The sequence below is a fragment of the Exiguobacterium sp. RIT594 genome (assembly GCF_003339585.1).
In the GTDB taxonomy this organism is placed as follows: domain Bacteria; phylum Bacillota; class Bacilli; order Exiguobacteriales; family Exiguobacteriaceae; genus Exiguobacterium_A.
Genome location: NZ_QPKF01000003.1, coordinates 57,672 through 115,342 on the forward strand (window position 1 = coordinate 57,672; position 57,671 = coordinate 115,342).

Here is a 57,671-nt window from a genome sequence, read left to right on the forward strand (position 1 = left end):
AAGCTGTCGCACACGCCAGTGAACGCGATCCTTATGCCAAGAAAAAAGCAGCAAAACAAGCTAAAAAATTTAAGGCAAAAGAAAAACAACTCGAGCAGACACTCAATCATCGTGTCGCTAAACCGGAATCCCCGTCCTCCGTTCATGTAGCCTTTGAAGCAGCACCGTTTTCCGCCAAGCAGTTGCTTGAACTGGACGCCGTTTCCTTTTCGTACGAGGAGCGGACACTGTTTCAAAAACTGAGTTTTTCCATGCAACAAGGTGACCGGATCGCCGTCATCGGTCGGAATGGTTCCGGGAAGACGACTTTGCTCCGGGTGATTCAAGGGGAGCTCAACCCGACGGAAGGAACGGTGACATGCCATCCTGCTCTGACAGTCGGTTACTTTTCACAGGCACTTTCGGATTTACCGGTTTCCGGTTCTCTGCTCGATGCGTTGCTGCAGGAGACGACGATTTCTGAGACCGATGCCCGGACGCTTCTCGCCTGTTTTCTGTTTCGCCGGGATCAGGTGTATAAACCAATCGCCGAAGCAAGTATGGGAGAACGATGCCGGATTGCGTTTTTACGCCTTTATTTTTCCGGTGCTCGTCTGCTGATTCTCGATGAGCCGACCAACTACCTTGATTTGACGACCCGCGAACAGATTGAAAGCGCCCTCGATGTCTTTCCGGGTGAATTGTTGTTCGTCTCACACGATCGTTACTTTAACGACCGTCTCTCGAACCGGACCATCTCGCTCGATCCACATGAACATGCGACCGTTCATCCGGTCGGGACAAAACAATTGCGCGAACAGCAGCCTAGTGATATCAACGCGATTCAAAACGATTTGAAACGTCTTGATGATCTGACGGGTACGATTGATTTCGACCGTAGTTAAATATCGTTTTCAACAAAAGGAACGACGCCTCTCTGGTTCATCAGAAAAGCGTCGTTCCTTTTTCATTTTAAATTAAATCATCGTTTTTGATACTTCAGTTTCGTCCGCGCCTGTGCCTGCTTGTGGATTTTTTTCCACTTTTCTTTTTCAGCCGCTTGAAGGGCCACATTTTGTTTCCGTTCTGCATAAGCGACTTCACGTTTCAGCTTCAGGAAACTGTCCCACCGTTCGCGCGACAGCTTTCCATCTGCCAAAGCGGCTTGGACAGCACAGCCTGGTTCTTCTACGTGCTGACAGTCCCGGAAACGGCATGATTCCGCCAGCTCCTCGATATCCGAGAAGGTCGACGCCAGTCCGTCCGTCCCGTCCCATAGTCCAAGCTCCCGCATACCCGGTGTATCAACGAGTAACAATCCATTCGACAACCTTTTGAGCTCCCGGTGTGTCGTCGTATGCCGGCCCCGTTCATCATCTTCGCGGACGCCGCCCGTTTCCATCAACTGTTCTTCCGCCAATGCATTGACGAGCGTTGACTTCCCGACACCGGACGATCCGACGAGAACGATCGTCTCGTTTGGTTGCAATGCTTCACGTAAATCATGCAGTCCTTCTCCGGTCAGCGAATCAACAGCAAAACACGGCGTACCAAAAGCAACTGTCTCCACCTCTGACAAAAATTCGTCAACCGACGTCGCCAGACTTTTTTTCGTCAAGACAATAACAGGTGTGACCCCTGCTTCCCACGCGACCGTCAAATACCGTTCCAGGCGACGCACGTTAAAATCGTGCCCAAACGCCATGACGAGCAATGCAAGATCGACATTCGCGCAAATAACCTGTTCCTCGGTTTCCGTTCCGGCTGCTTTTCTGGAAAATTGCGTACTACGCGGCAAAACACGTTCAATCCGTCCCTTACCGGCTTCCCGTCCGCTCTGAATCACCCAGTCCCCGACTGCCGGCAGTTCAGCTTTCGTTAATGCTTCAAACCGCAGCTTTCCGGATAACTCACTTAACGTTTCCCCGTCAGTCGTCATCACACGGTACTGTTTTTGAAAGACTGCCGTCACACGGCCTAACTGTTCATTTGTTCCGACTACATGAGTCGGTAGTTTACCCCATTCGTTCAAATGGTTTCCTCCTCTGTTTTAAGGGAGGGAAACCCCTCCCTGTGTTCCGATCTGGTTTTCTTTTACGTGGCTGATTGCATACATAAAAACACCACTCCTCTCGTTTCTTATAGTCGAATTTTACCATATTCTCTTCTGCTGACCTAGCAGACTCTTTAAAGTCAGACTTCCCTTCTCCGCCTCAAGTCGGAGACGATTCCGGTCCGAAGGGCGTCGTGATTGTCTATTCACTCCGTTAAGATAAGAGTATCAAGAAAAAGGAGGCTTCATCATGAAGCAATCAAAAGGAAAACAGGTCTTGATGGCACTTGCCGGTCTCGCCCTTCTCGCTGTCGTCATCGGTACATTACCGCACATGATCGGACTCGGGCTCGGCGCGCTACTCGCTTTTTACGCCATCAGTAAGTTTATCCAAACATCAAGCGTTTTCGCGAAAATCGGATTTGGACTGCTCGCAGCAATCGGAATCGGTGTTGCCCTATCAAACATCTGGGCTGTTGTCGGGATCGCTGCCGCACTGGCACTGTACATCGGATACATGCGCATGAAACTGCAACGTGTTGATTTGAATCAACTGTTCGCCCGCCGTCGCAAGGCCGCATCGTCCCACTTTGAAGCCGATTGGAAAGATCTCGATCAAAAACGCTAACAAATGGACAGTACAGTACATTACGAACCGATACTTTGTAGATTTAACATCCAAGGAGGAATTTTTGATGAAAAACGTATTCGATCAATTAAATGAGTTTGCCAATCAAATGATGACAGAAGTAAAAAAAGCCGCCGATCAGGGAGAAGCACCTGCTAAAAAGCTGGTCCGCCACATCCGGACAACCGAATCGGACCTAAAAGAAATCGACCGTTTACTGGAACGTCAACGGACGTTGCTTGTTGAACTGACACAAAAACAGGATGAAGCGAAGGAACTCGCAGACAAACGTTTTACACAAGTTGAAATCGCCAAAGAAGCCGGCGAACAAGAACTTGCAGAACGGGCGGCCATCGAGTCGAAACATTACGGGGAACAGTTCCGCTTCTTTGAAGAACTGATCGCCGAAACGAAACGTGAGCTCAATCAGCTCGAACGGGAAGCACTGGAATTAAAACTGAAGCTGGAAGACTTACAAAATAAGCGGTATGAATGGATGATGCATGAAAACGTCTCGAATTTAAAATCGAAGATGAACCAGGTGCTAGAACGCGAACCAAATGCTACTATTAAACAAGAACAACATCCATTCACCACAAACGAACCTGAAACGAAGGAAGAGGAAGCGCCGATTGCAGAAGATGATATCGATGCCCGGATTGCCGATCTCGAACGTCGTTTCCAAAAATAAGTACTCGGACGAAGGAGGCATTCTTGCCTCCCTTTGTCATGTCAGGAAGGAGATTGCCCGTGCGACGATTAAGTACAAAACAACTAGTCGGCTACGTGTCGATCCTGTTTGCTCTCGGACTATTCTATGATTTGATGACAGGCGCGGGAAATGTATTATTCGGAGTGCTTTTCCCCTTCCTCTTGTATTACGTCGGGATTCATTTCCGAAAAAGAAACCATGAAAAACTGGCTATCCTGTTTTACATCGTTGGTACAATCATCTTAGCCGGTGTCGTCCTTAGTTCAGCAGCAATCGGATTCGTCATCGCCGGTATTCTGCTGTATCTCGGAATCATTCTCGTCACCCGTCACTCTGTCCGGGAATTTTTCTTCTCAAAAATTTCGCCGAGTCTGTATGAAGAGGAAGGCATTAAGATTCAACCGGCCTACTCGTTTGCGACACAACAGGAACTTCCCTATGTCTTAAAAGATTTGAGCGAACAATTCATCGTCCGTGATCTCGAAATCGACTTGACGCATGCTTATGTTCCGGAAGGCGAGACACTGATCGTCGTCAGCGGTGTTGTCGGTGATGTCCGAATCCTGTTACCGTCCGGTTACGATTACACGCTCGATACATCGATTGGTTTCGGGAGCGTCAAGACAGATGTCCGTCGTATTCCGACCTTCTTCAATCGCCGAATCCAGTACCGTGCCCCCGAATATGACGAGGCTGTCCGAAAAGTCCGGATTCATGTCATGCTAGGTATCGGGAACGTGGAGGTGACCTCGATATGAAACGTGATCAATTTCCGCTTGGTGTCATCGCACTCCAGGTCATGACCGGTTTTTTTACGGCTGTGATGACGACGTTATTATTTCTAAGTACACGCCAAGTCGATTGGCATGTACTTTTCGTCCGTCAACAGGACTTTCCTGTTTTTCTGCTCGTCATCGGTTTATCGCTTTTATTACCGTTAGCAGTTGGCAGTATCCACTACTTCTTTTTACGGCGCGATTTCAAGAGAGTCACAACAGCCATCATTGAACTGGAGCAAGGAAAAGAAGTGACAATCGTCAACGGTCCTTATTTCCACACGCTGACACGTCTGTCGCGGATCGGGAAACGGATCGATGAACAGGTCGAAACCGTTCAAAAAATCAGTACCCGTCCCCAACACATCGAACAAGTCCGTGTCCAGGCCATTACAGAAGAGCGAAAACGGCTTGCCCGTGATTTGCACGACTCTGTTTCACAGCAGCTGTATGCCATCTCAATGATGACGACAGCAGCGAAACAGACGATTCTGACGCAACCGGAAACCGCTGCGAAACAAATCGATTTGGTCGAAACGATGGCCCAGACGGCACAGTCCGAGATGCGTTCCCTGTTGCTACAATTACGCCCGGTCGAACTCGAAGGGATGACCCTTCAGCAAGGCCTGACTCAATTGTTGGAAGAGTTATCAAGAAAGCAGTCCACCGAGCTGAGTTGGAAGCTTGAAGCCATCGAATTGCCCCGTCCGATCGAAAACGAATTGTTCCGGATTGTCCAAGAAGGGCTGACCAATGCCTTGCGCCATGCCAAAGCTTCACACATGGACATCGAACTTCGTCAATTCAATGATACAGTCATCTTAAGCATGAATGATGACGGTGTCGGCTTTATCGTCGATGAAAAAAAACTCGCTTCTTACGGCATCAATTCGATGCGGGAACGGACGGCCGAGATGGGTGGAACGATTCGCCTCGTCAGTGTTCCGGGACAAGGGACGCAAATTGAAGTAAAATTAAGAAAAGATCGGATGGTGCAAGTATGATACGTGTGTTATTAGTCGATGATCACGAAATGGTCCGTGCGGGTGTTTCTGCTTTTTTGTCCACTCAACCAGATATCGAGGTCGTAGCAGAAGCAGCGGACGGACAAACAGGTGCTGAGCTTGCATTGAAACATCGTCCGGATGTCGTTTTAATGGATTTAGTCATGGAGCCGGTCGATGGCGTTGAAGGAACACGGTTGATTCGAAAAGAATGGCCAGACGCCAAAATTTTAGTCGTCACCAGCTTTTTAGATGATGAAAAGGTCTATCCTGTCATTGAGGCCGGTGCAATGAGTTATGTCTTAAAAACAGCAAGTGCCTTTGAAATTGCAGAAGCGATTCGCAAAACAGCGAGTGGTCAATCCGTCATGGCGGCCCAAGTCACGGGGAAAATGATGGAACGTTTACGAAAACCAACGAGCCATCTCCATGATGATTTGACAGAACGCGAACAGGAAGTCTTGCAACTGATGGCACGCGGAATGGCGAACCAGGAAATTGCCGACGAACTGTTCATCTCTTTGAAGACTGTCAAAACACACGTTTCGAACATCTTGTCGAAGCTTGATGTCGTTGACCGGACGCAAGCTGTCGTTTATGCGTTTAAACACAACATCGTTAAGTAATCTTCAGCATTTTTCTATACTTATAATTGCTCTCATACTCAATGAAAATGACCGGGTTCCTCCTGTATCTCAGAGGAACCCGGTCATTTATTTGTTTTCGTTCTGTCACCACAATTTCCAGCCTGGTGCTCCAGGCGGCGCATTCTCAATCATATGCCAAATTGGAACCGTGTAGGCAAATGCAATTAACGCAAACGTCACGAAAATCCAAAGCTTCCAATTCTCGAAGAACAGTGGTGTCTGCATCGCTGCTTCTTCTGTCTCAGCAACCGGGAACTCTTCCAGGCCTTTCGGTGCCCGGAAGGCGAGTTGGAACATCGCAAATAAGAACAACAAAATGGAAAGGAATAAAATCGTTCCGCCAATTGCCATCGCAACATGATATGGAATCCAGTCGGCAACAAGCGAATCTTTGAAGTAAGCTGCCGGACCAGTTCGTCTCGGGTTACCGAGTAACCCTGAAATATGCATCGCTGTCGACATGAACAGCATACCGACCGTCCATAACACTGTTTGGATCAGTCCGATTCGGTTGAGTTGTTTCGTCATCGTCCGTCCTCTGAGCAAGGGTACCAACCAATAGGCCGTTCCAAAAAACGTTAAGGCAACGGCAGCTCCGACCGTGATATGAAAATGACCGGTCACCCACAGTGTGTTGTGGACGACGATGTTTAATTGATGCGACGCATTGATGACTCCACCTGCTCCCGCCGGGATGAAAAATAACATTCCGACAAACGGTGCTAAAAAGCGGACATCTCGATACGGCATCTTCTTGATCCAGCCGAACAGTCCAGTTGCACCTTGACGCCGCCCTGCCAGTTCAAAAGTCGCAAACATCGAGAAGGCTGTCATGAGTGACGGGATAATGACCAAAAACGTGAGGACGACCTGAATGTATTTCCAAAATGCTGAGATACCCGGTTCCAGCAATTGATGATGGAATCCGACCGGGAAGGAAAACAGTAAAAATAATAAAAAGGACATCCGGGCCAATGCATCTGAAAAAATCTTTCCGCCGACGATTTTCGGAATCACGGTGTACCAGACGATATATGCCGGCAACAGCCAAAAATATACAAGCGGATGACCAAAGTACCAAAAGAGCGTCCGTGACAACTCAATTCCGACTTTATCCGTCCAACCGAGTGACAACGGTAAGAGTTGAAACAAAATCGTAGCAGCGACTCCGAGTGTCGCGACGACCCATAACAATACCGTCATGATACTCATGTATGCCTGAAGCGGTGGATGAACACCTTTATGCTCCCGTTTATAGTCCGCGTACATCCGGAACATCGCACCGGAAGAAATCCACGTCCCGACAACAAAGATGACAAGTCCGATATAAAACACCGGGTGAGCCTTCAATGGTGCATAAAAGGTATATAAAACAGAAGCTTCCCCTGCGAGGACCATCCATGTGACGAGGACGACACCAAGCATCATAAACCAAAATCCGACCCAACCGAGCCGTCTTGGAAATTCTTCGAAACGGCCAAACGATTGTCCTAAAAAAGAAAATAGTAAGCCAAAAATAAATAAGGTTGTAAATACAATCGCCAGCATCAACCCGTGGGCAGTCAATAATTCATAATAGCCGACGCCTGCAATTTCCGGAATCACACCGGTCCGGACGAGTGTTTGGAGTAAGCCGCATAACCCGCCAATCAACAAGGCGACGAGCGAAAAGCTGACATGGGCAAAGGCCAGTTTCGCTTCTTTTAAACCAATTGCCGTCGCCGGCATTCCCCGCTCCATCTCAAACTCTTTTAATTTTCTCGAAATGGCATTCATTTACTCCACCACCTTAATTTTTGTCGACATCATATGGTGACCGCTTCCGCAATACTCATTACAGACAATCAAGTACTCTCCGGCTTTTTTAAAGGTATATTCGATTGAATTGATATGACCGGGTACGACCATCATGTTGACATTTGTCTTTACGATTTCAAAACCGTGAACGACATCTTTTGACGTCACGAGAAAGTCTACCGTTGCCCCTTTTTTAATTACCATATCTTGTGGCGTGAACTGAAACGCTTGCGACACCATGACTGCTTCATAGCGGTTATCGTCAATTTTTTTCAACCCCGGTTTATCAAATGGTTTGGTCTGATCCACTTGTGTCGGATCAATTAATGTAGCGTCAGACGGCGGTTGATTGCCGGATGCAAAAGCAGAAATACCAATGATGACTAAAAAAACGGCTAACATCACACAACCAAATACTAACCAAATTTTCTCCAAACGATGAATGTGCATTGCCTTTCCTCCTTATCTGGAACTAAATAATAGAAAAATCGATCCCCACATCCCGATGATGACGGAAGCAACAATAAAAACGGCGACGATTGTGCCTGATAAATTCGGTTCTGGTTTACTGCTCATGATGCCTGTCTCCCTTCTCATTTCAACTTGATGTCCTGTCTTCATTCTAGAAAAGACGTACCGCTTGAGACCGTGATAAATGTCACACCATTTGTGACGATTTCGCGCTTTCCCTTCTAAAAACACACATAAAGTTCACATTTTAGGAAGAAGCTCTCAAAAAAATCCCCTTGTCTCAAGGACAAGAGGATTCGTTTTATTTTTAAATCCGGCATACGCCTACCGGACATCCTTCACAATGGCATAAATCTCTCAAATAGTTAGCATCATGGACGATGATTTTAGTCGTCGTCGATGAAATGACCTTGTCTTTTTTCCACTGGGAAAACATGCGATTGACCGTTTCGCGCGGCGCCCCGATCAACTGACCGAGTTCGCTGTCGGATGGTCGTTTGGAAATGACATAGTCTTCCCCAACCTGTTTTCCATGCATGGCAATCAACCGGAGTAAGGTCGAGGCCAGTGCACCTTGTTTCCCAAACAATAACAGGTCACGCAGTTTCGTTTCGGACTGCTTTCGCATCAAGGCTTGCCAACGCATGATTTCTAAGGCAAATACACCGTCCTGCTTCATCAATTCCTCAAGCTTCGTTTTCGAAATGACACCAAGGATACTGTCTTCCATCGTTTCAACGCTATAAGAACTTGGAAATGCTTCGCCGACATCAAACTCACCGAACAAATCACCCTTAAAGTATAAAAACATCATTAAAGGGCTGCCTTTTTTCGTCAGTTTAGACAGTTTGACACCGCCTTGCTTCACATAAAACAACTTATCGTTTAACTCACCTTCCCAACAAACGATTGAATCCTTTTTAAACGTCACCTCTGTCATGAAGTCTTCCAGTATCATTCGTGTCTCTGCTGATAAGACAAACGTATTGGCTTCTGTTGTTCCGCAAGCAAGCATTTCGCATTCTCCTTTCCTTGATTCCTTCTGCTCCTAGTATAGAACATCACACGTCAAAAAAACGTTTTTTCAAAAGATTGTCAAACATTGTTCATGTTTTCACAAAATGTTTTAAAAAAATGATTCTAGTTTCGTTTAAAAACGTAGATCATTTTTTTACTTCAACGTACTTCCCGGTAGTAATGATCGACAATCCGACGCGTCGCTTGTCCCGGTTGTTCCGTATACCAGACTGTTTTGAATTTTTCCATCGCTGTCCGGCTTTCTTCTAGCGCTGCATCCGAAGTAATCCAGTTCAATATAACATCAAATTGATTCGTGTAAGTAACCGGTAGCGGGTCCGGATAAGAATCGACGATACCCGGAATTTGCCGGTAGGTGTCGATATCTGGGGTATAAAGAATGGTTGGAACATCGAGCAGACAACTTTCAAAAGGAATCGAGGAATAATCGGTGATCAATACATCGGTGATGAGTAAGTAATCATTGATTGAATATTCGTCCGTAACGAAGTGCACATGTTTTTTTTGATGTGTGAACATCGAACGGACCGTTGGATGTAATTTGACAAGAATTGTCCATCCCTGATCGGTCAATTGTTCGAGTTGGCGGACAGTCTGTCCTTCCATTCCATTGTATTCGCGGTAGGTCGGCGCATACAGTAGAATACGACGTTCCTCTTTGACGTAAGCATCCTGAAGTTTTTTTTTGGTATGTTGATGTTGTTCGTTAAACCAATAATCTGTCCGGGGCACGCCAAATGTTTTGAAGACTGTCCGTGGAAGATCATGTGGTTCCATGAATTGTTTCGCGCAAGTTTCTCCCGGTACGATGAAATCACCATAACGCTGGTATACCCGTTTGAAACGTCGCAGGACATGCTTCGGTACCATCAAACTCTTTGATGACGTCAAACCGAATTTCTTTAGCGTCCCTGCAGCATGCCATAACTGGATCCGTTTTGTTCCCTGACGAATCGGGGCGACACTGTATTCGCCGATATAGTTATCGATGAAATGATGCTTCGATGTTGCAAGAAGGTACGCCAGCCGAATAAAACGAAGTCTGCGATAGGGCAATGCATATTCCACCGACCAGGCTTCCGGATCTTTCACAAATTTTTTATCATACACCAGATACCGTTTTTCTTCCGGGAATTCCGTCAGGAGCGCATCATTAATCGGTTTCACATTATCACCGTAAGTGACCCAAAAGAGCGTCACCGGTCTCACAGGCAACAGGCAGAAGATTCGATAAAAGATCCGAAAAAGCAACAAGTAGATTTGCACGATACTCTCTCTCACGTTACTCCCTCCTTTCCATGAAGAAAGACCGCACCCAAGGTGTGGTCTTTTTTCATCAACCTTTTCCTAACTCCGTTTTGATCTGGCTTGTCGAAATGCCTTCCGTCCGGCTAAGGTAAACGACTTCACAATATTCTTTCAAGAAATCGAATTCGCCGGCCCAGTCGTCACCCATGACGAATGTATCGATTTGGTGCTCTTGTACATCCGTGATTTTCTGATCCCAGTTATTTTCGGCAATGACTTCGTCAACATAGCGAATCGATTCCAAAATCAATTTGCGGTTTTCGAAGCTGTGATACGATTCTTTGTGTTTCAAGCGATTGAACTCGTCCGTCGAAATCGCGACGACTAAATAATCGCCCATTTCCTTTGCCCGTTTGAGGATGTTGATATGTCCCCAGTGCAGTAAATCAAATGTGCCGTACGTGATGACTTTTTTCATGATGATTCTCCTTTATGCTGATTGCTGACAGATTTTAACAGACGTTGATAGGCTTGTACAGATGCGGTTCCGTCATCCCACTGACAAAATTTCTTTTCAAATGCGGCAAACGCCGGACCATATCGATCGCTCCATTCGTGCAATCGGTCAATCTCTTCAAATAGCCGTGCTTGTTGTAAAACGAGCGGACCCGGTGCTTCCTGCTCAAAGTCAAAATAAAATCCGCGCAGTTGGTCCCGGTAATGTTCTAAATCATACGTGTAAAAAATCATCGGTCGTTTCAAATGGGCATAGTCAAACATGACGGATGAATAATCCGTGACCATAGCATCTGCCGCGATGTACAGTTCTGAAATATCCGGATAATCCGAAGCATTACGGACAGAGGGATAATCCGCCGTATCGACTTGATCCGCTACCAAATAATGCATCCGGATCAATAACGTATATTCAGCACCAAATCGTTTCTCAAACTGTTCCAGCGAAAACGGCAACTGAAAGGAATAAGATCCTTTCGCCGCATACTCATTGTCTCGCCATGTCGGCGCATACAAAATGATTTTCTTAGTCGTGTCTATGTTGTAACGGGAATAGACCCGTTCGCGAATTTCCGGATGCCGTTCCGTCTTGTAAAACACATCATTACGCGGATAGCCGATTTCAAGCAATTCACCGGAAAAATCAAATGCCCGTCGAAAAATCAGACTGGAATAAGCATTCGGTGAAATCAACAGATCCCATTTGGATGCTTCACGTGCAAAGTCACGCTTGTAGCGTTCGGTCGTCGTATCGGCCATCTGTACCTCATCCATGTCGAGCGCCAGTTTTTTGAGCGGCGTCCCGTGCCACGTTTGTAAGTAGATGGTCCCTTTGCGTTTGAACAACCAGGAAGGAAGCCTGCTGTTCGAAATCCAGACCCGTGACGTGGCGAGCAGATAAATCCAACGAATCGTCATCCGATTAACGGTCCGTATGGTCGGATCATCAAAGGCACGGTGTCGATCTTTACTAAAGATCAACTCACATTCCGGATGGTCTTTTTTCAGCGCTTCGTAGATCGCACGTGGATTGTCACTGTATTGTTTCCCTAAAAAGCTTTCAAACAGAAAACGATTTGGATGAACCGGCAAACACGCAAACCCTCGCATCACGAGATGCAATCCCGTTTCGACCAGTTTAGTTTTCTTGATCCACTGACGTAATTGACGTTTCAAAACTTATACCCCTTAATTTAACAAAAAATTTACTTTTTATAGAATTTCATATAAATCAAACCTCAACCATCATAACAAAAAGCGCATCCATTTGGAATCAGTATTTGAACGCATATAACGGAATGGCAAATCAAACTTCGTTGTATTGTGCACCAGACCCTTTTGATGGCTGAACGTTTCGAAACTGTACTTGCCGTGATAACCACCGATTCCACTGGCACCGACACCACCAAACGGTAAATTATGCTGTGCGACATGCATGAGTGTATCGTTCACGCAGCCTCCGCCAAAGGAAATTCGGTTCAAGACACGTTCCTTCACGAATTCGTTTTCTGTAAATAAATAAAGGGCAAGCGGTTTATCACGGTCTGTGACAAAGGTGATGACATCTTCAATTTCATCATATACAAGAACCGGTAAAATCGGACCAAAGATTTCTTCTTGCATCAATTTTGAATCATGTGGAACGTTCGTCATGACGGTCGGAGCCATTTTTCTTGTTTCCGGATCGACTTGTCCGCCGAATTCGATGTCTCCTTGTTCGAGATATCCTGTCAATCGTTCCAAGTGACCGTCCGAAACGATTTTGACATAAGATCCCACGCCCACTCCGTTTCCATACTGGGAGAACGCCTCTTCTTCAATCAAACGAAGAAATGTTTCCTGGACGTCCCGGTGAACGAAAACATAATCCGGAGCGATACACGTTTGGCCGGCATTTAACCATTTTCCCCAGGCAATCCGTTTTGCCGCGAGTCTTAAATCTGCATCTTTGTGGATAATCGTCGGAGACTTGCCACCCAATTCAAGTGTGACAGGTGTCAAATGTTTGGCTGCTGCTTGATGCACGATTTTACCGACACGGGTCGAGCCGGTAAAGAAAATATAATCAAACTTTTCTTCAAGCACTGCTGCACTCACTTCCGCGTCGCCTTCGATCACGACACCAAAACGCTCATGAAACGCTGTCTCAAAGACTTCCCGTAAGACACGCGAGACGTTTGGCGTCAATTCCGAAGGTTTCAAAACGACGGTATTCCCCGCTGCAATCGCGCCTACGACAGGGGCAAGGGCAAGTTGGAAAGGATAATTCCAAGGTGCAATGACCAGCACGTTTCCATACGGTTCAAAACGGATTTCGCTTTTTGATCCGAAATGCAACAATGGTGTCCCCACACGGCGCGGCTTCGCAAGACGGCGCAATTGTTTTTCCATCCGATTGATTTCGCCGTAAACAAAACCGATTTCTGTCGTAAAAGCGTCTTGACGCCCTTTATTCAAGTCGACTTTCAAGGCATCGTAAATGGCTGCTTCATGCGTTTCAATTGCTTGTTTCAAGAACGTCAACATACTTAAACGAAAAGCAATGCTTCGTGTGGCACCTGTCTTAAAGAAACCCCGTTGTACTTCGACCTGGCGTGCTACATCTAATCCCGTTGTCGTCAATCCCATCCGTAAATCCCCCTTTGAGCTCATTCATTTCTACCTTCTCATTCTACCATAGCTGTCAGAGCAAATAAAAAAAGCGGAGAGTCTTTTCTCCGCCTTTCGTTTACAGTTGGATTGCTGTTTCAAGTGCGACTTTCATCATGTCGTTAAACGTCGTTTGACGTTCTTCCGATGTCGTCTCTTCACCCGTCAACAAGTGATCGGAAATCGTTAAGATCGTCAAGGCGTTGACTTTATGTTTTGCAGCGAGTGTGTAGAGACCTGCCGCTTCCATCTCGATTGCGAGGCAACCGAAGTCCGCCCATTTTTTGAAGTGGTGGAAATCATCTTGATAAAATTGATCCGTCGTAAAAATTTGACCCACTTTCGCATCGATGCCGTGCTCTTTCGCTGTCATATAAGCTTTGTGCAATAAGTCAAACGATGCTGTCGGTGCATAATCCAGCCCGTTGAACCGAACCCGGTTTTGTGCCATATCGTGTGACGCACTCATCGCGATGACGACGTCGCGGACTTTGACGTCCGGCGTGATCCCGCCGGCAGTACCGACTCGAATCAGGTTTTTAGCTCCGTATGATTGGATTAATTCGTTTGCATAAATCGACATCGACGGGACACCCATCCCTGTTCCTTGAACAGAAACTTTTTTACCTTTATACGTTCCTGTAAAACCATACATTCCGCGAACTTCGTTATACAAAACGACGTCCTCTAAAAATGTATCGGCAATGTATTTTGCACGAAGTGGATCTCCTGGAAGTAATACGGTTTCTGCAATCTGACCTTCTGTTGCGTTAATGTGTACGCTCATGTACGATTCCTCCTCTAAATAGTGACTAAACCGACAACAACTCCCGGAACTCATTTGGAGTCATTCCAAACTGCTTTTTAAAGACTTTCCGAAAATATTTATCATCATGGTATCCGACTTCAAGCGCGATCTCGTAGATTCGAGCATCCGTCTCACCCAACAATTCCTTCGCCCGATTTAAACGGATCGTTTGAATATAATCCGATAGATTGACCGAAAAACGTTGTTTGAATCGTCTTGAAATGTATTCCCGGCTTAAGTAAAAGCGTTCACTCATGAGTTGAAGCGTTAGTTCTTCCGCATAATGTGTCGCAATGTACTTCGCAATCTGATCAATCGCTTCTCCTTGTTCCGGAACAGGACCTATCAACTCCATCGCACGGGCGACAGCATCGTTTAAAATATCAGGATCGATTGGTTTGAGTAAGTAATCAAACGATTGATGCAAAATCGCACGACGCATATACGTATAATCATCATACCCTGTCAATACAATCGTGACGACCTTTGGATGATGATTTTTTGTCCATTCAAGTAAACTTAATCCGTCGAGTCCCGGCATTTCGACATCTGTTAACATTAAATCGATTTTTTCCTGTTCCAAAAAACGTTTGGCGGCGAGGCCGTCATCCGCTTCAAAGATGTTGTCCACCTGCCATGTATCCCACTCTCCGAGCAATTTAACGGCATCACGCACATGTTTTTCATCGTCTACGATCAATACATTCATCATAGTTCCTCCTGTTCAACGGGAATTCGAATGACGATTCTAAAACCACCTTCAGTTGGAGACTGCAGGATCATACTGGCTTCCTCTCCATAAAAGATTAATAGACGTTCGTAGATATTGTGTAAACCGATACCGGATGTTTGACGGTCTTCCGGCCGGCGGTGCATCCGCATCGTTTGATCAATACTTTTCAGTTCCGTCGATTCCATGACTGCCCCGCTATTTTCAACTTGGATGATCAGTTGATCCCCGTCACTTCTGACTTTATAGGCGAGATAGTTTTCGGTTGCATCTACCTGTTGATTAAACGCATGCTTAAAATAATTTTCAGCAAAGGGTTGTAAAATCATCTTCGGGACTTCAATCGAATTCATGTGCCACGGCACATCGACGATATAGCGGAAACGATCGGGAAAACGTTGCTGTTGAAGACGCATGTAGGATTGGAGATGATCCACTTCCTGCTTCAACGTTACAATCGTCTGTTCATTGTTCATGGAATAACGCATCATCTGTGAAAGACCCGTAATCGAACGATACGCGATTTTCCGGTCGCCCTGTAACGTCGTCGTCCCGATGGATTGTAAGGCATTAAACAAAAAATGCGGGTTCAACTGGGATTGTAAGGCCCGCAATTCATTTGTCCGATTTTCAAGCGCCAAACGGTATTCCCGTTTGATCAGCCGGTCGATTCGTTGAATCATCCGCTGGAACTGCCGATTCAGCAACCCAATCTCATCATTGGTCGTCGCAATGAATTGCGCTGATAAATCGCCTTGTTCGACACGCCATACGTTTGCCGTCAGCTGTTTAATCGGTTTTGTGATTTCAAGCGCCACGAGACTTGCTGCAATAATCATCAAGACTAACGAGCCAATCCCGATCAAAATTAAAATCAGGGCTGTTTCATTAGCCCCTTTGACGACAGAGGCGTACGGCGTCGTCTTAACAAGTGTGATAGGAACACCTTGTGTTATCGTTTTGGCATACACGATGAAGGAGTCCCCGACCCGCATGCTGCCACTTTTGCCTGTAAATCGGTCATTCGTGACCGGAAGCTCTTTTCCCGTTTTGGCAATCAATTGATTTCCATTCAACAGCCACAGCGATTCACCGGGGAAGTTTTCAAACAGCTTTAATTGCTGCTCAAAGACACTTGTCGGAATGTCGACAGAAAGAAATCCAAGCGGTTCATCTGTTTCTACACGATTGATCCGGTAACGGAAGCTGACAATCTGTTTGTCATCCAAAATCATCGTATGTGTATTATAGGCAGTAATCTGATGCGCCGGATCAATCAACCAGCCGTTTTTTTGTTTCATCAAACGAAAGTAGTCGGTCTCCTGCAACCAATCAAATTTCCCCCGGCTGGATGTCTTCATGTTATAAACCGAGTACTCCGAGTTTCCTTTTAAGATGACGAAGTGAAGCTGCTCAATATCTTGTCTGGATAAAAAGAGTCCGAGAAGCGCCCGTGAAATCACACCTTCCGATTCACTGAGCTCAGCATCTGCCCCGACATTCATAATATTGAGCAAGGAGCGATTCGCATACAAACTTGTCGGTAATCGTCTTACATCTTCCATATAATGACTGATTTGGTTGCTTCCTCTTTTCAAGGCGCTCAAGCTTGAACGTTCCGCCTGCTCCACATTTTGATTCCGTACATAGAGATAAGAAGCTGATGTAGCAAGCGTCGTCGGAATCAGAATCGCTAAGACGACAAGTCGGATCAAACGTGTTCGGATGCTCTTCATCGCCGTCTCCTCCATCCTTTTTCTTCTAATAAGTAGTATAGCATAGCTGTATCCGCTTACATGTATGTCTTTTATTTGTTTGTTGCTATCACGATTCCCTTCAAATTGGATTTCTAAAAAAACAACACTTGATTCCGAATGAATATTGATATAACATCGTTAATGTTCGTTTTTAACAAACTTTTAAGATTAAGGTGGTCTTTGGTTCATGTTTAAACTATCCGCACACGATACAACGGTCAAACGTGAAATTCAAGCTGGTTTTATCACGTTCATCACGATGGCCTATATTCTATTCGTCAACCCGACTATTTTATCGGAAGCAGGGATTCCACAAGATCAAGCGTTCTCGGCGACGATCATCGCTACGCTGATCGGAACGTTATTAATGGGCTTCTATGCTAACTTACCGATTGCCGTAGCACCGGGAATGGGATTAAATGCTTATTTTACGTATACCTTGGTCATTGGTGAAAAAATACCTTATCAAACAGCTTTATCGGTCGTCTTCGTTGCCGGCATTATTTTTCTTTTGTTATCCCTGTCCCCTTTGCGTACTAAATTGATTGAAGTCATTCCGACCACACTCAAATTGGCCATCACTGGAGGAATCGGTTTGTTCATTGCTTCCCTCGGTTTAAAAATGTCCGGAATCCTGGTCGCAGACCCTGCAACCTTGATTACAATCGGCTCCTTAACGTCACCGGAAGCTCTGATTACGCTGGTCGGATTGCTCGTAGCCGCCATTCTGACGGTGAAACGTGTTCCGGGTGGGCTTTTATACGCGATGATTTTATCCGGACTGCTCGCTTTTTTGACCGGTGAGTTAACGTTCTCGAAAACCTTGATTGCTTTGCCGACTTTACCGGAAGGCATTCTTGTCGCGAATCCGCTCACTGCCGTTCAAGACGTCATTCAATACGGACTGTTCAGTGGTGTGCTTTCGTTTGTGCTCGTCACGATGTTTGATACGACCGGAACGATGGTCGCAGTTGGGGAACAGGCTGGACTGATTGAAGAGGATGGTTCCCTGAAAAACAGTGAACGTGCCTTGTTATCCGATTCAACGGCAATGATTGCCGGAGCTATGTTTGGAACAAGCCCAACCACGGCCTATGTCGAATCGGCTTCCGGTGTCGCAGCCGGCGGACGAACCGGGTTGACATCCGTCACAGTCGGAATCTTGTTTGCGCTGTCAGCAGTTTTCGGCCCAATCGTTCAATCGATTTCGAGCGTTCCGGCCATTACGGCTCCAGCACTACTCCTTGTTGGTGCTCTGATGTTACAAAACATCAAACAGATTCAGTGGGAAGATTTCAGCGAAGCCTTTACCGCGTTCATGGTGATCATCATCATGCCGCTATCCGGCAGTATCGCAACAGGGATCGCCTTCGGATTCATCATCTATCCGATTATGAAAGCTGTCCAAAAGCAACGCGTTCACTTCTTGATTTATCTGTTCGCTGTTCTTTTCTTTATCCAATTGTTTTTCCTTCATTAATAAAAAAACGTGTTGTTTCCAATTTTTCTTGGAAACAACACGTTTTTTCATTATTTCTTCATTTTTTCCCAGGTCTTCGTAAAGTCTTGTAACATCTCTTCTGATGTTTTTTGTTTCCCTACGTATGCCTGCATGATGGCACCAAATTCGTTGACGGCGCCGTCCGGATATTTGAACCAGTTCCATGAGATAGTTTTATCTTCTTTAGAGTACTTGATGATATCGTCAGCAAGTGGTCCAAGATCGGCTGCTTCGATTGATTTGAAAGCCGGAATGAACTTGAACTTGTTGACCATGTAATCTTTTCCTGTGTCAGATGTCGCCATCCACTCGAGGAACTTTTTACCTTCCTCTTTATTTTTCGAATTTTTGTTGACGACCCAGTTATTCGGAACACCGACCGGAAGGCGGTCCATTTTTTCTTTATCATCATTGATCGGCATCGGGATGAAGCCCATCTCGATGTCAGGATTAACATCCGTGATCAATTGTTGTGCCCAGTTTCCTTGTTGGATCATTGCTGTTTTCCCTTCAGCAAACTGAGAAACTTGTGTATTATAATCCGTCGTCAACGGATTTTTGTTTCCGTATTCGATCGTCAAATCAAACAAGTTCATGAACTCTTTAAATTGTTTATTGTCTTCGAACTTTCCTTTACCAGAGTTCAAATCGGCAATGAACTGATCCGGATCATCCTGTTGGGCCATCGGGATATTCATCAAATGATTTCCAAGAATCCACCACTCTCCGTATCCGATCGAGAATGGTGTAACCCCGTCCGCTTTCAGTTTCTTGGACGCCTCTGTTAATTCCGTTAAAGTTTTTGGCAACTCTGTAATACCGGCTTTCTTGAAGATTTCTTTGTTGTAAATGAAACCGTAACCTTCCAAGTTCATCGGCATACCATACAGTTTTCCGTCAATTGTCATCGGTTCTTTTGATAGGTCTGTCAAATCACTGACCCATTTTTCATCCGAAAGATCTTCCAATTTGTCTTGCCATGTTTTCGCTTCTGTAAATCCACCGTTATTAAAGACATCCGGTTCATTTCCTGAAGCAAACTGCGATTTCAAGGCTGCACCATAATCCGATCCGCCACCAACCGTTTGAACGACAACTTTTACGCCTGTTTCTTTTTCATAGGCCTTTGCCATCTTTTCCATGTCTTTTGCGATTTCAGCTTTAAATTGGAATACGTTGAGGGTCTTCCCGTCCTTAGAAGAGCCACTGTCCTTTGAGTCATCACTATTGAGTGTTCCACCGCCACCACATGCTGCAAGTGCTACGACCATTGCGGTCGTCATAACTGGTAGTGCTGCCCATTTACGTTTACGCATTCGGATACCTCCCTGATTTTCGAGTTGATAATCGTGCTACACTTTTACAATAAATGAAAACGCTTGCAATAAAAACGGATAATTTTGTCCGGTGCGGTGGAAAATATTGAACAATCGTTATCCGACAAAAAAAGTCGGGATTAGTGTATGATAAAAGTAGATACTACTTCACGAAGGAGTTTGATGCAATGTCCCTACAGTTCACGATTTTATTGATTGGTTTATTGTTATTCACCGCAGTCTGGACGACGAAATTATCCAGTCGCCTGAATATTCCTGCGCTCTTGATTTTCATCGCCCTTGGTATGATTGCCGGCAGTGACATCACCGGTTTCATTCGGTTCGATGATGCCGAACTGGCACAGTTGCTCGGTACGGTCGCGCTGATCATCATCTTATTTGAGGGTGGTCTTCAAACGGCTTGGAAAGAAGTGAAGACGGAACTCTCGCCTTCTCTGTCTCTTGCCACGTTTGGTGTCTTCATCGCGACGACAATCGTTGCCGTCGCGTCCCACTACATTCTCGGGTTCAGTTGGGCCAATGCCTTCTTATTAGGAGCCATCGTCGGGTCGACGGACGCTGCCGCGATTTTTTCAGTTCTCAGCGGACAATCCGTCCGGCGAAAGGTCGGTTCAACATTAGAACTCGAATCCGGGACAAATGATCCGATGGCTGTTTTTTTGACGGTCTTCTTCCTGGAATTCGTGACGAACCCTAAAGAGGCCTCACTCGTTTCCGGCTTAACGTCGTTAGTCTGGGAAATGGTAATTGGTCTACTGCTCGGTCTGTTCATCGGTTGGATTGCTTCGACGCTACTTAACCGGATCGATCTCAGTTCCTCGAGCTTCTATCCGATTCTCTTGATGTCATTTGCCTTTCTTTCGTTCGGTATTGCCGACACGATTCACGCCAGCGGTTTCCTCGCTGTTTACGTGACAGCGATTTATATCAGCAACCATGAGTTGGTCTATCGTCAGACGCTCGTCCGTTTCACAATGAGCATGGCGCACTTGGCGCAAATCGGAATGTTCATCGTTCTCGGGTTACTCGTATTTCCGAAACAGTTGCTTGATCCACAGGTGATCTTATCATCGATTGCCCTCGCTTTGATTTTAATCTTTATCGCCCGTCCGGTTTCCGTCTGGCTCAGTTTGCTTCCCTTTAACTATTCCTGGCAGGAAAAAGTATTTGTCTCGTTTGCCGGTTTAAAAGGAGCTGTTCCAATCATTCTCGCAACTTATCCGCTCGTTGCTGGAATCGATAATGCCGGCATGATCTTCAACATCGTCTTTTTCACTGTTTTGTTATCAACGTTAATCCAAGGGAGTATGTTGACCTTCTTGGCGGACCGGCTTCATTTAAACGAAACCGGTTCATCCACGATTCAAACGGTCATTGAGTTCATGTCGATTGGTAAACCGAATGCTGAAATCATCGAATTGACGATACCGAACTCTCATCCGTTTGTCGGGAAAGCCATCTCGGACATCGATCTGCCGCAGGAATTTTTAATTACGGCCATCATCCGTAACGATCAAATCGTGACACCACGCGGCGATACAATTTTTGAAGGCCGGGATCAATTGCTTCTATTAACACCAAAACACCGGATTAAAACACTCAAACGTTTTTTATTCCCGCAAAAAGAGCTGACAAAAAAGAGCTGACGTCGCTGTCAGCTCTTTTTTGTCAGCTCTTTTAACGCTTTGATTTAACACGGCGATACACAATGTATCCGATGATTCCGACGACGATAATACCAAGAATCCACCATAACTCCTGCTCGAGTCCTTTCAACATCGACTCTGCCCGTTCTACCCCAAACTTTTCTCCTAACCACACGTAAAAGAAAGATACCGGGAACAAACCGATGCTTGAGGCCAATACATATCGTTTGAAAGACAAATTAAACAAACCACACGGAATGGAAACAACAGAACGAACGACCGGGAAGAAGCGGCCAAACAAGGCTGACCAGGAACCATATTTCGATACGATTCGTTCACCTTGAACGATTTCCCGTTCCTTAATCATTAGCCATTTTCCGTAACGAACCAAAATCGGACGTCCGGCGTAACGACCGAGAAAATAAAATAATGTCGCACCCATCAGACTGCCGAGAAAACCGATCAAGACGGCTGCCGTCCAACTAATCGTTCCGTTTGATACATAAAGACCGAGTACCGGCAATCCGACTTCAGCCGGGATTAATTCCGTCCCGAGTCCAAGAATCATAATTCCTAAAAACAGCCAGAGATTCGACTCTCCGGCTGAGAACAACCATTCTAACATCCAACCACTCCTCTAAATCAGCCTCGTGCAGGACGAAGAAGATAATAAATGATGACGACGAGCGTCGTCCAGACTCCTGTAAAGATCCCGATGATTCCGACGATAAAGAAGCCAAGTGCCATCATTGATCCCGTGCGTTTGTAATCACGCCACATCGTCCGTAATCCTTTGATGTTAAACCAAAGAAACACGACGAAAAGTAGGGCAAACACTAATCCTGTAATGAGTATCGCTGACATGTCTTCACCTCTCTCTTATTAGTTCATATGCCCATTATAACGTGTTTTCACACGTCTTTCATCCGTCTGAGGTCGGATGAACTTGTTTTAGTCCATAAAAATACATCCTACTGTCCATAAGTCATGGCCAGTAGGATGTATTAAATCAGATCTATTAGTACATCACTCGTTCTTACAGCAGGTGCACACCTTGTTCACGGTACGACGCGCGTGTTTCTTCCGACCAGACCGATGCTTGAACTTCACCGATATGACGTTTCTTCAAGAGGAACATCGCCATCCGGGATTGTCCGATACCTCCGCCGATTGTCAGCGGCAGTTTCTCTGCCAATACACCTTGGTGGAACGGGAAATCAAGTTTCGTGTGTTCGCCTGTCGTTTCGATCTGCGCCAGCAATGTTTCGCGGTCGACCCGGATACCCATCGACGACAGTTCGAATGCTCCGATTTCCGGATGGTGAACTAAAATATCACCGTTGAGCGTCCAGTCATCATAATCAGCTGCTCGACCGTCATGTTTTTCTCCGGATGCCAATGCGCCACCAATCTGCATCAAGAAGACAGCACCATACTCTTTCGTCACTTCCGTCTCTCGCTCTTTTGTCGAAAGTGTAGGGTATGCATCTTCAAGTTCTTGTGTCGTCATGAAATGGATCGTCTCCGGTAAAATCGCTTCAATCGCGAGTTTCTCTTCGACTTCACGTTCCACTTGGCGAATCGACTCGTAAATCGCACGAACCGTCGTTTGCAAGTAGTCAATCGTCCGATCTTCTTTTGTAATGACACGTTCCCAGTCCCACTGGTCGACGTGAATCGAATGGGTTTCGTCCAGTACTTCATCACGACGGATGGCATGCATCAGCGTGTACAAGCCTTCTCCTTTTGAGAATCCGTATGTGTGGAGTGCCTGGCGTTTCCACTTCGCAAGAGATTGAACGATCTCGAGTTCTGCCTGATGGTCAATTGCATCAAAGCGGATGACACGTTCGATTCCGTTCAGGTGATCGTTGACTCCAAGTGTGCTTTCGACGAATAACGGCGCTTCGACGCGTGTTAATCCGAGTTGTGCCGAGAATTGCTCCTCAAAGCGTTTTTTTACAAGTGTGATGGCTTCCTGTGTCTGTTTCATAGATACGAGTGTTGTCATGGTATTCTTCCTCCTCAATTGTGTGTTTGAAAAAGAAGCCATAAAAAAGAGCCCTTCTCTCCCAAGAATATGGGACGAAAGACTCGGTTCCGCGGTACCACCCATGTTAACAGCTCAGCTGTTCACTCAAAAGACTGATGATCAATTATCATCTCAATCTTCGGCCATATGATAACGGACAGGCAACTCCGGCTACGCCTACTGACTTCAGTGTTCGGGTAGCGACTCCGGGATGTTCTTCGCAACTTGTTTCCGACTGGGCTCTCACCGCCCCCAGCTCGCTAATCCGGTTTTACAAGATGTTACTCTTCCCTTCAACGTCGTTGTTACAATTGAATTGAGAACATCGTACACCATCCGGCAAGCATTTGAAAAGCCCTTTTTTCAAAAAAAAATAAAATAATCTGACTAATCAGACTGGTTGCGTCATATAAAAACGTTCCCGCCGAAGCGAGAACGCGCTTACAATTCATTTGATTGAACCACTCGTAATTCCTTGAATAATTTGTTTTTGCATCGCAAAGAAGAAGAGTAACAACGGAATAATTCCGAGGATCAGTCCCGGCAGTGCCAAATCCCACTGCTTCGTATACTGACCGAAGAAATAAAACGTCGCGAGCGGAATCGTCCGTAGTTCGACGTCACGTAACATCAGGGACGGCAACAAGAAGTCATTCCAAATCCACAGTGTGTTTAAGATAACGATCGTCACCGTAATCGGTTTGAGCAACGGGAAGACGATCCGCCAAAAGACCCCCCACTGCGAACAACCATCAATGATGGCTGCCTCTTCAATCTCTTCCGGAATCGATTTCATGAATCCGTGATACAAGAAAATCGACAAACCGGAACCAAAGCCGAGATACATCAAAATCAGACCCCAATAACTGTTTTGTAGACCGAGATCACCCGACAGCTTCGATAACGGAATCATAATCGATTGGAACGGAATGATCATCGCGGCGACAAACAAGAAAAAGATAATCGTCGATAAGCGGCTTTTCGTTCGAACGAGTTTCCAAGCGGCCATCGAACAAAAAATGACAATGATCGCATTCGCACCAACGGTAATGATGACAGAATTCAGAAACACTTTTCCGAAGTTCATCGCTTCCCAGGCATCGGTATAGTTCGAGGTGATCCATTCTTTCGGAAGTCCCGATGTATTCGTAAAGATATCTCCCTGCGTTTTAAACGAGTTCGAAACGACATAATAAAATGGAATCATATACAGTAAACCCATTAACAACGCGGCAATTTCGACAGTTCCGAGACGCACGGAATAACGGCCACGTTTTTTCGGTGCCGGTTGTTCCGGCTTCAGTTCCGGTTTCGGTAAAGGTTGCGCGGTACTCATGCTTCCACCTCCCGTTTTTTCGTCAAGTAGACTTGGGTGACGGTAATCGCAGCAACGACAACAAAGAAGATGATTGCTTTGGCAGAACCAAGACCCAAGTTATTGTTTGTAAACGATTCTTTATAGATGTTCAGCGCAAGCATTTCTGTCGATTTGAACGGACCACCATTTGTCAGTGATAAGTTCGTATCGAATAATTTAAAGGACCAGGAAATCGTCAGGAACAGACAAATCGTGACGGATGGCATAATCAGCGGAATCGTAATATTCCGCAACGTGGATAATCGATTGGCTCCATCAATTTTTGCTGCTTCAATCAGTTCCTGCGGGACATTTTGCAGGGCAGCGATATAGATGACCATGATATATCCCCCGCCTTGCCAGATCGAGACGATGACAATGCCCCAAAAACCGGTTCGGGCGTCACCGAGCCAAGGAAGTTCGAATAAACTCCAACCTGTCAATTCGCCAATCGAGGCAAATCCTTTAACGTAAATAAACTGCCAGACGAATCCAAGAATCAATCCACCAATTAAGTTCGGCATGAAGAAAATCGTCCGTAAGAAGTTTCGTGTCCGAATATTTTGTGTGAGTAAAAACGCTAAGATAAACCCAACTAAGTTCGTTAAAATCACGGCCACGACGGTATATTTTGTCGTCAGCCAAAAGGACTGCTGAAACTGTTCGTCCACTGTAAAGAGGCGGACATAGTTATCAAATCCAATCCAATTTAATTCACCGGTAATTCCGTTCCAATCCGTGAATGAATACATGACACCATTAAAAAAAGGTACGAGAACAATCACTGCGAACACCAAAAAGACGGGTCCGACAAACATCCAAAATTCAAGTCCGCGCTTTACTTTTTTCTTATTGCTTACTGCCATTGCTCATCCCTCCTCTATCCCTAGACTACGCAACTTTCCATAAAATGAAAACGCAACCATTTGACACGTTGGGTGGAATATATTGAACGATTATTTGGCGTGTCAGTTTCAGATACGCTACTATTAAGGAAATATAGAGAAATTCATCTTGAGAGGAAGATTACGCCATGGAAAAAACGATTCGTTCTGATTTAGAAATTGCCCAACAAACCATTCTGCGCCCCATCTCCGAAATTGCTGAACATATCGGCTTATCCGATGCGGATTATGATACGTACGGAAAATATAAAGCGAAGTTGACGGACGGATTAGTTAAACGATTGGCGACGAAGACAGATGGAAAACTGATTCTCGTCACGGCAATCAATCCGACGGCTGCCGGCGAAGGGAAATCGACAGTGACGGTCGGACTTGGTCAAGCATTGCATCGCCTCAATCATAAGACGATGATCTGTTTACGCGAACCATCGCTTGGACCAACGATGGGGCTGAAAGGCGGAGCGTGCGGTGGTGGTTACAGCCAAGTTTTGCCGATGGAAGAGATTAATCTTCATTTTACGGGTGATATGCACGCCATCACGTCAGCTCACAATACAATCAGTGCTCTGCTCGATAATCATCTTCATCAAGGGAATGACTTAGGAATTGATCCGCGTCGGGTCACGTGGAAACGTGTCCTCGATCTCAATGACCGGGCCTTGCGACAAATTACGATTGGACTCGGTGGACCGGCCCATGGCGTTCCGCGTCAAGATGGGTTTGATATCACGGTCGCTTCGGAAATCATGGCCGTTCTCTGCCTCGCCGATTCCATCACCGATTTAGAAGAACGGATCAGCCGGATTGTCGTCGCCTATTCGTACGATCAACAACCGGTTACAGTTCAGGATATCGAAGCTGCCGGTGCTGCGACATTACTCTTAAAAGAAGCCTTCCGCCCAAATCTTGTCCAGACGGTCGAAGGCACACCGGCTCTAATCCATGGTGGTCCGTTCGCAAATATTGCCCACGGTTGTAACTCGCTGATTGCGACACGTACTGCCTTGAAGCTGAGTGATTATGTCGTCACGGAAGCCGGATTCGGAGCAGATCTCGGAGCTGAAAAATTCTTTAACATTAAATCCAGGATCGGCAATCTGCATCCGGATGCGGTTGTCGTCGTTGCGACTGTCCGTGCGTTGAAAATGCATGGCGGGGTTGCAAAGGATCAATTGGCGGAAGAAAATTTATCCGCTTTGGTCGAAGGACTGGCTTTACTCGAGAAGCACGTTGAAACAATGGATTTGTTCGGCGTGCCGGCCGTTGTCGCCTTGAATCGTTTCGCAAGCGATACCGATACGGAACGCGAGACGGTGCTCGAATGGTGCCGCGAACGCAAGATCCGCGTCGCTGAAAGCGAAGTCTTCAGCCAAGGGGGCGCCGGTGGAGAAGCACTGGCGGAGCAGGTCTTTGAGGCTTTGGAGGAAGAGAGTCAGTTTACTCCGCTTTATCCGGCCGAACTGCCGCTGACACAAAAAATCGAACGGATTGCCAAACGAGTGTATGGTGCAGCAGATGTGCATTTCGAAGAAAAGGCATTACGTGAGCTTGAGCGTTGCACCGAACAAGGACTCGGCCATCTGCCGATCTGTATGGCAAAAACACCTTTCTCATTGACGGATGATCCAAGCAAGTACGGACGGGTCGAAGGATTTACGATTACTGTCCGTGAAATCAAACCATCCGTCGGTGCGGGGTTCATCGTCGCCTTGACCGGGAATGTATTAACGATGCCGGGTTTACCAAAAACACCAGCTGCCAATAAGATGGGAATTTCTGAAGACGGAACAATTTACGGACTTTCTTAATCAGGGAAGGATGATAGATGTGACAATCGACCATACACACTGGATTGCATCAGACGGCTACACGACAACGATGCATCTGTTAGAAGCTAATGCTCCGAAAGGGGTCGTCATTGTTTTTCACGGAATGATGGAGCACGGTGCGCGCTACCAAGAGTTTGCCGAGTTCCTTTATGCCCACCACTACCATACGATCATTCCGGATGTACGTTGTTTTGGCGCACGTGCACAACAACTGGATTCTCTTGGGCATTTGGAGCCAAATCATGGTTTTGCGCAATTGATGCAGGATGCTGAAGAACTGGTTTACGATATCAAAGAGCGTTATCCCGATTTACCGATTTTCGTGTTTGGTCACAGTTTCGGTTCACTCATTTCAAGACGCCTTGGCCAAACACTCGGTCACGAGTTGGCAGGAGTCATTGCAAGCGGTCCTCCGACGGACAATGGTTTACTCGGCACCGTCAGTCAAAAAATTGTCGGACGACTGATCGAACAAACTTCTTCTCACCATCCGGCAGAAGGACTCAGTAAGCTCATTTTCGGACGGTATAACTTACGTTTCTTCCCGGCACTCTCTTCGAATGCCTGGTTATCCTCCGATCCTCAATCGGTCTTACGTTATGATGAAGATCCGCTATCGGGGCAAACCGTCACACTCGGCTTTTTTAACGAATTACTGTCGGCAACCAAATCCGTCAACTCATTGGCTTATCTGTATCAACATCCGCGTCATTTACCGTTACTGCTGATAGCCGGGGAAGATGACCCGGTCGCCTTCGACGGCAAAGGAATCCATGCCCTGTTTGATGCCTATAACCGGGTTCGTGTCGAAGGGGTGCAACTCACGGTCTACCGTGGATTGCGGCATGAATTATTCCACGAGTTTGAGCGAATCCGTGTTTTTGCGGATATCGCAGGTTGGCTGAACAAGCAGATCGGCTCACATCCGCTTTCTTCACTGCGGAAACAAGGACATCAATAATGAACAAAAGCGAGGTGCGCTCAATTGAGGGCACCTCGCTTTTGTATTAGTGAATCCAGTTCAATGATAAGATCATCGCTTCAATTTCTTCCAATTCCAGTGACTCGCGATCTGCAGAATACGTTAATAGAACAAGTCGTTCCCCGTCTGAATATGCATAAATCCGGATGAAGACCTCTTCTTCTTTCCCGTCTACAGCAAGAAGTGCTTCTTTGGAAGAATTCCGACGTGCTTCAAGTGGTCCAGTCAGTTCAATACCAAACTCTTCCACCAATAAGTTGATTTCCTGTTCTGCCGCTTCAAAAGGTGTCAGTTCTTCTGTATCCGACTCGTAGATGGATAACTGTAACGTCCCCATCGCATTTTCTTCCGTCGAATAAAAACTAACAAATGTTTCTTCTTCTTGATATTCAAACGTTTTTGGATATTGCAGTGTAATCCAATTATCGACCGTGTACTGTTTCATATAATTTCCTCCATTCGATTTATCTCGTCAAAATGTATGCCTGTCACGGCTAGTTGCTGGAAACACCGTGCTAGCGTATCCGAGAGGAAAATACGTTCCGTACGTTCATCCCGCAAGATGTGGTGGGGACCAAGCGATGTACTGACGATTCGCTCCGTCATGAAGTAGACTTGTTTTTTCCGAAGAGTGCGGAAAATCTCCGTCTTATGTAGATGTTCCACCCGTCTTACCGCTAGAATATTGATGAGATAGTAATTGATGAGTCCCGTTCGTGTCTTCAGCTGGACACGGAGACATTGGACGGAAAACGGTGTCAGCCGCTCCAATATCTGTTTCATCCGTTCAGATACTAATGGGATCTTCAATTCGTTCGGAAGCACGTCCGGTAGCATATCTGCATCCTGTTCGATTGAAAAGGCAAGTAAGCTTGCGTTAAGAAACCACTCTCCTGTCGTGAAGCGATAACGATCGATTTGATGGTGACATGTCGCCATCCATCCTTTTCCCATCAGCTGTTCGCTCCAAACTCGAACTTTGTTCACCAGTCATTCGCTCCTCTTTCCATCTTCAGCCACTCACTCTCGTTACAGGAAGCTTATGTAAACGATTTAGCTCTTATTATTGTACACATAAAATCGAAAGAATTACCTTTTTTCATAAAAGTTATGGAAATAAACGCTTTGCTATGCTACTATATTTCATGTAGTCACTTTTGCGGGTGTAGTTTAGTGGTAAAACCTCAGCCTTCCAAGCTGATGATGAGAGTTCGATTCTCTTCACCCGCTCCAATTTATGACATAACATAGGTCAACGACACATAGGTCAACGACTTTTATGCCCTCGAGGGCGGACGGCTTGCAATTTGCAAGCCGTCTTTTTGTTGTCTCCAGGATACATTCGGTCATCTTTCGGGTATAGTTCCGTATAAAACGTTACCACACGAAAAGAGGAGGACTGTCATGATTCAAATGAAGATGCCCGGTGTCACGGTCTACCAGAGTACATTAATGAAAACGACCTCGACCTTGATTGAGACATCCGACTGTCTGATCGTCGTTGATCCGGGCTGGTTACCGGATGAAATCGCAACAATCCGCCGCGATGTGGAAATCATCCGACACGATCGTCCTCTTTATATTGTGTACACACATGCCCATTTCGATCATATATTAGGTGCCTATGCCTTCAAAGATGCGATCGCGATTGCGTCTCGCCGCTTCGTGGACGTAGACCGGACGGCAGCACTGGAAGAGGTCCAAAATTTTAATGACGAATACTATATCGAGTCCCCTGTCCTTTTTCCGAATATTACACACGTCATCGAGGAATCCGAAACGACGTTGACGATCGGTAAAACAAAACTGATATTTTTCCTGACTCCCGGTCATGAATCCACCCATTTATCGTTCGTAGTGATGCCGCTCCATATTCTCGTCTGTGGGGACTATGCCTCCGACGTCGAAATTCCTTTGATTGAACACGATTCGGGTGAATATTTAACGACGCTTGAATTACTTGAGTCGTTCATTTATGAGTATGAAGTAAAGCTGCTTATTCCGGGACATGGTCATATTTGTGACGTTCGCACAGAGATGATTGAACGGCTTCATTTGAGTTATGACTACATCTTAGCCTTACGTGCACACAAGGAGTCCGACTGGTCGCCCTCGTGGCAACAAACGTCCTTCATGGGGCGGTTGCACGAAAAAAATAAACGGCAGATTACAAAAGAACAAGCCGAGCAGCTCGCCCGGCGTCAATACGATTAAAACAAAAAGACAGACTGTTCGTTCCAGATAAGGAACACAGCCTGTCTTTTTGTTTCAGTTCATTACTCCGATTAATTCAATCATTAAGGCCTTTTGCGCGTGAAGCCGGTTTTCCGCCTGGTCAAATACAAGTGAGTGACTGCCGTCAATGACTTCTGCCGTCACTTCTTCCCCGCGGTGCGCCGGAAGACAGTGCAGGAAAATCACATCGTCAGCGGCGGACCTCAACAATGTTTGATCGACTTGATATCCCTGGAATGCTTTCAGACGATCTGCCGACTCTTCTTCTTGTCCCATACTGGCAAATACATCACTGTAGATGACATCTGCATCCGTAACCGCCTGAACAGGATCCGTATATTGTTCAATCCGGCCGCCTGACTTTTGTGCCAGTACTTTCGCTTGATCGATAATCGTTTGATCCGGTGCGTAAGCGGCTGGACTGCAAATTCGAACTGTCATTCCACTTAACGCCCCTCCTAAAAGCAGCGAGTGGGCCATGTTATTTCCATCCCCGACATAAGCGAGTATCTTGCCTTGACGTTGACCAAAATGTTCTTCGACCGTCAGTAAATCAGCCAACACCTGACACGGATGATGAAGGTCCGTCAATCCGTTGATAATTGGAATTGTCCCGTGTGCCGCTAACGTCTCGACTGTTTCATGGGCAAAGGTCCGAATCATCAAGGCGTCGACATAACGGCTCATGACTTGAATCGTATCGCTGAGGGACTCTCCGCGACCAATCTGCATATCCGATCCGTTTAAGACAACCGGATATCCTCCCAATTCGACGACACCGACTTCAAAAGAAATCCGTGTCCGCGTCGATGCTTTTTCAAACAGCAACGCGACTTTTTTTCCGGCAAGTGTTTGGGCATAAGTTGCTGGAGAAGTTTTAACGTCTTTCGCCAGTTCCAACAGATCGGTCAGTCCTTCTGCTGTCAGTTCTTCCAGTGTCAGTAAATGTTTTAATCGTTGTGTCGTCGTCATTGGATTCGCTCCTTTTGTGTCGTCCATTCGGATAACCGTTTCACGGTACACATCGGTATCGTTTGGACGGATTCGAAGTATTGGGCAAGATGTTCTTCAGTAATGACAATCGCTCCTTGAGCAAGTGCTTTTTCCCGTTGTTCCCGTTCTGATTCTGATTTCGAGAAGAACACAAGACACGTATCAAATTCGGTATCCAGCTCTAGTTCCGCTCCGTCCGACCACGTGTGGGTTTCCGCTCCACAGATACGACGTGTGCGTTTCGACATCGCGGCTTTCGTCGTCTGATCGAAGACGAACCGTTCTTTGGCAAGTCCCGCTTCGGTCCATTGCAATGTTTCCCCGGTCGAACGCATGACAGGACCTGTCATCGGATCAACCCCACGCAACTTCAATGTCGAGAACACCGGCGTCTTGACGGCATGAAACGGTAACGTCAACCGGGTTGCCGGCAAGGCTTCAACTTTCATCCCGATGGCGGCTTGAACCGCCCACTCGAGCAACGGTTGTCCCGTCACCTTTGAGACAATCGGCAATGTACGCGAAGCCCGCGGATTAATCTCGAGTACATAGACGGTTTGATCTTTTACGACGAACTGGATGTTGAAGGCACCTTGGTAATCCAGATGTTGACCAATCGTTTGCGCAATCCGTTCGATTTCATCCTGTAAGCTTGCCGGAGCTGAAACCGGGGGTAAAATCATCGTTGAATCACCCGAATGAACACCGGCGGCTTCGATTTGTTCCATGATGACCGGTACGTAGGTTGTCGTCTTGTCTGAAATACAATCGACTTCGAACTCGTGTCCTTCGATGTAGGCATCCACCAAAATCGGAAACGCGATTTCCGGCAATAGTTTTTCTAAATCGGTTGCTGTCGTTAAGCGGTGCATTCCTTTTCCGCCAATGACGTACGATGGACGGATCATCAGCGGATAACCAAGTTTTTGTACGATGGCCGCCAATTCTTCCACGTTCGACACTTCCTGGCCCGGTATGCGGTCAATCTGTAACCGGTCCAAAAACTGATAAAAACGATCACGGTCTTCCATCTCGTCAATCGTATCGGCCGTCGTTCCTAACAACTGGTAACCCAGCTGTTCGAGTTCCGCAGCCAGCGTAATGGCGGTCTGTCCGCCAAACTGGACAAGCACCTGCTGGCATTGTTCTGCTTCCAGGACATGGACAACATCTTCAATCGTCAACGGTTCAACGTAAAGACGGTCCGCGACCTCAAAGTCGGTTGAGACGGTTTCCGGATTGTTGTTGATCATAATGGTTTCATAACCTGCTTGCTGCAAGGCACGGACGGCATGGACCGAGCAGTAGTCAAACTCGATTCCCTGTCCAATCCGAATCGGTCCGGCGCCGAGAACGGCAACTTTTTTCCGACTGGACGGCGTGACTTCCGTTCGGCCGGACCAACTGCCGTAAAAGTACGGCGTCATACTTGAAAATTCCGCTCCACAAGTGTCAATCATTTGAAAACTTGGTTGAATTAAAAAAGTATTCCGTTGCTGTTGCACGACTTCAAGTGGAACGTCGGTCATCTGTGCGATCTGCTGGTCGGTAAATCCGAAGCGTTTTGCCTGTTGAAGCGACGCTTTGGATTCCAGATCCAACGTTTCCTGCATCAAAATCAATGTCTCGAGCGTCGTGAGGAACAGAGACTGAATCTGTGTTTTTTCAGCCAGTTCTTCGTGCGTCGCCGCTTTTCGATCGAGCAATGCCAACATGGCCAATAACCGGCGATCCGTGATTTGATTAACTTCCTGCCACAAGACCTCCGTATCGGCCTGCTTCATCCAGCCCGGATACAACGGGGCTTGCTCGATTCCGGCACCGCGCCATGCTTTTTGTAAGGCTTCCTCGAGTGTCTTACCCATCGCCATACTCTCTCCGGTCGCCTTCATCTGTGTACCGAGTGTGCGGTCACTTACAGGGAAAAGATCAAATGGGAAACAAGGAACTTTAGCTGTGACATAATCCAGGACCGGTTCGAAACTGGCCATCGTTTCTTTTGTCACCGGGTTGATGCAATCATCGAGACGCTCACCGAGTGCAAGACGGGTCGCTAATTTCGCAATCGGATAACCCGTTGCTTTTGAAGCTAAAGCCGAAGAACGGCTGACCCGGGGGTTGACCTCAATGACATAGTAGGTCTGTTCTGTCGGATGGATTGCAAATTGGATATTGCAGCCACCGACGACACCGAGCGCAGAGACGATTTCCCGCGAGGCCGTCCGTAAGATTTGATTCATTTTGTCAGATATTGATTGGATCGGTGCGAAGACGACTGAATCTCCCGTGTGCACGCCGACCGGGTCGATATTTTCCATATTGCAGACGATGATTGTCGTATCAAAGGCATCCCGCATCACCTCGTACTCGACTTCTTTATAACCGGCAATGCTGGCTTCGACGAGACATTGTGAAATCGGACTGGCCTGAAGTCCATTCGCCGCAAGTTTACGGGCTTCTTCTTTTGTTTGAGCAATCCCGCCCCCGGTTCCCCCGAGCGTAAACGCCGGACGGACAACAAGCGGGACGCCCGCTTTTTCCATGAACCCTTCCAGTTCCTCTAACGTCTCGATCGTCTGACTAATCGGGAGCGGTTGATCCAGTTCCAGCATCCGCTGTTTAAACCGTTCACGGTCTTCCCCGTCCCGGATCGTTTCAAGGGATGTCCCGAGCAGTTTGACTTGATACTGATCAAGTACTCCTGCTTCTTCGAGCGAGAGTGCCAGATTCAAGGCGGTTTGTCCGCCGACTGTTGCTAGTAAATGGGTCGGGCGTTCACGTTTGATAATGGCAGTCGCTTTTTCAAGCGTCATTGCTTCGATATAGATATGGTCCGCTGTTGAGGGATCCGTCATGATCGTAGCCGGATTCGAATTCATCAACATGACCTCGCATCCCGCTTCCCGAAGTGTCTGACATGCCTGTGTACCCGAGTAATCAAATTCCGCTGCTTGACCAATCACGATTGGACCTGATCCGATGACCAGGACTTTTTTAGGTTCCTGCATATGCTACCTCCTGCTTTAAGATGCTCGCTACGAATTGATCGAATATCACCATCGCCTCCAGTGGACCGGGATGAGCTTCCGGGTGAAACTGAACGGTCAAAATAGGATGCGTCGGATGAAACAGTCCTTCAATCGAGCCGTCATTGATATGTTCATATGCGACGTTCAGTTCAGATTTTTGCACGCTGTCAGCTTGAACGACATAACCATGATTTTGTGATGTCATGAAGACACGTCCGGTTTTCAACTGACGGACGGGATGATTTGCCCCGCGGTGACCGTGGTGTTGCTTTTCGATTCGACATCCGAAGGCTTTGGCAATCAGTTGATGCCCCATACAGATGCCGAGCGTCGGATAGGCAAGCGCCAGTTCCTTGATTTCAGGAATCAAATGATCGAGCTGACTCGGATTTCCCGGTCCATTTGAGAAAAGCAGACCATCGGGCTTCAATGCGTCGATGACTGACTTCGGTGTATCAAAAGGAACGACCGTCACTTTCATCCGACGTACCTGTAACGCCTCAATCATCGATTTTTTAACCCCGTAGTCGAGACAGACGATATGTCCGGCTTCCTGACTGGTTTGGTAAGTTTCCGGCTGTTTCGTCGAGACGGCCGCAATCAAGTTCGATTGTTTTTGAACAAGTGAGACGTCGTTTGTGATCGTACCGATTTGATCACCATGATTGCGCAAATGATGGACCAGTGCCCGCGTATCGACTTGAGTCAAAACCGGTACATCCGATGCTGCCAACCAATCAGCCAGGTCCGATCGTAATCCGTTGTTCGCCAATGTCTGAACAATTACGCCCGATACTTGAATCTGGCGACTTTCTGAATCCTGCTCTGAAATACCGTATTGTCCGATGAGGGGATACGTAAAAACAATGATTTGTCCCCGGTAGGAAGGATCGGTTAACACTTCTTGATAACCGGTCATTCCCGTGAAAAATACGACTTCTCCTTGAACGGACGAAGTGCCCATGAACTCACCGGGATATACTTGCCCATCCGCTAATTTTAATGCCCCTAACCCTTTCACATCATGACCTCCTGTTGACATACTGACTTGATTTTTTCGACAGCCGTATCGAGTTCCTGTTCCGTAACGAACAAAGATGGTAACAATCGAATGACATTGGGTCCCGCACTGACGACGAGCATTCCGGATTGTTGCAACGCCGAGATCAGCGGTGAGACCGGTTCATGAAATTCAACCCCAATCATCAGTCCGCGTCCGCGGATATCCCGAACCATCGTTTTCGGTAATTGAGCGAGTTGTTGCATCAAATAAAGTCCTTTTAGTCGAACTTGTTTCATTTGCTGATCGTTTAACAATAAATCCAGTGTCGCTTCTGCCGCCGCCATTGCCAATGGATTCCCTCCGAATGTCGATCCGTGGGTACCCGGTGTGAAAATGGCTGTCGCTTCCGGTGTCGTGATGATGGCTCCGACCGGGAATCCACTTCCGAGTCCTTTTGCAACGGTAATGATGTCCGGCTTTAACGGCGTCTGTTCAAAGGCAAAACGCGATCCGGTGCGTCCGATACCTGTCTGTACTTCATCGATGACTACCTTCACATCAAACTTTCGCGCTTGTTCCATCAATTTTGCTAACCAGGCATCCTCCGCTACGATTACCCCGCCTTCTCCTTGGATGACTTCGAGCCAGACGGCAGCAGTTTGGTCCGTAATCATTTCAAGACTGTCGAAATCGTTAAAAGTCAGATGCTTAAAATCCGGAACCATCTCTCCGAACCCGGCTTTAATCTTGTCTTGGCCCGTCGCTCCCATCATGGCGAAGGTTCTTCCGTGGAAAGACTGACTGAACGTCAGGATTTCTTTTTTCTGCGTCCATTTCCGAATCAGCTTAAATGCCCCTTCATTCGCTTCTGTCCCACTGTTGCAAAAAAAGACATGGCTCAAATGACTGTTTTCGGTCAACATCGCCGCGACTCGTTCCTGTTTACTGCTGATGAATAAATTAGACGTATGCCATAATTTTTGCAGTTGTTCCTGTAATGCCTGTTCCACATGAGGATGACGATGACCGGTGTTACAGACAGCAATTCCCATCATGAAATCCAGGTAGCTTTTGCCTGTCTTGTCTTGCACGAACGATCCGTTCCCTTCGACTAATTCAATGTCATGACGTAAATACGTCGGTAGTAAAGCGCTCATTGGTTTCCTCCTTGATCCGTGTCCCTTGGCTCGTCACGTCGTGTCCGGAACGAATCTTGACCTGATGTATCCCTTGTCGGACCGCTTCGATGACGGCTTCGACTTTCGGAATCATTCCACCGTTGATTTCCGCCGATCCGATTCCTGCCTCCAGTTCTGCAACCGTCACCTCTGTCTGAAACGTTCCATTCAGCCTGACACCAGATACGTCTGTCAATAATTCGAATTCATCGACAGCGAGCCCTTTCGCTACAGCAATCGCACATGTGTCCCCATTACAATTCAACGTTCCTTCCGTCCCTGTAATCAGGGAGGTGACGACAGGGATGAATCCCGATGCCATCAATGTCGTAAATAATTTCGGATTAATCTGCGTCACTTCTCCGACTGCTCCGAACGCCGGTTGCTGTTTTCCGCGAATACTGGCTCCGTCAATTCCCGTCAGGCCGATTGCCGGCAGCCCGTTTTCATTCAGGGCATAGACGATTTTTGATTGCACTTCTCCTCCGAGCACCCGTTCCGCTCCCAGCAAAACCTGCTCTGTCGTCACCCGGATCCCGTTGTTGAATTCCGCTTTAATATTCATGTCCCGGCAATAGGCCGATAAAGCTGGTCCGCCGCCATGCAGGATAATCAATTCATTTTTCTTAGCAAGCCACTGATTCCATTCTTCGTAATAACGCGGATCCAATTGTTCGAAGACACTTCCACCCAGTTTGATTAATTTACGTTTCGTCATGTCCGGTAACTCGCATTGATTTTGATATAGTCATACGTCAAGTCACAACCAAAAGCATGACTGCTGGCGGGTCCTTGATTTAAATTCACTTCGATTTCAACCACCTCTTGCGCCAGTTCACGGGAAGCTAACGATTCGTCGAATAAAATCGGCATGCTGTGACGCAGCACCCACTGAGAACCGATCCGGATATCAATTTGCCCGACATCAATCGGTTCATCGATACTGCCGACAGCTGCGATGATGCGGCCCCAGTTCGCATCTTCACCAAAAATTGCTGTTTTCACGAGTGAAGATCCTACGATCTGTTTGGCAATTTTCCGGGCAGTCCATTCATTCGCCGTACCATGGACATTGACTTCAATCAGCTTCGTCGCCCCTTCTCCATCACGCGCAATTTGTTTCGCTAAGTCCTGGCATACTTCTTCAACCGCTTGTTGGAACTGTCCCATTTCGTCTGTTCCCGGTTGAAGCGGCTGTGTTTGTGCAGCCCCGCTTGCAAGAATCATCACCATGTCATTCGTCGAGCTGTCACCATCGACGGTGATGCAGTTGAAGGTCCGGTTAACTGCAGATTTCAAGATGTCCTGTAATAACGGCGAAGCAATCGAGGCGTCAGTTGTTAAAAAACCAAGCATCGTCGCCATATTCGGATGAATCATTCCTGAACCTTTGGCAACTCCGCAGACAGAAACCAACTCGCCCCCTAACCAGATTTGACGTCCGGCTGTCTTCGTACCTGTATCAGTCGTTAAAATAGCCAGTGCAAAATCGTCGGCTTCTCCTTCATCCGGTTGCAACTGTTCGATTCCTTGAAGTAACGTATCGATTTCGAGCGGCTGTCCGATGATGCCGGTCGAAGCAATGACAACGTGTTCCTGTGCCAATTGAAACTGATCGGCAACGGCCTGTTGCGAAGCATAAGCATGTTCGAGACCGAGCTGACCTGTACAGGCATTGGCATTTCCGCTGTTGACCAAGACAGCATGGACCTTTCCGCCTGATGTTGCCATCGCCTGTTTCGTCACCGTAATCGGGGCAGCCTGGACCTGATTCGTCGTATAGACCGCTGCAGCATCGGCACCTGCTTCACATATTAAAAGGGCTAAATCTTTCCGTTTACGTCTGAGTCCGACATGGATTCCTGTCGCTTTAAATCCTTTTGGTGTCGTCACGGTCAATGGTGATGCCAGTTGTATATTTAACATAGTCATGGTCCCCTCTATATAAAGAATGGCTGTTGTGTCAGACCTAGCGTTTCTGGATATCCACTAATCAAGTTGGCATTTTGGATCGCTTGCCCGGCTGCCCCTTTTTGCATGTTGTCCAGGACGGATACGACCGTCAGTCTTCCTGTACGTGTATCCAGGTAGACCGAAAGATCACAGTAGTTGCTTCCGGCTGCCGATTTGATTTCCGGATCGGTTTGTCCGACGCGGATAAATGGTTCCTCTTTATATTTTTCACTGAACCATGTTCGCCACTGCGCTTCCGTTTTTTCGACGAGAGGCTGTAACGTCATCGTCGCCATGATGCCGCGATTGAGTGGTACTAGATACGTCGCGAGTGATACGGTGATTTTCTGTCCGGTAATCTCTTCAGCAATGGATTCAATTTCCGGAATATGTTGATGATGATTCATTTTGTACAATCTGATATTCTCACTCGACCGGACATGGTGCGTTTGTTCCGTCAACGTTTTTCCTGCACCTGATAATCCGGAGCTCGCATGAATGACGATTTGCGAAGGATCAATTACGTGTTCTTCTAATAACGGGAGTAACCCAAGTAAGACGGCCGTTGCATAGCAACCGGGATTGGCAATCAAACGACTGTCCTTAATCTGATCCCGCTTCCATTCCGTCAGTCCGTAGGTTGCTTTTTTTTGAAGATCCGAATCGACTCCTTCATGGGGATACCATTCTTCATATAATGCTTTTTCAAGGCGTAGGTCTCCACTCAAATCGATGACCGTTCCTTTCCAGTCCTGTAACTGTTTTAGATATTTCGTAGAAATTCCGCTTGGCGTTGCTAAAAACAACAGGTCAGTTTCGTCTGCTTTAATCTGTTGCAATGAGAAGGCTGTCAGTATCGGAAACTGTTTTTTATTCATAAAACTGTATAACTGGTTCATCTCCTGATCGGTCTGCGAATCGCTGATCAAGGAAACGATTTCTAAATGAGGATGTAATTCAATCAGCCGTATCAGCTCAATCGCAGCATATCCGGTCGCACCTACAATCGTACATTTCATGGTGGAAACTCCTTTGCCGTTAAATGATAACTCGATTTAAACATATGTATATTTATACTGTCAAATGTATTTTTATTTATTTAAAATATAAAAAAAGGCTTTGATCAATGACATCGTAGTCGATGTGACTGATCAAAGCCTTTTTTCATCTAAAAATCACGTTATCTTTTTTCCGCTTTCTGAGCGACCATGTGATCAATTCCATAAACACTGGCTCCCATTAATGCAACGACTACGACAAAAATTGCAGTAAACATATGTATTCCCTCCTGTTCACAAAATCGACATCTCTTATTTCCTATTGTGCAAGATTTCTAATGAAAAAGAAAGCGTTTACGACAAAAAATCGTCACATTTTTCTATATTCCGATGAAATTCAGATAGTTGACGAATGAATTCATATCCTTTAACATAACAACTGTTCTTTACTTTCGCACGTAAAAGCAAACAAGCATAAACGCAACATAGAATTAAGGAGGTGGAAGCATGCGTATATCCTTTCGTGAATCCGCAGCTGTCCTAGGAGTTAGTATCATCATATTATTATCTGTCATATTCGGTGCCAATGCCGAACCACATCTCGCTATCTTATCCAGTCTGATTTTTGTCGTAGCGTATGCCGCTTTTCGCGGTTTTAAATACGAACAGCTGGAACAACATATGATCAATGGTATTCGTGAAGCAATCAAACCGATCTTGATCATGTTACTTGTCGGTATGACGATTGCTGTCTGGATGATGAGCGGAGCTGTTCCAACACTCCTCCACTACGGACTTGAAACACTTTCTGCAACATGGTTTGCACCAAGTGCTTTAATCATTACAATGATCGTTTCCACGTTTACCGGAAGTTCCTTTACAACAATCGGAACGGTCGGTGTTGCTTTGATGGGAATCGCAGTAGCACTTGGTGTCGATCCTGCCCTTGCCGCCGGTGCCATCATCAGCGGTGCCTGTTTCGGAGATAAGATGTCTCCATTATCAGATACAACGAATTTTGCACCCGGAATCGTTAATGTCTCTGTTTTTGATCACATTCGTTTTATGATGGGAACGACAGTGCCCGCTATTACGATCACTTTCATTCTCTTCTTCATCTTCGGACAGGGAAATGGTGCAATTGATTCGCAAACCATCGGGTCTACGCAACAAGAGTTGGCACGTCTGTTCAACCTTTCACCTTGGACACTGCTGTCTCCTTTACTCGTGATGATTCTTGCATTACGCAAAACTCCTGTCGTTCCGACTTTAATCGCCGGCGTCCTAAGCGGTCTGCTGTTGACGGGATTGACTCAAGGTAACTGGAACGTCGGACAATGGATGAGCGTCATTCAAAATGGATTAAAGATTGAAACAGACAACAACACTGTCGCGAGTATCGTCAGTAAAGGTGGTCTCCAATCGATGATGTGGTCCGTCTCGCTTGTCATGCTTGCTCTGGCTTTTGGTGGCGTCCTTCGCGGGATTGGTGTCATTGATGTCATCATCGAAAACACGGTCTCAAGACTAAAGCGGGATGGCAGCATTATCTCGTCGGCTGCTCTTGCTTCAATCGGAGTCAATTTTATGGCCGGTGAACAGTACCTGTCGATTTTGTTACCCGGTCAAGCATTTAAACAGATTTTTAAAGATCGTTCGATTGATCCGCGCTTCCTCTCACGCGCTCTCGAAGACGGGGGAACTCTTGTAAATCCGTTGATTCCTTGGGGCGTATCCGGTGCCTTCTTCGCCTCCACGCTCGGTGTTCCCGTTACTGCGTACGTACCGTTCGCCTTTTTCTTATTGCTTTCCCCGTTCTTCACGTTTCTGTTTGCCTTTACTCGTCCGACTAAAAAGGTTGCCGAAGATTTGGTGGCTTAAATCATACCTTTCATCGGGCAGAACTGATTTTTCAGTTCTGCTTTTTTTATCGGGAAATGATTTAAAAATATATTTATGTTCATTTTGTTTGACAAATATTGTACAGAATTCAGCAATTGCAAATAAATATGTGTAAAGTCAAAAGGAAATGGGAATATACCAAACATAAGATTAAAAATTACAGCGAATTATAAAAAGAGAAACTTGCACCTGACCCTGAGGATGCGTTCGATGTAATTTTGTAGGAGGAGTTCGATTATGATCAAACGTGGCACACTGGAACGGCTTGATGGCAAATATGCTGTTCTTCTCTGGGAGAACGGTTCAAGTTTCATCCCCCGTCGCTATTTGCCTACTGAAGCAAGGCTTGGTGACACAATATTATTCGACGGATCAAATTACTCAATTGATGCAACAAGCTCTACCCAGTCTTCCTTTCAAACGTTTTCGTTTCGGCAAATGGGCTGACACTTAAAAAGCCATCTGACCGCTTAAAATGACTAGCAGACATCTCGTCTCGAATAGTCATTTCTTGCGACAGATGGCTTTTGTACGTTTAACGGATATGGAGCGTCTGTTGCGTACAGTTGGGACAGGACGTTTGTGTGATTTCATCCAAAGAAAGTCGAACCAACACCGAGTTATCTTGTTCACACCGATGGATCGGTTCAATGATTGACGACCTCAAAAACAAGGCACACCAAAATCGTGTTGAGATTTGTTGACATGTCGGACACTGAAATACATCATATTGATGCGGTACCCACCCGTCCTCAATTTCATCGATGTGGGCATGGTACGTTCGAATCAAATCTGCCCGAATCCGGTCATCAATTTTTTGACGACTGACTAACGGCTCTTGATACGGCGGAACAAATAAAAAAGGTAACGCTGATGCGTAATTATCCATACCATACGTCAACACGGACGGAAATCCTTTCCACTCTTCTTGCTGACCGATTTCAATGACTTGACGATACGTACATACCGCACAATATAATTCCATCCGGTTATCCTCCGATCTTACGCACCATTTCTTTCAACATTTCTTCCGTGACCGGTCCTACATGTTTCCCGACAATCGTTCCTGTTTGATCAATAATATAAGTAGCCGGCATCGCCACCAGTTGATACGTTTTCTCTGATTGTCCTTTTGTATCGTAAAGTACCGAGTACGTAATAGGGGTTTTCTTCAAAAATTGCTCCACATCACTCAATCGTCTTTCTGCGGTCGTCACATTGATCCCATACACCGGAATGGATGTTGACTTGGCGAAAGCATTCAACTCCGGTATTTCCTGCTGACACGGAGGACACCAGGTCGCCCAGAAATTGATGACGATGAGTTGATTCGTCAAATCAGACAATTGAATCGGTTGACCGTCTTGTTCTATTTCGAGATCAGGCGCTTTCATTCCTGTTTCGAGTCCACCTTCTGCTTGTTGTTTCGCCTGGATTTGTTGTTGGTTTTGTTTGGTCTGGTACGCGCTATAACTCGTATAGGCAATCCCTGAAATGATTACTGCTGCCATCAGGTACATTACATATTTTTTCACTGATTTCGTCACTCCTCTATGTATTCAGTGTAGCAGAATCGTCCACTTATTTTGTGACAAAAAAGGTAGACTGACGCGGTTCTTATTTTTATATCGAACATACCCCAATTCGTTTCTCTGCACAAAAAAACAGGAGCTGGATATTCTCCAGCTCCTGTCTCCTGAGGAAGACCGGCTCTCGAATCCGTCCGGTCTTTTTTAACATCCTACACATTCAATGCATTATTATATCGTTCAGTTAATTATAACGTGGTAATTGTTTTTTCACTTGGCGGTTGTCTTTGACGCTTCCAACGGCTTCATCTCCACCAAGCGCTTCATTTAATGCCGTTTTACCTTCTTTCACTTCCAGACGGCGGTTGAAGACGGCGCGATTGTCGACCGCAGCGACCAGGATGGAAGCAACATCTGTTTCGGAAATTGTCGCTTCCTTGACATCCTTTAAGTCTTCATCTGCTTCAATTAGTCCGCGCCCTTCGCCGTCAACGATGTTAACCGGACAAATGATGGTATATGTGAGTCCGCTATGTTCAATCTGTTCTTCCGCTGCATTTTTGGCAGCGTAAAACGGATACATTTCTTTTTTAAACTGATTGGGACGATCCGCACCGTAGGCACTGAGGAGGACGAAATGACGAACACGCGCCTTTTTCGCAGCATCAATTGTTTTTAAAGCAACCGTCCGGTCGAGTAGTTCGATTTCAGTCGGTTCTCCGTCAACACCAGCTGTCGCTGCACAAATGACAGCGTCCTGACCGGAAACACCCTGTTCGATGACCTTTTCGAGTTCTGTTTCGATATCGACATAGTGCGCCTTGACACCAAGTTTCTCAAATCGTTCCACCAGGTGTTGATGACGGACAATGACCGTAACTTGATGACCTTTTGCGAGCGACTTGACGACACGAGCTCCAATTGTACCTGATGCACCTACAACTAATACTTTCATATGATAGGTCCCTCCTCGATAGATTAGTCACCTTTACTAATTTCCACTGTTCGAGAAAGAACAAACCCGTTTTGAGAAATTAATCGTTTTTTAGTGTCCCATAAAATGTCGTATCGAGTTTCGCACGTAGTTCCTTCAATTCTTTTTCCTTCGGGAAGTCGTAGAAGATACCATTCATCCGCTCACTGACCCCTTCAACTTCAAAGTGTTCCCGTTTTGAAAACAAGGCGAGCGATAAACCGGCTGCCATCATCTGACGGACACTGACATCCAAATTCATTTCTTCTTTCATATAGCGGTTCGCTCCGGGAATACTGGACCAGCCCGTCGGTTTCATCAAATGCGTCGCCACTGCTTGAATGACTTCCGATTGACGATTCGCCCGTGCGACGTCTGTATCCGTTTTACGGTGACGGGAATACGCTAACGCCATCGCTCCGTCCATATGATATTCTTTCCCTTTTTGGAAGGAATATTGATTGGCTTTTCCGCTCGCATCTTGTTCCGAGAAGGTTCCTGTCGAGATTAAATCAACCCCTCCGATTTCATCAATTAATCCGATGAAGCTGTCAAATGAAATGACAATCTTACTGTCGATTTCTTGATCGAGAAGTCCACTGACTGCACTGGTTGTACAGTCTTCGCCACCGTAAGCAAACGCATGGGTGATCTTATCTTTTTTCCCGTTTTCACAGTCAATCGGCGTATACGTATCCCGCGGAATCGACGTCAATTGAATGGTCCGCGAGAGCGGTACGAATTGCATGACGGACAGTGAGTCCGATCTCGAACCGCGCAGGGACTCTCCCGGTCGCGCATCACTTCCGATTAGAAGAAACGTAAACGGTTGTGATCCGAAGACGATGGCCGCAATCAGGACCAGTAATAAGAAACCGATCAGCTTTGATTTGAATCGACGTTTCTTTTTTGGGACCGGCTGTTTTTTCAATCGTTGATCAGAACCTGCTTCACGTACTGGTTCTTTCGTTCTGCGGCTTCTTGATGCACGGCGTTGGCTAAAACGATTCAGCGCTAAACTAATTAACCGGGTTCCTGAACGTACGATGGTTCCGGCGCCCGATTGCAGACGTTTTGCATTAGATGCCTTTTCAGGAGCAGCCTCATGTGCGCGCGATCGTCCCAACGGTTCGTCTAAATAACGTTGACTGGCAGATCGTCCGCTCTCACGAGGTGCATCGACGGATTCCCGTGATCCTTTTTCTTGCTCTATTTTTTCCGATTCACGCAACTCTTCCTGACGTTTACGTTCTAGACGAGAACGTCCTGAATGAAATTCTTCCATAGGTTACCTCCGTATCAATCTCGGGCTAGATGTTTCTTTTGTAAAAAGTCACGCATATATGTCCGTTTCGGATCCTTCATCGAAGCAGCCATCTGATAGACCCAGCCTTCTGTCCGACGTCCATCCGTCCGTTCGCCATAGTATACAGACGTTTCATTTTCATACTGTGACAACAATCGGCGCATCGTGTCGTCATTAGTATACGTATTCCGGTGGAAGACCGCATCCATCGGAAGGCGGGGTTTTTTCCCCGGCTGCTGATCGGGAATCCCGACTGCGACACCGAATAACGGAACGACATGGTTCGGCAACGCCAACAATTCACTCACTTTGGCAGCGTCATTGCGTAGCGAACCGATGTAGACTGTTCCGTATCCTAATGATTCCGCTGCAATGACTAAGTTTTGGGCGGCTAAACCGGCATCGACCGCGCCGACAATCAGCGCTTCCGTCGTTTCGACCGTTCGATCGACGGAACCTGATGCGATTTCTGCTGCTAAGATATGCTTATGATAATCGATACAAAAAACGAAAAAGTAACTGTTTTCCGCGACATAGGATTGACCGCTCGCCACGTCTACCAACTGTTGTTTAAGTCCTTCGTCCTCGACGCCGATGATGGCATAGGCCTGCTGATAAGAAGACGTAGAAGCCGACTGCGCAGAACGAACGAGCGTTTCAATTGTCTCTTGATCTAATTGATGGGGTTTGAATTTACGGATAGACCGGTGGCTAAGTAATTGTTCGATTGTTTCATTCATGAATAATCGCTCCCTTTGATTAATGATTCTCTTAACGATAGGCAAACATTTAAGTAAGTGCAAATGTTAGATATCCATCTTCAAAAACAATCGTCCGTTAATTCCGCCCGCTGCCGGTTACTTCTTAAAAAAATCGGGAAAAGGATAGAACTAGTGTTGTGTCTTTTTGTCGAAGGAGGGCGATCATGAGAATTCGTAAGCTCCGTCTTTTACTTGAACAATATGGCGATACGACCCTTCGCGACATCATCGTAGAAATCTATCGCCAGCTCCCTAAACAAGTCATCGAAGAAAAAGACCTTGATTTGATGTTATCCCAGTTTGCTAAGTATAAAGGACTACAAAAAGAACACGACCAACCGACCGTTGAACAAACCATCGAGCAAACGGAACAATTCATCCAGCTTGCTTATGATTTGCACTATTTGGAACCAAACGAGCTCGTCTCCATACGCGAACAAAAAAACTGGTATGTGACTGCGAAACGCCTGCTCAAACATTTACGGCATTATATCGGTCGGAAAAATGGAACACGGGTTGCTTTTGAGGAATTCTTTTTTTTACTCTCCTCAGCTGCTGGAGAAGAACCGCTCTTCTTAAGTAATGATCCCTTCCGGTTGATTAAAGTGACGCAAGTGGAATTGTTCGAGGAACTTGTCGGTTATTACAAACTGGATGCATCAGACCAGTCTTGGATGCAACGAGCCATCTATACAGCTGTCAAGGTGCCAATCGATGTCGACACGGAGCGAAGTGACCTCTTCCTTGCCGTCCTCACACATTGTACGAATGTGAGTGAACGGGAATCCTATGTCGCATTGTTGAACACACATGCGAAGAAACTCCAGATGAAAGTTCGAATCGACGCGGATATTCTCGTGTTATATCAAGAGATACGTTTTGCTGAACTGCATGCCTTAATCGCCTTACGCGAACTCGAACGTGCTGAAGCAATGCTGTTTACAGAATATATCCCTTATTTTTCACATCGTTCGACCCCCTTCCGGTATTATCTGGATTTGCTTGAACAGGCCGGATTAAATGACGAACACGACCGAATCGAACGGGTTGGTCGTCGAAAACATATTCACTTTTAAAAAAATGTCCGGTAAAAAACGACGATAGGTTCTCCGGTAATCCCCGAGAACCTATCGTCGTTTTCCTTTAGTCTGTTGCATTCACGATTCCTAATCCGACTGTTGCAAGTAACGCAATGCAGGCGAATAAAAAGGCCATATCATTTGGTGAGTCGAAGCCATCATAAGTCGGCTCTTTTTGATCCGTGATAATCTCATCCATCGTCCCGTAGCTGCCGTACGTCGTGGATTCCCGGACGGTTGTTTCTTTTTTTTCGATCTCCTGTGCCTGAACAGGATTCATCCCGATCAAGATCCAAAAAAGGCCTAACGCCATCAGCAGTTTCGTCATCTCATCACCACCCAATTATTTACCTTTAATTTCAATTTAAACCATTTTAAAACCATTGATTTGTTATACTTCATGTACTGGCTTTCATTTTTTCTGAAAGGACGTGCACGTGTTGAACATTTTATCGTATGATCAGTTATCTCATTCAAAACGCCGTTTGGTCCATCGTTTACTCCGCACCAATCCGTCTCCCCCTTCATCATTTTCCTATCCGCCGACCGAACATCAGCAATGGACGATTTGGAATGAAGACTGTGTACAGGCTACGCTCGGATTTCATGTTTTCGAACATTCTGTTCAGCTCTTAAATGCTTCCTACACCGATTTACAGGCCTTCCAACGTCTCGCACATTATGTCCATTCACAGGCACTTTCGTTTTCTCCCCGTCACATCGATGTCCAAATCATACCGCCTTACGACTTTGGATTTGTCACGACCTGGAACACTTTAGGTTACTGTTTATCCAGTGAACAGTTCCGGCTGATTGGTCTGACACACGATCGACCTGCCTCCGTCCAGTTCAAACCTCTCTCCTCACGTAATCGGCATTTATTCTTGACGATTCGCAACGATGCCATCCGTTATTCTGAATTTCTTTTTCCTTACGACGCTGCCCATCTTGATTATTTAATCGATCAAGGTGTTTTGCCTTATCTCGTCTATGACAAGAAAACGATTGTCGGAACCATTCTAATGGAGCAGCATAAACAAGTCGTCCGCCTTTTGGAAATTGCGTGTTTGCCGCAATTAAAAAATCAAGGTTACGGGCGCCGGATTTTAGACACCTTCCAAACGAAGTTATTCAAGAAAAACATCTTATCGTTTGAAGTCTATTGCTGTTCCACACATCAAGAAGCGCTTCGTCTGTATCAACCGACTGCTTTTTGTGATATTCAAATTTTTTCGAATTGGCACCGTTACTCCTCTGAACCGGTTTCGTTAGTCACGTAACCGTCGAACGATGTCCACGTATTCATGGAGTACATATTGATTGTCGATTTCCTTAAAATCAACGCCTGCCTGTTGTTTTAATTGGCTGCCGATGACAAATAAACTTTCGTAATAGCCGCTTCCCATGCTTGCCGCAAGACCCGGCTGATGATTATGGAACGCCAACAAGGCATCTTTTACGATTTCTTGCTGATTCGGTTCCATCAAAACATCCTCTAACATTTTCGGAAATTGTTCAGTCTGGCGACCGACGATGGCATAAAAGAGAGGGAAATGTTTGGCATACTGAAATGCTACTTCGTAACGCGTATGATCAATGATTGGTCGGACACTTTCGAATTTTGCCCGTTGAAGACGTTCAACCAAGCCGACGGTCGCAGGATTTTTAAACAGAGAAAGACTCTGTTCATCCAGTGCTTGTTCGTGCGTCAACAATAAGACGATATCGAGTGTGTTGATTTCATCCGTTTCAAGAAAACGGTCACTCCGTTGCAACACCGTTGTGTAATCGAGGTCCAACCCTGAATCGACGGCAAGTTGAAACAAGACGTGATCATAGACGGTATATAGACCTACCGGAAAAGATAACGGCTGTCTGACAAGCGATTGGTGGCCTTCCACTGTCATGATTTGATTCAAATCCAGTCCCTTCGTAAGTAATTGTTGAAAGAGTGACGCTCCCTGACCGCTTTCTGCCAACTTTATCAACAGGCGATCCACCTCAATCAGCGGCTGTTGCGTCTCAAGGGCTAAAGTAAGGTGTTTATCGGATTGCAACGCAACGGCTCGTCCGATAAAATTCAAGGCTTTTCGTTCTTGTTCTGTCAGTAGTTGATTGTATGTCTGAAAGGTTTCACGCTCAAGTGTAAGAAAAGCAGTCATCGCTGGAGCGATTGCTTCGTTTTTAACAAATCTTTTCATAATTCCAGTCCTCCTGCATGTTGTCTCTCTTCGTAGTGTACGCAATATTGAATCGTCTTGAAAGGCTCAAAAAAAATCTTGGTGGCTTCTACGGAAAAGGAAGCGACCAAGATTTTCATTTTTTACTGACCTGAAGATGTGAATTCCGGAATGCTTCATCCTGTTTTCCGGTTTTTTCGACACTGGTTCCAATCGAACCGCTGTATTCAATCTGTTGTTTAGGCTGAATGAATTCATAAGTAATGGCCGGTTCACCGCGCAGACGTACTTTAATCACTTGACGATGTTGAATTGAAAAAGAGGCCTTCACTTCGAGTAGTGACGTTTTATCGATATCATGTCGGGCCTGCAACATCTTCGCTAACTGCTCTTCCGCACTGCGCTGGCTGCTTTGAAGTTCAGCATAGGAAATTCCGACAGCAAACGACAACACGCCAATCAAACTTAACGCGAGAATGACCAGTACTTTTTTCAATGACTGACTCACCTCCAGACAAAGTTCTTCCTGCTCTCTTCATCGGTTCGTCCGTCCTATTCCTGAAGTCTTTTTGAAACTTCCTTTACGCTCATCTGCATGTCCAGATGGGGAATTCCGTCCTCCAAATAGACGTCCGATATTTCCTTAAAACCAAATGAACCGTAAAACTGTTTTAAATGTGCCTGAGCCTGAAGATCAATCAAAGTCTCATCCTGTCCTTGGATGTGGGCAATCGCTTCATTCAGCAGTCTTCTCGCTACACCGTTTGACCGGTAATCGGTTTGTACCGCCACCCGACCGATTGCGACTGCGCCCGACGGCTTCCTCGGCAAGATACGCAAACAGCCAATCAAACGTTCCCCATCGTACGCTAGACCATGCAATGCCTCCTGGTCACGGTTATCGAGTTCTGGATACGGACAGTTTTGTTCCACCACAAATATATCCGTTCTTAATTTCAATAATTGGTATAAGCGTGCACCATCCAATTCATCAAATGCCATCCACTTCGTGTGATACATACCTGATCCGCTCCTCTGTACTTTTGAAAAATCAACCTCTGAACAGCCGGGATAACCGGCAAGAATAAATGACAACGGGAATTCCGTTAAAGACCGTATCTTTCTCCCATTGTAACCCATTCGCACGAGCGACATTTTGCGAAGAATGATTTTCTGGGTGAATGATTGAAATCAGACGATCATGTCCCCGCTCGAACGCTTCACGCATTAATCGTTTGGCCGCTTCCCGGCCATACCCTACTTTCCAATGAATGGGCGTCAACCAGTAACCGACTTCTAATTCATCGATTCCATCGACTTGTTGTAAAACTAATCCGGCAAACCCCACAGGTTCATGCGTCTCTTTTTTGATCAACAGTAAAAAACCTGTTTGCCGCTCATCCTCATAACGATCGAATTGACGTTCGAACCAATTTCGCGCCTCATCTTCTTCCAGCATGACACCGCCGTTGATATACCGCATGACTTGTTCATTTTGCACAAGACTTTTATAAAAAGTAAAATCTTCTTCCACAAACGGTCGCATTTCCAATCGTTCACTCTCCATTTGAATCCCCCGCTTTCCGCATGACAGTCTTTTCTTTATTTTTCCCTTTTTTACTTTCATTCATTCCTAATCCGTTCATTTTTATAAAAAGAAAACAACATCTACATGTTGATTCGATTACATTCTTCATGAACAGCTTGCTTTTTATCTGTCAACTCTGTATTTTGGGAACAGTATGCTAAACATCAATCACGGAATTAGTGTAAAATATATTTTGAGCGTTTTTTTGGCTGAATGGAATTTATGAAAAAGGACTGAGACATGATGACTGAGCAATTATTAGCTGGATTATATGAAGGTATTGCAAAAGAAGCTGTTTTGATTAATGAACCCTTAAAAAATCATACGTATACGAAGATGGGTGGATTGGCAGATCTTTTCCTCATCCCGTCGACATACGAAGAAACTGCCTTCGCCGTCCGGTATGCGTATGAAAATGACCTCCCGTTGACGATGCTCGGAAACGGCTCGAATCTCGTCGTCCGTGACGGGGGTATCCGCGGAATCGTTTTATCTTTTGAAAAGTTAACGGATATTTCGGTTGAAGGTCACGAACTGATTGCCCAAAGCGGTGCTGCGATTATTCAGGCTTCACGTATCGCCTACGACCATGCTTTGAGCGGGCTCGAGTTCGCCTGCGGTATTCCGGGAACGATCGGCGGAGCCCTGATCATGAATGCCGGAGCATATGGCGGAGAAGTAAAAGACTGTCTCCACAGCGCAACCGTCTTGACACGTAAAGGTGAGTTATTGAATATCTCACAGGAAGAGCTTGAGCTCGGATACCGGACGAGCTGTTTTTCGAAAAAAGAGTACATCATTTTAGAAGGACGTTTTTCACTAACAGAAGGCGATCCTGCTCTGATCAAAGAAATGATGGATGATTTGACACATAAACGGGAGACAAAACAACCACTTGAATACCCTTCTTGCGGGAGTGTCTTTAAACGGCCGGAAGGATATTTCGCCGGTAAATTAATTCAGGATAGCGGATTACAGGGTGCACGCATCGGTGGTGCAGAAGTTTCTCAAAAACATGCCGGTTTCATCGTCAACATTCAAGACGCGACAGCGACTGACTACATTTCGCTTATTCGCCACGTGCAGGAAACCGTTCAAGAAAAGTTCGGCATCTTACTCGAGCCCGAAGTGAAAATCATCGGGGAAGAAGCTTGATCGTTTTTTATCATATCCAACCAAACAAAAGGAGCACCCGGACATGATCAACATGTCGGGATGCTCCTCTTTTCTTACCTTCAACCTTAGATTGCCCAGTTACCGTCACGCATCAGTGGTTCGCGTGTACCGTCCGATAACTCGCCATCAATTGACATTTGACCTGAACCAATCATGAAATCGACGTGTGTCATTGAATCGTTTGCACCTTGTGCCGCTAATTCTTCGTTCGACAAACTTGGTCCATTTTCAAGGCAAGTGGAATAGGCACGACCAATCGCCAAGTGACATGAAGCATTTTCGTCAAACAACGTATTGTAGAACAAAATACCAGAATCTGAAATCGGTGAATGGTGAGGCACGAGGGCCACTTCTCCGAGATAACGGGCACCTTCATCCAATGAGATGAGTTCGTCAAGCGCTGCTTGTCCCTGTTTCGCTTCAGCTTTGACGATTTTTCCGTCTTCGAACCATAACGTGAATTCATCAATCAGGTTCCCGCTGTAGCTGAGCGGTTTTGTGCTTGAAACATGACCGTTGACGCCCGTTTTCTTCGGTAACGTGAAAACTTCTTCCGTCGGCAGGTTGGCGATGAAGTCGACGCCATCCGCGTTCGGTCCACCTCCACCGAGCCAGACGTGACGCTCCGGCAATTCAATCGTCAGTTCTGTACCTGGTGCTGAATAATGCAACTTGTTGTATTTCTTTTCTGTCAGGAAGGTAGCTTTCGTCCGCAGGTTGGCATCATGTTGCTCCCAAGATGCGACCGGATTGTCCTGGTCGACACGTGTCGCTTTCAAGATTGCATTCCATAGGTCTTCTACAGCGTTTTCCGACTCTGGGAATACCTTTGCCGCCCAGGCATCTGACGGCGCTGCAATGACGCACCAACTGACGTTATCGCTCATGACAAACTTGCGCCAATTAGCCAATGCAACACCAGCGGCTTTGTTCGCTCGTGCAATTCGACTTGATTCCACACCGTTCAATAAATCCGGATCTTCACTGACAACGGACAAGAAGGCTGTTTTTTCCTCTGCCAATTGATCAAAACGGGCTTTTAACCATTCTGGGAACGCATCAAATGAATCTTCCGGTGCATCAAAGTAACGGATTTTCGTCATTTCGTCATCTGACCATTGAACGTAGACATTTGAAGCTCCCACTTCATAAGCAACACGCGTGATTTCACGGACTAACGGTGCATTTTCAATTCCCGCCCGAATTTCGAGTTGTTGACCGGTTTGCAGGTTGATTCCTGTACGTACGGCAAGTGCAGCATACTTTTTTAATTGTTCTTGAGTCGGCATTATGTAATCCCCTTTCAACTATTACTCTTATTTTCACGAAATAGTTGCAATTTTGCAAGAAATAAGGCGAAACTAGAGATACAGAAGGAGTGTTGATGATGGAATTTACACCAGGAGATTTTAAATCCGCTTATACCTATTTCCACCGACAAGCATTAACAGCTGTCGGAAACGCGAAAGCGCAAGAAGACTTATTGATTCAAGGGGAACTCGGATTAGCCCGATTGACGACAGATCTTGCCTCTGAGGACGGCTCGGATGTCGAACGCGAAGCAGAACTTGTTCTTTACTTCCAGCTCAAGCAGTTGCTCGACATGCTACGCGCTTTGTACAACAAACGTTTCGAGATGCAACCGGAACAGGAGCAACTTTTATTGACCGCTGTTCTTTACTTCACGTCCCCGGTCGACGCTTTACCTGACGAAAATATTTTAGGACTGTTTGATGATGCTCAAATCGTCGAGGCTATTTATGAAGAACTGGCTGCAGATGTTGATCGTTTTCAACACCTTGAATGACAACAGGCACTAATGGCAAACATCAAAAAAAGAAGGATCCGATTTTTCATCGGACCCTTCTTTTTTGCTCTTAAACGCATAGAACTTACCATTTTAGGCTTTTTGTTTTGAAGCGATATTGATTGTTGCGGCCTGTTCGTTCGATTGATCTACTTCAAGCTTCGATTTATTGAGCCATGTGTAAACCATTCCCATGAACAGTGCTCCACCGATAATGTTTCCGAACAATGCCGGAACCAGGTTATGAATCGCGCCGGCAAAGGAAATTGCTTCCGGATGCGGGACGACTAAAGCAAGTGAGAACAATGCCATGTTGGCAATGACATGGTCAAAACCAGATGCAAAGAATACAGCGACCAAAATCATCATCATCATGATTTGTGCGAGTTCATTTTTCATGTTTTTCGGAATGAAAATCGCTAGACAGACCATCCAGTTACAGAAGATGGCTCGTGTAAAGATCTCCCATGTCGTATGATGAATTTTCGTCTCGGAAACAGCAAACAGCCAGTTCTCCATTCCAAGCTCCTGAATAATCCCTGTTTGTGAGAAAAGTAAAGCGAAAGCGAGTCCACCGAGACCGTTTCCGATGAAACATAATGTCCATACTTTAAACGTATCCATTTTCGAAGTGAAACCACGCATTGTCGACGTCGTGAAATACATCGTATTTCCGGTAAATAATTCTGCTCCCCCGTACACGATCAAGACAAGCGCGACACCAAACGTTAACCCACCGACCAGTGTCGTAACCGGTGATTCATTTAAATATAAACCGTTGATTGCTTTAAGTGTAAATATGATGGCAAAACCAATGAATACTCCTGCTAACATCGCTCGAACCAAATATTCGAGCGGACGCATCCGCAGCATTTGTGTCGATTTTACAGCTTTTTTCCGTAATCCTTCTAATGCTTCTACTTCATTCATTGTAGAAACCCCGCTTTCTTTTGTTCAACACTTCACAATGTCTGTTCATTTATTATCATACTTCCATCTTATAAGATGTTCAAGTCATGAATAGACCCTATTTAGCGTTTTATCAAAAGAACAGGATGTAACCGATACCATTGTGTCAAGTTTGTGAAAAGTGCTTTTTCTTGGTGAATACAACTATTTTCCTGGAAGAATCCGCAACGATTCTTGGAACTTTTCAAAGAATACAGCCCGCCTGGAATTTACGAGTACATAGTCCTCGACAACGACACGATTAAACCGGTTTGCGGAAGAACTGGCACGTTCAATATCCCGGGGTGTATAGGCTTCAACACGTTGTCTGTCCATATCGAACGTGACATCAGAAAATGAATCCCGATAACGAATTTGAAGTTCGGATAAATCAGATACACTCAAAAAAAGTGCTAACGTATGATGCATGATCACCTTGGATAAACGACTTTCCAAAAATGAGGCCTTGCCGGATTCGGTCATCTTCCCGCTGCTTCCTGTCCAGTCCGCCTGTTCTTTTTCGGTAGGTTTGTATGTCAGCTTGACTGCCGTACCATCCACTGTTACACGGGTCAGCGCTTCGGAAAACGGCAACTGCTTGACCAATTCTTCAATCGCGGCGGTATTGGACACTGATGTCCCGACATGACGTGCAATGACATGACCATCTTTAAAACTTTCTTCTTCCGGTGGCTGCTGTTGATTCCAGACGACCCACGAACCTGCCGACAGTCCGATCCCGATACACAGAATGAACAGTATGATTTTTTTCAAAAAAAATGCTCTCCTTTCTTAAAACGGGCTGATTTTATTGTTCTTTTTTCAAATCAGGGGTTGAATTAATCTTCATATCAGCGTACTCTTGCAGGCAGATACTTTATGGAGGAGGAGCATGAGATTTCTCATCACTTACAATGAAAACTAAACAACCTGCAAAGAAAAAACGTACAGAGAAAATTGGTTTTCTCTTGATTGGGACATTGCTGTACTCGTTGTACATCAGTCTTCTCTTGTCGCCAAATGATATCGGATCTGGCGGAATCATGGGAATCACACTTATTGTTCAGGAATTATTCCACACACCCATTGGTTTGACACAACTTGTCTTAAACATTCCACTTTTTTTACTTGGATTTCGTTTTTTGAGAAAACGTTTTATGTTTTTATCCGGTCTCATCGTCCTGGCCTCATCATTTTTAATTGACTGGATTCCAACGCAAATCGTTCCGGAATCCTTAAATGATCCACTGGTTGCTTCGATCTTTGCCGGACTCGTCTCTGGTTTAGCGATGGCTTTAATTTTCTTTGGCGGCGCCTCGACAGGCGGACTCGACATCCTCGGAAAATTCTTTTATGCCCGCTTTCACAATTGGCCGCTTCCCCGTATTTTTTTAATGCAGGATTTAGTCATCTATGTACTCGTCTGGTTCGTATTTGATTTGAAGCACGTCATGTATGCGTTAATCATGAGTTTCGTTCGGGCGAAAGCACTTCAGACGGTGTATAGTTTTTATTCCGCTTCTAAACAATGTATCATCATTTGTGAAAAAGCCGATGAAATCAATGAAGTGATCACAAAAGAACTTGGACGTGGCGTAACAATTCTTGATGCACGGGGCGGTTATTCGAAACGGACGAAAAAAATGGTTTATGTCGTCGTCCAGAATAATGAGATTCTCAAACTCCAGGAAATTGTGTCCTCTGTCGAATCAAACGCTTTTGTGACGTTTTCTGAAATCCATACGGTCTTCGGAAACTATAAAGAACATTCCTATTCTTTTTAATCGTCTAACATTCTGTAGCCGCTACACTCGTTGTAGCGGTTTTTTGTGTATAATACGCAAAATCAAAGAAAATGTTCCATATTTTTTTGAAGAATCCTTCACTTTTTGGGAAATAGTGGTTAAGATAATGACATTACGTTTTGTAGAAAAAGGATGGATTGTATGAATCAACTATGGCGGCACCGTATCATCCTCATCCTGATTGTCAGTCTGTTCGCCTCGATTCCACTTTTGTATGCCTTAAGCGGATATCGTACGATTTCTAAATTGACGCAAGAGATGCATACACAAGATATTCTAATGATTAAACGAGTCGACCAATTGATCGAACATAATCGCGATCGGGCAAATGCCGTTCGCGGCCTGTTGTTATATGAAGATGACCGTTACATTGAACAATATTACTTTTCCACTTCTAAAGTTCATGATTTGCGACGTGTACTGAATTCATCCAATCAGACACCCGGTGCGGTTAAAGATTTACTATTACGTAACAATGTGTGGGAGGAAGAGATTCAAGAAGTTTTTACCGTTTACGAAACAGATCATCCGCAACGGGCTAAAAAATTAGCCAAACAAACAACTCAAACCACACAAACGATTCTTGAAGACTTGTCACAAATCAAAGAAAAATTATATCGTGATCTTGAACAAAAACTGGAATTGACTACTGAAATGACGGCAGAGTATAAACGGATGTCCCTCAGCCTGTCGATTTTAGCTTTTTTGTTGATTGCAACGACCATCATCTTATTTCACCGGTCCAAGTCACTTCACGAAAACACAACAAACACGTATCGTCCATGAGAACGATACGTGTTTGTTGTGTTTTTCAGTACACTCAAGA

At 45.8% G+C, this 57,671-nt stretch carries 59 protein-coding genes, 1 tRNA gene and 1 other annotated feature (2 of these 61 cut by a window edge); of the genes, 20 read left to right on the plus strand and 40 right to left on the minus strand.

Going from position 1 to position 57,671, the window contains the following annotated elements; translation table 11 throughout:
- Positions 1–884, plus strand: partial view of a ribosomal protection-like ABC-F family protein gene (gene abc-f, locus DVG79_RS11430; protein WP_114596835.1) — the 3' portion only. It extends 799 nt beyond the left edge of the window; 884 of the gene's 1,683 nt are visible here — the last part of the coding sequence; its start codon lies beyond the left edge, outside the window; its stop codon occupies positions 882–884.
- A gap of 77 nt (positions 885–961) precedes the next feature.
- Here abc-f and rsgA read toward each other — a convergent pair whose 3' ends face one another.
- The gene (gene rsgA, locus DVG79_RS11435) at positions 962–2,011 is read right to left on the minus strand and encodes a ribosome small subunit-dependent GTPase A (RefSeq protein WP_114596836.1); all 1,050 of its coding nucleotides are present in this window, start codon (positions 2,009–2,011) and stop codon (positions 962–964) included.
- A 271-nt stretch (positions 2,012–2,282) separates the two neighbouring features.
- Here rsgA and DVG79_RS11440 point away from each other — a divergent pair, with 271 nt between their 5' ends.
- The 5 genes from DVG79_RS11440 to DVG79_RS11460 all read left to right on the plus strand — a co-directional run bounded on the left by DVG79_RS11440 (position 2,283) and on the right by DVG79_RS11460 (position 5,778).
- On the plus strand, positions 2,283–2,660 hold the full coding sequence (locus DVG79_RS11440) for a lmo0954 family membrane protein (protein WP_114596837.1): 378 nt from the start codon (positions 2,283–2,285) through the stop codon (positions 2,658–2,660).
- A gap of 67 nt (positions 2,661–2,727) precedes the next feature.
- Positions 2,728–3,351, plus strand: a complete 624-nt coding sequence (locus tag DVG79_RS11445; protein ID WP_114596838.1) for a PspA/IM30 family protein — start codon at positions 2,728–2,730, stop codon at positions 3,349–3,351.
- A gap of 59 nt (positions 3,352–3,410) precedes the next feature.
- Positions 3,411–4,130: a cell wall-active antibiotics response protein LiaF gene (gene liaF, locus DVG79_RS11450; protein ID WP_012369506.1), complete on the plus strand. Its 720-nt coding sequence runs from the start codon at positions 3,411–3,413 to the stop codon at positions 4,128–4,130.
- The gene (locus DVG79_RS11455; protein ID WP_114596839.1) at positions 4,127–5,152 is read left to right on the plus strand and encodes a sensor histidine kinase; all 1,026 of its coding nucleotides are present in this window, start codon (positions 4,127–4,129) and stop codon (positions 5,150–5,152) included. The genes liaF and DVG79_RS11455 overlap by 4 nt, the downstream gene beginning before the upstream one ends.
- Entirely contained in the window at positions 5,149–5,778 is a 630-nt protein-coding gene (locus DVG79_RS11460) for a response regulator transcription factor (protein ID WP_114596840.1), read from the plus strand. Before DVG79_RS11455 ends, DVG79_RS11460 begins: the two co-directional genes overlap by 4 nt.
- Positions 5,779–5,883: 105 nt before the next feature.
- On the opposite strand, the gene DVG79_RS11465 is transcribed toward DVG79_RS11460, so the two are convergent.
- The 10 genes from DVG79_RS11465 to DVG79_RS11515 all read right to left on the minus strand — a co-directional run bounded on the left by DVG79_RS11465 (position 5,884) and on the right by DVG79_RS11515 (position 16,792).
- Positions 5,884–7,575 (minus strand): b(o/a)3-type cytochrome-c oxidase subunit 1, encoded by a 1,692-nt coding sequence (locus DVG79_RS11465; protein ID WP_114596841.1) that lies wholly within the window; start codon positions 7,573–7,575, stop codon positions 5,884–5,886.
- On the minus strand, positions 7,576–8,046 hold the full coding sequence (locus DVG79_RS11470) for a cytochrome c oxidase subunit II (RefSeq protein WP_114596842.1): 471 nt from the start codon (positions 8,044–8,046) through the stop codon (positions 7,576–7,578).
- A gap of 328 nt (positions 8,047–8,374) precedes the next feature.
- Positions 8,375–9,082, minus strand: a complete 708-nt coding sequence (locus tag DVG79_RS11480; protein ID WP_114596844.1) for a Crp/Fnr family transcriptional regulator — start codon at positions 9,080–9,082, stop codon at positions 8,375–8,377.
- A gap of 161 nt (positions 9,083–9,243) precedes the next feature.
- Positions 9,244–10,386 (minus strand): CDP-glycerol glycerophosphotransferase family protein, encoded by a 1,143-nt coding sequence (locus DVG79_RS11485; protein ID WP_114596845.1) that lies wholly within the window; start codon positions 10,384–10,386, stop codon positions 9,244–9,246.
- A gap of 55 nt (positions 10,387–10,441) precedes the next feature.
- Complete coding sequence (gene tagD, locus DVG79_RS11490; protein ID WP_012369498.1) at positions 10,442–10,831, minus strand: glycerol-3-phosphate cytidylyltransferase; 390 nt, start codon at positions 10,829–10,831, stop codon at positions 10,442–10,444.
- Positions 10,828–12,045: a CDP-glycerol glycerophosphotransferase family protein gene (locus DVG79_RS11495; protein WP_114596846.1), complete on the minus strand. Its 1,218-nt coding sequence runs from the start codon at positions 12,043–12,045 to the stop codon at positions 10,828–10,830. The genes tagD and DVG79_RS11495 overlap by 4 nt, the downstream gene beginning before the upstream one ends.
- A 69-nt stretch (positions 12,046–12,114) precedes the next feature.
- On the minus strand, positions 12,115–13,497 hold the full coding sequence (locus tag DVG79_RS11500) for an aldehyde dehydrogenase (RefSeq protein ID WP_114596847.1): 1,383 nt from the start codon (positions 13,495–13,497) through the stop codon (positions 12,115–12,117).
- Positions 13,498–13,597: 100 nt separating this feature from the next.
- A complete protein-coding gene (deoD, locus tag DVG79_RS11505; protein ID WP_026829180.1) occupies positions 13,598–14,305 on the minus strand; it encodes a purine-nucleoside phosphorylase in 708 nt (235 codons plus the stop codon).
- Between the two features lie 25 nt (positions 14,306–14,330).
- Positions 14,331–15,035 (minus strand): response regulator transcription factor, encoded by a 705-nt coding sequence (locus DVG79_RS11510; protein WP_233494593.1) that lies wholly within the window; start codon positions 15,033–15,035, stop codon positions 14,331–14,333.
- Complete coding sequence (locus DVG79_RS11515; RefSeq protein WP_114596849.1) at positions 15,035–16,792, minus strand: sensor histidine kinase; 1,758 nt, start codon at positions 16,790–16,792, stop codon at positions 15,035–15,037. The genes DVG79_RS11510 and DVG79_RS11515 overlap by 1 nt, the downstream gene beginning before the upstream one ends.
- 208 nt (positions 16,793–17,000) lie before the next feature.
- On the opposite strand from DVG79_RS11515, the gene DVG79_RS11520 reads away from it, so the two are divergent.
- On the plus strand, positions 17,001–18,293 hold the full coding sequence (locus DVG79_RS11520; protein ID WP_114596850.1) for an NCS2 family permease: 1,293 nt from the start codon (positions 17,001–17,003) through the stop codon (positions 18,291–18,293).
- Between the two features lie 50 nt (positions 18,294–18,343).
- On the opposite strand, the gene DVG79_RS11525 is transcribed toward DVG79_RS11520, so the two are convergent.
- Positions 18,344–19,630 carry an ABC transporter substrate-binding protein gene (locus DVG79_RS11525; RefSeq protein WP_114596851.1) on the minus strand — a complete coding sequence of 429 codons (1,287 nt, stop codon included), beginning with the start codon at positions 19,628–19,630 and terminating at the stop codon, positions 18,344–18,346.
- A gap of 188 nt (positions 19,631–19,818) precedes the next feature.
- Between DVG79_RS11525 and DVG79_RS11530 the strand changes: the two genes are divergently transcribed.
- The gene (locus DVG79_RS11530; RefSeq protein WP_114596852.1) at positions 19,819–21,297 is read left to right on the plus strand and encodes a potassium/proton antiporter; all 1,479 of its coding nucleotides are present in this window, start codon (positions 19,819–19,821) and stop codon (positions 21,295–21,297) included.
- 31 nt (positions 21,298–21,328) lie between these two features.
- On the opposite strand, the gene DVG79_RS11535 is transcribed toward DVG79_RS11530, so the two are convergent.
- The 5 genes from DVG79_RS11535 to DVG79_RS11555 all read right to left on the minus strand — a co-directional run bounded on the left by DVG79_RS11535 (position 21,329) and on the right by DVG79_RS11555 (position 25,552).
- Positions 21,329–21,922: a DedA family protein gene (locus DVG79_RS11535; protein WP_114596853.1), complete on the minus strand. Its 594-nt coding sequence runs from the start codon at positions 21,920–21,922 to the stop codon at positions 21,329–21,331.
- 17 nt (positions 21,923–21,939) lie between these two features.
- Positions 21,940–22,161, minus strand: coding sequence for a hypothetical protein (locus DVG79_RS11540; RefSeq protein ID WP_014969583.1), 222 nt, complete (start codon positions 22,159–22,161; stop codon positions 21,940–21,942).
- A 172-nt stretch (positions 22,162–22,333) separates the two neighbouring features.
- Entirely contained in the window at positions 22,334–23,308 is a 975-nt protein-coding gene (gene asnA, locus DVG79_RS11545) for an aspartate--ammonia ligase (RefSeq protein ID WP_114596854.1), read from the minus strand.
- A gap of 67 nt (positions 23,309–23,375) precedes the next feature.
- Positions 23,376–23,635, minus strand: a binding site (T-box leader).
- 142 nt (positions 23,636–23,777) lie between these two features.
- Complete coding sequence (locus DVG79_RS11550) at positions 23,778–24,665, minus strand: carbohydrate ABC transporter permease (protein ID WP_114596855.1); 888 nt, start codon at positions 24,663–24,665, stop codon at positions 23,778–23,780.
- A complete protein-coding gene (locus tag DVG79_RS11555; protein ID WP_026829190.1) occupies positions 24,662–25,552 on the minus strand; it encodes a carbohydrate ABC transporter permease in 891 nt (296 codons plus the stop codon). The genes DVG79_RS11550 and DVG79_RS11555 overlap by 4 nt, the downstream gene beginning before the upstream one ends.
- A gap of 167 nt (positions 25,553–25,719) precedes the next feature.
- Here DVG79_RS11555 and DVG79_RS11560 point away from each other — a divergent pair, with 167 nt between their 5' ends.
- The gene (locus DVG79_RS11560; protein WP_114596856.1) at positions 25,720–27,399 is read left to right on the plus strand and encodes a formate--tetrahydrofolate ligase; all 1,680 of its coding nucleotides are present in this window, start codon (positions 25,720–25,722) and stop codon (positions 27,397–27,399) included.
- A 10-nt stretch (positions 27,400–27,409) separates the two neighbouring features.
- Positions 27,410–28,381 (plus strand): alpha/beta fold hydrolase, encoded by a 972-nt coding sequence (locus tag DVG79_RS11565; RefSeq protein ID WP_114596857.1) that lies wholly within the window; start codon positions 27,410–27,412, stop codon positions 28,379–28,381.
- A 46-nt stretch (positions 28,382–28,427) separates the two neighbouring features.
- Here the strand turns inward: DVG79_RS11565 and DVG79_RS11570 are convergent, their stop codons facing one another.
- Positions 28,428–28,847: a hypothetical protein gene (locus DVG79_RS11570; RefSeq protein WP_012369482.1), complete on the minus strand. Its 420-nt coding sequence runs from the start codon at positions 28,845–28,847 to the stop codon at positions 28,428–28,430.
- Positions 28,844–29,389, minus strand: coding sequence for an imm11 family protein (locus DVG79_RS11575; RefSeq protein ID WP_233494594.1), 546 nt, complete (start codon positions 29,387–29,389; stop codon positions 28,844–28,846). Before DVG79_RS11575 ends, DVG79_RS11570 begins: the two co-directional genes overlap by 4 nt.
- Before the next feature lie 172 nt (positions 29,390–29,561).
- On the opposite strand from DVG79_RS11575, the gene DVG79_RS11580 reads away from it, so the two are divergent.
- Positions 29,562–29,635, plus strand: a tRNA-Gly gene (locus DVG79_RS11580).
- Positions 29,636–29,806: 171 nt separating this feature from the next.
- Complete coding sequence (locus DVG79_RS11585; RefSeq protein WP_114596858.1) at positions 29,807–30,616, plus strand: MBL fold metallo-hydrolase; 810 nt, start codon at positions 29,807–29,809, stop codon at positions 30,614–30,616.
- Between the two features lie 54 nt (positions 30,617–30,670).
- Here DVG79_RS11585 and argF read toward each other — a convergent pair whose 3' ends face one another.
- The 7 genes from argF to argC are packed head-to-tail and all read right to left on the minus strand — an operon-like array spanning position 30,671 to position 39,812.
- Positions 30,671–31,609 carry an ornithine carbamoyltransferase gene (argF, locus tag DVG79_RS11590; RefSeq protein ID WP_199505863.1) on the minus strand — a complete coding sequence of 313 codons (939 nt, stop codon included), beginning with the start codon at positions 31,607–31,609 and terminating at the stop codon, positions 30,671–30,673.
- Positions 31,606–34,638, minus strand: coding sequence for a carbamoyl-phosphate synthase (glutamine-hydrolyzing) large subunit (gene carB, locus DVG79_RS11595; protein WP_114596860.1), 3,033 nt, complete (start codon positions 34,636–34,638; stop codon positions 31,606–31,608). Before carB ends, argF begins: the two co-directional genes overlap by 4 nt.
- Positions 34,625–35,680 (minus strand): carbamoyl phosphate synthase small subunit, encoded by a 1,056-nt coding sequence (locus DVG79_RS11600; RefSeq protein WP_114596861.1) that lies wholly within the window; start codon positions 35,678–35,680, stop codon positions 34,625–34,627. Before DVG79_RS11600 ends, carB begins: the two co-directional genes overlap by 14 nt.
- Positions 35,677–36,819 (minus strand): acetylornithine transaminase, encoded by a 1,143-nt coding sequence (locus DVG79_RS11605; RefSeq protein ID WP_114596862.1) that lies wholly within the window; start codon positions 36,817–36,819, stop codon positions 35,677–35,679. Before DVG79_RS11605 ends, DVG79_RS11600 begins: the two co-directional genes overlap by 4 nt.
- Positions 36,785–37,558, minus strand: a complete 774-nt coding sequence (gene argB, locus DVG79_RS11610; RefSeq protein ID WP_114596863.1) for an acetylglutamate kinase — start codon at positions 37,556–37,558, stop codon at positions 36,785–36,787. Before argB ends, DVG79_RS11605 begins: the two co-directional genes overlap by 35 nt.
- Complete coding sequence (gene argJ / locus DVG79_RS11615; protein WP_369835079.1) at positions 37,555–38,766, minus strand: bifunctional glutamate N-acetyltransferase/amino-acid acetyltransferase ArgJ; 1,212 nt, start codon at positions 38,764–38,766, stop codon at positions 37,555–37,557. The genes argB and argJ overlap by 4 nt, the downstream gene beginning before the upstream one ends.
- 14 nt (positions 38,767–38,780) lie before the next feature.
- A complete protein-coding gene (argC, locus tag DVG79_RS11620) occupies positions 38,781–39,812 on the minus strand; it encodes an N-acetyl-gamma-glutamyl-phosphate reductase (RefSeq protein ID WP_114596865.1) in 1,032 nt (343 codons plus the stop codon).
- Positions 39,813–40,298: 486 nt separating this feature from the next.
- On the opposite strand from argC, the gene nhaC reads away from it, so the two are divergent.
- Both nhaC and DVG79_RS11630 read left to right on the plus strand, forming a co-directional pair.
- Positions 40,299–41,672 carry a Na+/H+ antiporter NhaC gene (gene nhaC, locus DVG79_RS11625; protein WP_114596866.1) on the plus strand — a complete coding sequence of 458 codons (1,374 nt, stop codon included), beginning with the start codon at positions 40,299–40,301 and terminating at the stop codon, positions 41,670–41,672.
- A 258-nt stretch (positions 41,673–41,930) separates the two neighbouring features.
- Complete coding sequence (locus DVG79_RS11630; protein WP_026829204.1) at positions 41,931–42,140, plus strand: DUF3006 domain-containing protein; 210 nt, start codon at positions 41,931–41,933, stop codon at positions 42,138–42,140.
- Between the two features lie 88 nt (positions 42,141–42,228).
- On the opposite strand, the gene DVG79_RS11635 is transcribed toward DVG79_RS11630, so the two are convergent.
- The 5 genes from DVG79_RS11635 to nfsA form a co-directional block, all read right to left on the minus strand.
- Entirely contained in the window at positions 42,229–42,678 is a 450-nt protein-coding gene (locus DVG79_RS11635) for a hypothetical protein (RefSeq protein ID WP_114596867.1), read from the minus strand.
- Positions 42,679–42,682: 4 nt separating this feature from the next.
- Positions 42,683–43,228 carry a TlpA family protein disulfide reductase gene (locus tag DVG79_RS11640; protein WP_114596868.1) on the minus strand — a complete coding sequence of 182 codons (546 nt, stop codon included), beginning with the start codon at positions 43,226–43,228 and terminating at the stop codon, positions 42,683–42,685.
- 238 nt (positions 43,229–43,466) lie between these two features.
- Positions 43,467–44,177, minus strand: a complete 711-nt coding sequence (locus DVG79_RS11645; RefSeq protein ID WP_114596869.1) for an SDR family oxidoreductase — start codon at positions 44,175–44,177, stop codon at positions 43,467–43,469.
- A gap of 79 nt (positions 44,178–44,256) precedes the next feature.
- On the minus strand, positions 44,257–45,480 hold the full coding sequence (locus tag DVG79_RS11650) for an LCP family protein (protein WP_233494595.1): 1,224 nt from the start codon (positions 45,478–45,480) through the stop codon (positions 44,257–44,259).
- 14 nt (positions 45,481–45,494) lie between these two features.
- Positions 45,495–46,241, minus strand: coding sequence for an oxygen-insensitive NADPH nitroreductase (nfsA, locus tag DVG79_RS11655; RefSeq protein ID WP_114596870.1), 747 nt, complete (start codon positions 46,239–46,241; stop codon positions 45,495–45,497).
- Positions 46,242–46,426: 185 nt separating this feature from the next.
- Here nfsA and DVG79_RS11660 point away from each other — a divergent pair, with 185 nt between their 5' ends.
- A complete protein-coding gene (locus tag DVG79_RS11660) occupies positions 46,427–47,338 on the plus strand; it encodes a hypothetical protein (RefSeq protein WP_114596871.1) in 912 nt (303 codons plus the stop codon).
- A 67-nt stretch (positions 47,339–47,405) separates the two neighbouring features.
- On the opposite strand, the gene DVG79_RS11665 is transcribed toward DVG79_RS11660, so the two are convergent.
- Positions 47,406–47,669: a hypothetical protein gene (locus DVG79_RS11665; RefSeq protein ID WP_114596872.1), complete on the minus strand. Its 264-nt coding sequence runs from the start codon at positions 47,667–47,669 to the stop codon at positions 47,406–47,408.
- Positions 47,670–47,778: 109 nt separating this feature from the next.
- Between DVG79_RS11665 and DVG79_RS11670 the strand changes: the two genes are divergently transcribed.
- The gene (locus tag DVG79_RS11670; RefSeq protein WP_114596873.1) at positions 47,779–48,621 is read left to right on the plus strand and encodes a GNAT family N-acetyltransferase; all 843 of its coding nucleotides are present in this window, start codon (positions 47,779–47,781) and stop codon (positions 48,619–48,621) included.
- Here DVG79_RS11670 and DVG79_RS11675 read toward each other — a convergent pair.
- From DVG79_RS11675 to DVG79_RS11690, 4 genes are all read right to left on the minus strand, one after another.
- Positions 48,610–49,542, minus strand: a complete 933-nt coding sequence (locus tag DVG79_RS11675; RefSeq protein ID WP_114596874.1) for a hypothetical protein — start codon at positions 49,540–49,542, stop codon at positions 48,610–48,612. The genes DVG79_RS11670 and DVG79_RS11675 overlap by 12 nt on opposite strands.
- A gap of 115 nt (positions 49,543–49,657) precedes the next feature.
- Entirely contained in the window at positions 49,658–50,017 is a 360-nt protein-coding gene (locus tag DVG79_RS11680; protein WP_114596875.1) for a hypothetical protein, read from the minus strand.
- Between the two features lie 56 nt (positions 50,018–50,073).
- Positions 50,074–50,541 (minus strand): GNAT family N-acetyltransferase, encoded by a 468-nt coding sequence (locus tag DVG79_RS11685; protein ID WP_114596876.1) that lies wholly within the window; start codon positions 50,539–50,541, stop codon positions 50,074–50,076.
- A gap of 31 nt (positions 50,542–50,572) precedes the next feature.
- A complete protein-coding gene (locus DVG79_RS11690) occupies positions 50,573–51,088 on the minus strand; it encodes a GNAT family N-acetyltransferase (protein WP_114596877.1) in 516 nt (171 codons plus the stop codon).
- Between the two features lie 261 nt (positions 51,089–51,349).
- On the opposite strand from DVG79_RS11690, the gene murB reads away from it, so the two are divergent.
- Positions 51,350–52,264 (plus strand): UDP-N-acetylmuramate dehydrogenase, encoded by a 915-nt coding sequence (murB, locus tag DVG79_RS11695; RefSeq protein ID WP_114596878.1) that lies wholly within the window; start codon positions 51,350–51,352, stop codon positions 52,262–52,264.
- An 86-nt stretch (positions 52,265–52,350) separates the two neighbouring features.
- Here the strand turns inward: murB and DVG79_RS11700 are convergent, their stop codons facing one another.
- A complete protein-coding gene (locus tag DVG79_RS11700) occupies positions 52,351–53,574 on the minus strand; it encodes an aminopeptidase (protein WP_114596879.1) in 1,224 nt (407 codons plus the stop codon).
- A 98-nt stretch (positions 53,575–53,672) separates the two neighbouring features.
- On the opposite strand from DVG79_RS11700, the gene DVG79_RS11705 reads away from it, so the two are divergent.
- A complete protein-coding gene (locus DVG79_RS11705) occupies positions 53,673–54,092 on the plus strand; it encodes a DUF1232 domain-containing protein (RefSeq protein ID WP_233494596.1) in 420 nt (139 codons plus the stop codon).
- 93 nt (positions 54,093–54,185) lie between these two features.
- Here the strand turns inward: DVG79_RS11705 and DVG79_RS11710 are convergent, their stop codons facing one another.
- On the minus strand, positions 54,186–55,022 hold the full coding sequence (locus tag DVG79_RS11710; RefSeq protein ID WP_114596881.1) for a formate/nitrite transporter family protein: 837 nt from the start codon (positions 55,020–55,022) through the stop codon (positions 54,186–54,188).
- A 183-nt stretch (positions 55,023–55,205) separates the two neighbouring features.
- A complete protein-coding gene (locus DVG79_RS11715) occupies positions 55,206–55,814 on the minus strand; it encodes a hypothetical protein (RefSeq protein ID WP_114596882.1) in 609 nt (202 codons plus the stop codon).
- Positions 55,815–55,954: 140 nt separating this feature from the next.
- Between DVG79_RS11715 and DVG79_RS11720 the strand changes: the two genes are divergently transcribed.
- Positions 55,955–56,824, plus strand: coding sequence for a YitT family protein (locus tag DVG79_RS11720; protein WP_114596883.1), 870 nt, complete (start codon positions 55,955–55,957; stop codon positions 56,822–56,824).
- A 162-nt stretch (positions 56,825–56,986) separates the two neighbouring features.
- Complete coding sequence (locus tag DVG79_RS11725) at positions 56,987–57,631, plus strand: hypothetical protein (protein WP_114596884.1); 645 nt, start codon at positions 56,987–56,989, stop codon at positions 57,629–57,631.
- 34 nt (positions 57,632–57,665) lie between these two features.
- Here DVG79_RS11725 and DVG79_RS11730 read toward each other — a convergent pair whose 3' ends face one another.
- Positions 57,666–57,671 carry the 3' end of an ArsR/SmtB family transcription factor gene (locus tag DVG79_RS11730; protein ID WP_114596966.1) on the minus strand. 360 nt of this gene lie beyond the right edge of the window, so the window shows 6 of its 366 coding nt (coding positions 361–366); the start codon falls outside the window, past its right edge — the gene reads right to left on this strand; the stop codon is at positions 57,666–57,668.

Bases quoted from the DNA above. Each gene is read 5' to 3' on its own strand.
- DVG79_RS11440 (WP_114596837.1), top strand. From the start codon at position 2,283: ATGAAGCAATCAAAAGGAAAACAGGTCTTGATGGCACTTGCCGGTCTC.
- DVG79_RS11445 (WP_114596838.1), top strand. From the start codon at position 2,728: ATGAAAAACGTATTCGATCAATTAAATGAGTTTGCCAATCAAATGATG.
- DVG79_RS11455 (WP_114596839.1), top strand. From the start codon at position 4,127: ATGAAACGTGATCAATTTCCGCTTGGTGTCATCGCACTCCAGGTCATG.
- DVG79_RS11460 (WP_114596840.1), top strand. From the start codon at position 5,149: ATGATACGTGTGTTATTAGTCGATGATCACGAAATGGTCCGTGCGGGT.
- DVG79_RS11465 (WP_114596841.1), bottom strand. From the start codon at position 7,575: ATGAATGCCATTTCGAGAAAATTAAAAGAGTTTGAGATGGAGCGGGGA.
- DVG79_RS11470 (WP_114596842.1), bottom strand. From the start codon at position 8,046: ATGCACATTCATCGTTTGGAGAAAATTTGGTTAGTATTTGGTTGTGTG.
- DVG79_RS11480 (WP_114596844.1), bottom strand. From the start codon at position 9,082: ATGCTTGCTTGCGGAACAACAGAAGCCAATACGTTTGTCTTATCAGCA.
- tagD (WP_012369498.1), bottom strand. From the start codon at position 10,831: ATGAAAAAAGTCATCACGTACGGCACATTTGATTTACTGCACTGGGGA.
- DVG79_RS11500 (WP_114596847.1), bottom strand. From the start codon at position 13,497: ATGGGATTGACGACAACGGGATTAGATGTAGCACGCCAGGTCGAAGTA.
- deoD (WP_026829180.1), bottom strand. From the start codon at position 14,305: ATGAGCGTACACATTAACGCAACAGAAGGTCAGATTGCAGAAACCGTA.
- DVG79_RS11510 (WP_233494593.1), bottom strand. From the start codon at position 15,035: ATGAATGTATTGATCGTAGACGATGAAAAACATGTGCGTGATGCCGTT.
- DVG79_RS11515 (WP_114596849.1), bottom strand. From the start codon at position 16,792: ATGAAGAGCATCCGAACACGTTTGATCCGACTTGTCGTCTTAGCGATT.
- DVG79_RS11520 (WP_114596850.1), top strand. From the start codon at position 17,001: ATGTTTAAACTATCCGCACACGATACAACGGTCAAACGTGAAATTCAA.
- DVG79_RS11525 (WP_114596851.1), bottom strand. From the start codon at position 19,630: ATGCGTAAACGTAAATGGGCAGCACTACCAGTTATGACGACCGCAATG.
- DVG79_RS11530 (WP_114596852.1), top strand. From the start codon at position 19,819: ATGTCCCTACAGTTCACGATTTTATTGATTGGTTTATTGTTATTCACC.
- DVG79_RS11535 (WP_114596853.1), bottom strand. From the start codon at position 21,922: ATGTTAGAATGGTTGTTCTCAGCCGGAGAGTCGAATCTCTGGCTGTTT.
- DVG79_RS11540 (WP_014969583.1), bottom strand. From the start codon at position 22,161: ATGTCAGCGATACTCATTACAGGATTAGTGTTTGCCCTACTTTTCGTC.
- asnA (WP_114596854.1), bottom strand. From the start codon at position 23,308: ATGACAACACTCGTATCTATGAAACAGACACAGGAAGCCATCACACTT.
- DVG79_RS11550 (WP_114596855.1), bottom strand. From the start codon at position 24,665: ATGAGTACCGCGCAACCTTTACCGAAACCGGAACTGAAGCCGGAACAA.
- DVG79_RS11555 (WP_026829190.1), bottom strand. From the start codon at position 25,552: ATGGCAGTAAGCAATAAGAAAAAAGTAAAGCGCGGACTTGAATTTTGG.
- DVG79_RS11560 (WP_114596856.1), top strand. From the start codon at position 25,720: ATGGAAAAAACGATTCGTTCTGATTTAGAAATTGCCCAACAAACCATT.
- DVG79_RS11565 (WP_114596857.1), top strand. From the start codon at position 27,410: ATGATAGATGTGACAATCGACCATACACACTGGATTGCATCAGACGGC.
- DVG79_RS11570 (WP_012369482.1), bottom strand. From the start codon at position 28,847: ATGAAACAGTACACGGTCGATAATTGGATTACACTGCAATATCCAAAA.
- DVG79_RS11585 (WP_114596858.1), top strand. From the start codon at position 29,807: ATGATTCAAATGAAGATGCCCGGTGTCACGGTCTACCAGAGTACATTA.
- argF (WP_199505863.1), bottom strand. From the start codon at position 31,609: ATGACGACGACACAACGATTAAAACATTTACTGACACTGGAAGAACTG.
- carB (WP_114596860.1), bottom strand. From the start codon at position 34,638: ATGCAGGAACCTAAAAAAGTCCTGGTCATCGGATCAGGTCCAATCGTG.
- DVG79_RS11605 (WP_114596862.1), bottom strand. From the start codon at position 36,819: ATGAGCGCTTTACTACCGACGTATTTACGTCATGACATTGAATTAGTC.
- argB (WP_114596863.1), bottom strand. From the start codon at position 37,558: ATGACGAAACGTAAATTAATCAAACTGGGTGGAAGTGTCTTCGAACAA.
- argJ (WP_369835079.1), bottom strand. From the start codon at position 38,766: ATGTTAAATATACAACTGGCATCACCATTGACCGTGACGACACCAAAA.
- argC (WP_114596865.1), bottom strand. From the start codon at position 39,812: ATGAAATGTACGATTGTAGGTGCGACCGGATATGCTGCGATTGAGCTG.
- nhaC (WP_114596866.1), top strand. From the start codon at position 40,299: ATGCGTATATCCTTTCGTGAATCCGCAGCTGTCCTAGGAGTTAGTATC.
- DVG79_RS11630 (WP_026829204.1), top strand. From the start codon at position 41,931: ATGATCAAACGTGGCACACTGGAACGGCTTGATGGCAAATATGCTGTT.
- DVG79_RS11635 (WP_114596867.1), bottom strand. From the start codon at position 42,678: ATGGAATTATATTGTGCGGTATGTACGTATCGTCAAGTCATTGAAATC.
- DVG79_RS11645 (WP_114596869.1), bottom strand. From the start codon at position 44,177: ATGAAAGTATTAGTTGTAGGTGCATCAGGTACAATTGGAGCTCGTGTC.
- DVG79_RS11650 (WP_233494595.1), bottom strand. From the start codon at position 45,480: ATGGAAGAATTTCATTCAGGACGTTCTCGTCTAGAACGTAAACGTCAG.
- nfsA (WP_114596870.1), bottom strand. From the start codon at position 46,241: ATGAATGAAACAATCGAACAATTACTTAGCCACCGGTCTATCCGTAAA.
- DVG79_RS11660 (WP_114596871.1), top strand. From the start codon at position 46,427: ATGAGAATTCGTAAGCTCCGTCTTTTACTTGAACAATATGGCGATACG.
- DVG79_RS11665 (WP_114596872.1), bottom strand. From the start codon at position 47,669: ATGACGAAACTGCTGATGGCGTTAGGCCTTTTTTGGATCTTGATCGGG.
- DVG79_RS11675 (WP_114596874.1), bottom strand. From the start codon at position 49,542: ATGAAAAGATTTGTTAAAAACGAAGCAATCGCTCCAGCGATGACTGCT.
- DVG79_RS11685 (WP_114596876.1), bottom strand. From the start codon at position 50,541: ATGTATCACACGAAGTGGATGGCATTTGATGAATTGGATGGTGCACGC.
- DVG79_RS11690 (WP_114596877.1), bottom strand. From the start codon at position 51,088: ATGGAGAGTGAACGATTGGAAATGCGACCGTTTGTGGAAGAAGATTTT.
- murB (WP_114596878.1), top strand. From the start codon at position 51,350: ATGATGACTGAGCAATTATTAGCTGGATTATATGAAGGTATTGCAAAA.
- DVG79_RS11700 (WP_114596879.1), bottom strand. From the start codon at position 53,574: ATGCCGACTCAAGAACAATTAAAAAAGTATGCTGCACTTGCCGTACGT.
- DVG79_RS11705 (WP_233494596.1), top strand. From the start codon at position 53,673: ATGGAATTTACACCAGGAGATTTTAAATCCGCTTATACCTATTTCCAC.
- DVG79_RS11710 (WP_114596881.1), bottom strand. From the start codon at position 55,022: ATGAATGAAGTAGAAGCATTAGAAGGATTACGGAAAAAAGCTGTAAAA.
- DVG79_RS11720 (WP_114596883.1), top strand. From the start codon at position 55,955: ATGAAAACTAAACAACCTGCAAAGAAAAAACGTACAGAGAAAATTGGT.
- DVG79_RS11725 (WP_114596884.1), top strand. From the start codon at position 56,987: ATGAATCAACTATGGCGGCACCGTATCATCCTCATCCTGATTGTCAGT.